Source organism: Ruegeria atlantica (assembly GCF_013032455.1).
In the GTDB taxonomy this organism is placed as follows: Bacteria; Pseudomonadota; Alphaproteobacteria; order Rhodobacterales; family Rhodobacteraceae; genus Ruegeria; species Ruegeria atlantica_B.
Map to the genome: position 1 here is coordinate 684,114 of NZ_WQCF01000001.1, position 56,569 is coordinate 740,682.

55 protein-coding genes and 1 tRNA gene (2 of these 56 only partly in view) are annotated in these 56,569 nt (G+C 56.9%); 20 read left to right on the forward strand and 36 right to left on the reverse strand.

Annotated elements, in window-relative coordinates; all coding sequences use genetic code 11:
• Positions 1-378 carry the end of a 3-hydroxy-D-aspartate aldolase BhcC gene (gene bhcC / locus GOW93_RS03355; protein WP_170381634.1) on the forward strand. It extends 786 nt beyond the left edge of the window, so only the last 378 of its 1,164 coding nucleotides appear in the window; its start codon lies beyond the left edge, outside the window; the stop codon is at positions 376-378.
• Positions 379-493: 115 nt separating this feature from the next.
• On the forward strand, positions 494-1,459 hold the full coding sequence (gene bhcD, locus GOW93_RS03360; RefSeq protein ID WP_170381635.1) for an iminosuccinate reductase BhcD: 966 nt from the start codon (positions 494-496) through the stop codon (positions 1,457-1,459).
• 223 nt (positions 1,460-1,682) lie between these two features.
• On the opposite strand, the gene GOW93_RS03365 is transcribed toward bhcD, so the two are convergent.
• The 3 genes from GOW93_RS03365 to puuE are packed head-to-tail and all read right to left on the reverse strand — an operon-like array spanning position 1,683 to position 5,056.
• Positions 1,683-3,107, reverse strand: a complete 1,425-nt coding sequence (locus GOW93_RS03365; RefSeq protein WP_170381809.1) for a uracil-xanthine permease family protein — start codon at positions 3,105-3,107, stop codon at positions 1,683-1,685.
• A gap of 54 nt (positions 3,108-3,161) precedes the next feature.
• On the reverse strand, positions 3,162-3,647 hold the full coding sequence (locus tag GOW93_RS03370) for an ureidoglycolate lyase (RefSeq protein WP_170381636.1): 486 nt from the start codon (positions 3,645-3,647) through the stop codon (positions 3,162-3,164).
• Positions 3,644-5,056 carry an allantoinase PuuE gene (puuE, locus tag GOW93_RS03375; protein ID WP_368039632.1) on the reverse strand — a complete coding sequence of 471 codons (1,413 nt, stop codon included), beginning with the start codon at positions 5,054-5,056 and terminating at the stop codon, positions 3,644-3,646. Before puuE ends, GOW93_RS03370 begins: the two co-directional genes overlap by 4 nt.
• A gap of 146 nt (positions 5,057-5,202) precedes the next feature.
• Between puuE and uraH the strand changes: the two genes are divergently transcribed.
• Entirely contained in the window at positions 5,203-5,556 is a 354-nt protein-coding gene (gene uraH / locus GOW93_RS03380; RefSeq protein ID WP_170381637.1) for a hydroxyisourate hydrolase, read from the forward strand.
• A gap of 5 nt (positions 5,557-5,561) precedes the next feature.
• On the opposite strand, the gene GOW93_RS03385 is transcribed toward uraH, so the two are convergent.
• The gene (locus GOW93_RS03385) at positions 5,562-6,482 is read right to left on the reverse strand and encodes a LysR family transcriptional regulator (protein WP_170381638.1); all 921 of its coding nucleotides are present in this window, start codon (positions 6,480-6,482) and stop codon (positions 5,562-5,564) included.
• Between the two features lie 101 nt (positions 6,483-6,583).
• Between GOW93_RS03385 and GOW93_RS03390 the strand changes: the two genes are divergently transcribed.
• Complete coding sequence (locus GOW93_RS03390; protein ID WP_170381639.1) at positions 6,584-7,816, forward strand: urate hydroxylase PuuD; 1,233 nt, start codon at positions 6,584-6,586, stop codon at positions 7,814-7,816.
• 64 nt (positions 7,817-7,880) lie between these two features.
• Here the strand turns inward: GOW93_RS03390 and GOW93_RS03395 are convergent, their stop codons facing one another.
• Positions 7,881-8,783 (reverse strand): LysR family transcriptional regulator, encoded by a 903-nt coding sequence (locus tag GOW93_RS03395; RefSeq protein ID WP_170381640.1) that lies wholly within the window; start codon positions 8,781-8,783, stop codon positions 7,881-7,883.
• Positions 8,784-8,938: 155 nt separating this feature from the next.
• On the opposite strand from GOW93_RS03395, the gene xdhA reads away from it, so the two are divergent.
• From xdhA to guaD, 5 genes are all read left to right on the forward strand, one after another.
• Positions 8,939-10,402: a xanthine dehydrogenase small subunit gene (gene xdhA, locus GOW93_RS03400; RefSeq protein ID WP_170381641.1), complete on the forward strand. Its 1,464-nt coding sequence runs from the start codon at positions 8,939-8,941 to the stop codon at positions 10,400-10,402.
• Between the two features lie 15 nt (positions 10,403-10,417).
• Positions 10,418-12,736 (forward strand): xanthine dehydrogenase molybdopterin binding subunit, encoded by a 2,319-nt coding sequence (gene xdhB / locus GOW93_RS03405; RefSeq protein ID WP_170381642.1) that lies wholly within the window; start codon positions 10,418-10,420, stop codon positions 12,734-12,736.
• A 3-nt stretch (positions 12,737-12,739) separates the two neighbouring features.
• Complete coding sequence (gene xdhC, locus GOW93_RS03410; RefSeq protein WP_170381643.1) at positions 12,740-13,618, forward strand: xanthine dehydrogenase accessory protein XdhC; 879 nt, start codon at positions 12,740-12,742, stop codon at positions 13,616-13,618.
• A gap of 43 nt (positions 13,619-13,661) precedes the next feature.
• Entirely contained in the window at positions 13,662-15,263 is a 1,602-nt protein-coding gene (locus tag GOW93_RS03415) for a xanthine/uracil/vitamin C permease (RefSeq protein WP_170381644.1), read from the forward strand.
• Between the two features lie 63 nt (positions 15,264-15,326).
• Positions 15,327-16,676: a guanine deaminase gene (gene guaD / locus GOW93_RS03420; protein ID WP_170381645.1), complete on the forward strand. Its 1,350-nt coding sequence runs from the start codon at positions 15,327-15,329 to the stop codon at positions 16,674-16,676.
• Between the two features lie 208 nt (positions 16,677-16,884).
• On the opposite strand, the gene GOW93_RS03425 is transcribed toward guaD, so the two are convergent.
• Positions 16,885-20,205, reverse strand: a complete 3,321-nt coding sequence (locus GOW93_RS03425) for an ATP-binding protein (protein ID WP_170381646.1) — start codon at positions 20,203-20,205, stop codon at positions 16,885-16,887.
• A 469-nt stretch (positions 20,206-20,674) separates the two neighbouring features.
• Positions 20,675-20,764: transfer RNA gene (locus GOW93_RS03430), tRNA-Ser, on the reverse strand.
• A 202-nt stretch (positions 20,765-20,966) separates the two neighbouring features.
• On the opposite strand from GOW93_RS03430, the gene GOW93_RS03435 reads away from it, so the two are divergent.
• The 8 genes from GOW93_RS03435 (at position 20,967) to GOW93_RS03470 (ending at position 28,423) form a co-directional block, all read left to right on the forward strand.
• Positions 20,967-22,145: an SPOR domain-containing protein gene (locus tag GOW93_RS03435; RefSeq protein ID WP_170381647.1), complete on the forward strand. Its 1,179-nt coding sequence runs from the start codon at positions 20,967-20,969 to the stop codon at positions 22,143-22,145.
• Between the two features lie 17 nt (positions 22,146-22,162).
• Positions 22,163-23,329 (forward strand): D-alanyl-D-alanine carboxypeptidase family protein, encoded by a 1,167-nt coding sequence (locus GOW93_RS03440; protein ID WP_170381648.1) that lies wholly within the window; start codon positions 22,163-22,165, stop codon positions 23,327-23,329.
• Positions 23,326-23,952 (forward strand): dTMP kinase, encoded by a 627-nt coding sequence (gene tmk, locus GOW93_RS03445; protein WP_170381649.1) that lies wholly within the window; start codon positions 23,326-23,328, stop codon positions 23,950-23,952. The genes GOW93_RS03440 and tmk overlap by 4 nt, the downstream gene beginning before the upstream one ends.
• A gap of 7 nt (positions 23,953-23,959) precedes the next feature.
• A complete protein-coding gene (locus tag GOW93_RS03450; RefSeq protein ID WP_170381650.1) occupies positions 23,960-25,081 on the forward strand; it encodes a DNA polymerase III subunit delta' in 1,122 nt (373 codons plus the stop codon).
• The gene (locus tag GOW93_RS03455) at positions 25,078-25,884 is read left to right on the forward strand and encodes a TatD family hydrolase (RefSeq protein ID WP_170381651.1); all 807 of its coding nucleotides are present in this window, start codon (positions 25,078-25,080) and stop codon (positions 25,882-25,884) included. Before GOW93_RS03450 ends, GOW93_RS03455 begins: the two co-directional genes overlap by 4 nt.
• Entirely contained in the window at positions 25,881-26,678 is a 798-nt protein-coding gene (locus GOW93_RS03460; protein WP_170381652.1) for an MBL fold metallo-hydrolase, read from the forward strand. The genes GOW93_RS03455 and GOW93_RS03460 overlap by 4 nt, the downstream gene beginning before the upstream one ends.
• A 42-nt stretch (positions 26,679-26,720) precedes the next feature.
• Positions 26,721-27,653, forward strand: coding sequence for an AEC family transporter (locus tag GOW93_RS03465; RefSeq protein WP_170381653.1), 933 nt, complete (start codon positions 26,721-26,723; stop codon positions 27,651-27,653).
• 71 nt (positions 27,654-27,724) lie between these two features.
• The gene (locus GOW93_RS03470) at positions 27,725-28,423 is read left to right on the forward strand and encodes a CbiX/SirB N-terminal domain-containing protein (protein WP_170381654.1); all 699 of its coding nucleotides are present in this window, start codon (positions 27,725-27,727) and stop codon (positions 28,421-28,423) included.
• Between the two features lie 26 nt (positions 28,424-28,449).
• Here the strand turns inward: GOW93_RS03470 and GOW93_RS03475 are convergent, their stop codons facing one another.
• The 5 genes from GOW93_RS03475 to GOW93_RS03495 form a co-directional block, all read right to left on the reverse strand.
• Positions 28,450-29,472 (reverse strand): diguanylate cyclase domain-containing protein, encoded by a 1,023-nt coding sequence (locus tag GOW93_RS03475; RefSeq protein ID WP_170381655.1) that lies wholly within the window; start codon positions 29,470-29,472, stop codon positions 28,450-28,452.
• Complete coding sequence (locus tag GOW93_RS03480) at positions 29,469-30,056, reverse strand: heme NO-binding domain-containing protein (protein WP_170381813.1); 588 nt, start codon at positions 30,054-30,056, stop codon at positions 29,469-29,471. Before GOW93_RS03480 ends, GOW93_RS03475 begins: the two co-directional genes overlap by 4 nt.
• 120 nt (positions 30,057-30,176) lie before the next feature.
• Complete coding sequence (locus tag GOW93_RS03485; protein WP_170381656.1) at positions 30,177-31,736, reverse strand: trimethylamine methyltransferase family protein; 1,560 nt, start codon at positions 31,734-31,736, stop codon at positions 30,177-30,179.
• Between the two features lie 120 nt (positions 31,737-31,856).
• On the reverse strand, positions 31,857-32,549 hold the full coding sequence (locus tag GOW93_RS03490; protein ID WP_170381657.1) for an HAD family hydrolase: 693 nt from the start codon (positions 32,547-32,549) through the stop codon (positions 31,857-31,859).
• Positions 32,550-32,574: 25 nt separating this feature from the next.
• Positions 32,575-32,859 (reverse strand): DUF3572 domain-containing protein, encoded by a 285-nt coding sequence (locus GOW93_RS03495; RefSeq protein WP_170381658.1) that lies wholly within the window; start codon positions 32,857-32,859, stop codon positions 32,575-32,577.
• 87 nt (positions 32,860-32,946) lie between these two features.
• Here GOW93_RS03495 and GOW93_RS03500 point away from each other — a divergent pair, with 87 nt between their 5' ends.
• The gene (locus GOW93_RS03500; RefSeq protein ID WP_170381659.1) at positions 32,947-34,347 is read left to right on the forward strand and encodes a diguanylate cyclase; all 1,401 of its coding nucleotides are present in this window, start codon (positions 32,947-32,949) and stop codon (positions 34,345-34,347) included.
• A gap of 5 nt (positions 34,348-34,352) precedes the next feature.
• Here GOW93_RS03500 and GOW93_RS03505 read toward each other — a convergent pair whose 3' ends face one another.
• The 4 genes from GOW93_RS03505 to GOW93_RS03520 are packed head-to-tail and all read right to left on the reverse strand — an operon-like array spanning position 34,353 to position 36,251.
• Complete coding sequence (locus tag GOW93_RS03505; protein ID WP_170381660.1) at positions 34,353-34,826, reverse strand: periplasmic heavy metal sensor; 474 nt, start codon at positions 34,824-34,826, stop codon at positions 34,353-34,355.
• Positions 34,823-35,173 (reverse strand): hypothetical protein, encoded by a 351-nt coding sequence (locus tag GOW93_RS03510; RefSeq protein WP_254443439.1) that lies wholly within the window; start codon positions 35,171-35,173, stop codon positions 34,823-34,825. The genes GOW93_RS03505 and GOW93_RS03510 overlap by 4 nt, the downstream gene beginning before the upstream one ends.
• A complete protein-coding gene (locus tag GOW93_RS03515; protein WP_170381661.1) occupies positions 35,166-35,777 on the reverse strand; it encodes an RNA polymerase sigma factor in 612 nt (203 codons plus the stop codon). Before GOW93_RS03515 ends, GOW93_RS03510 begins: the two co-directional genes overlap by 8 nt.
• A gap of 6 nt (positions 35,778-35,783) precedes the next feature.
• The gene (locus tag GOW93_RS03520) at positions 35,784-36,251 is read right to left on the reverse strand and encodes an EF-hand domain-containing protein (protein ID WP_170381662.1); all 468 of its coding nucleotides are present in this window, start codon (positions 36,249-36,251) and stop codon (positions 35,784-35,786) included.
• 200 nt (positions 36,252-36,451) lie between these two features.
• Between GOW93_RS03520 and GOW93_RS03525 the strand changes: the two genes are divergently transcribed.
• Both GOW93_RS03525 and GOW93_RS03530 read left to right on the forward strand, forming a co-directional pair.
• The gene (locus tag GOW93_RS03525) at positions 36,452-36,850 is read left to right on the forward strand and encodes a DUF983 domain-containing protein (RefSeq protein WP_170381663.1); all 399 of its coding nucleotides are present in this window, start codon (positions 36,452-36,454) and stop codon (positions 36,848-36,850) included.
• 25 nt (positions 36,851-36,875) lie between these two features.
• Complete coding sequence (locus GOW93_RS03530; protein WP_170381664.1) at positions 36,876-37,577, forward strand: NUDIX hydrolase; 702 nt, start codon at positions 36,876-36,878, stop codon at positions 37,575-37,577.
• 3 nt (positions 37,578-37,580) lie between these two features.
• On the opposite strand, the gene GOW93_RS03535 is transcribed toward GOW93_RS03530, so the two are convergent.
• From GOW93_RS03535 to GOW93_RS03630, 20 genes are all read right to left on the reverse strand, one after another.
• Entirely contained in the window at positions 37,581-39,248 is a 1,668-nt protein-coding gene (locus GOW93_RS03535) for a ribonuclease J (RefSeq protein ID WP_170381665.1), read from the reverse strand.
• On the reverse strand, positions 39,245-40,024 hold the full coding sequence (locus GOW93_RS03540; RefSeq protein WP_170381666.1) for a type III pantothenate kinase: 780 nt from the start codon (positions 40,022-40,024) through the stop codon (positions 39,245-39,247). The genes GOW93_RS03535 and GOW93_RS03540 overlap by 4 nt, the downstream gene beginning before the upstream one ends.
• 11 nt (positions 40,025-40,035) lie before the next feature.
• A complete protein-coding gene (locus GOW93_RS03545; RefSeq protein WP_170381667.1) occupies positions 40,036-40,785 on the reverse strand; it encodes a biotin--[acetyl-CoA-carboxylase] ligase in 750 nt (249 codons plus the stop codon).
• Positions 40,786-40,839: 54 nt separating this feature from the next.
• Positions 40,840-42,282, reverse strand: a complete 1,443-nt coding sequence (gene nuoN / locus GOW93_RS03550) for an NADH-quinone oxidoreductase subunit NuoN (RefSeq protein ID WP_170381668.1) — start codon at positions 42,280-42,282, stop codon at positions 40,840-40,842.
• Between the two features lie 15 nt (positions 42,283-42,297).
• On the reverse strand, positions 42,298-43,842 hold the full coding sequence (locus GOW93_RS03555) for an NADH-quinone oxidoreductase subunit M (protein WP_170381669.1): 1,545 nt from the start codon (positions 43,840-43,842) through the stop codon (positions 42,298-42,300).
• Positions 43,842-46,022: an NADH-quinone oxidoreductase subunit L gene (gene nuoL, locus GOW93_RS03560; protein WP_170381670.1), complete on the reverse strand. Its 2,181-nt coding sequence runs from the start codon at positions 46,020-46,022 to the stop codon at positions 43,842-43,844. The genes GOW93_RS03555 and nuoL overlap by 1 nt, the downstream gene beginning before the upstream one ends.
• A 6-nt stretch (positions 46,023-46,028) precedes the next feature.
• Positions 46,029-46,334, reverse strand: a complete 306-nt coding sequence (gene nuoK / locus GOW93_RS03565; RefSeq protein ID WP_005984024.1) for an NADH-quinone oxidoreductase subunit NuoK — start codon at positions 46,332-46,334, stop codon at positions 46,029-46,031.
• A 123-nt stretch (positions 46,335-46,457) separates the two neighbouring features.
• Positions 46,458-47,060, reverse strand: coding sequence for an NADH-quinone oxidoreductase subunit J (locus tag GOW93_RS03570; RefSeq protein WP_170381671.1), 603 nt, complete (start codon positions 47,058-47,060; stop codon positions 46,458-46,460).
• Entirely contained in the window at positions 47,057-47,467 is a 411-nt protein-coding gene (locus GOW93_RS03575; RefSeq protein ID WP_170381672.1) for a carboxymuconolactone decarboxylase family protein, read from the reverse strand. Before GOW93_RS03575 ends, GOW93_RS03570 begins: the two co-directional genes overlap by 4 nt.
• Complete coding sequence (gene nuoI / locus GOW93_RS03580) at positions 47,464-47,958, reverse strand: NADH-quinone oxidoreductase subunit NuoI (RefSeq protein ID WP_170381673.1); 495 nt, start codon at positions 47,956-47,958, stop codon at positions 47,464-47,466. Before nuoI ends, GOW93_RS03575 begins: the two co-directional genes overlap by 4 nt.
• Before the next feature lies 1 nt (position 47,959).
• Positions 47,960-48,997: an NADH-quinone oxidoreductase subunit NuoH gene (gene nuoH, locus GOW93_RS03585; protein WP_170381674.1), complete on the reverse strand. Its 1,038-nt coding sequence runs from the start codon at positions 48,995-48,997 to the stop codon at positions 47,960-47,962.
• A 195-nt stretch (positions 48,998-49,192) separates the two neighbouring features.
• The gene (nuoG, locus tag GOW93_RS03590) at positions 49,193-51,214 is read right to left on the reverse strand and encodes an NADH-quinone oxidoreductase subunit NuoG (RefSeq protein ID WP_170381675.1); all 2,022 of its coding nucleotides are present in this window, start codon (positions 51,212-51,214) and stop codon (positions 49,193-49,195) included.
• Positions 51,215-51,217: 3 nt separating this feature from the next.
• On the reverse strand, positions 51,218-51,622 hold the full coding sequence (locus GOW93_RS03595; protein WP_254443440.1) for a DUF5333 domain-containing protein: 405 nt from the start codon (positions 51,620-51,622) through the stop codon (positions 51,218-51,220).
• 98 nt (positions 51,623-51,720) lie between these two features.
• Positions 51,721-52,104, reverse strand: a complete 384-nt coding sequence (locus GOW93_RS03600; protein ID WP_254443441.1) for a hypothetical protein — start codon at positions 52,102-52,104, stop codon at positions 51,721-51,723.
• A gap of 23 nt (positions 52,105-52,127) precedes the next feature.
• Positions 52,128-52,544 (reverse strand): MAPEG family protein, encoded by a 417-nt coding sequence (locus tag GOW93_RS03605; protein WP_170381677.1) that lies wholly within the window; start codon positions 52,542-52,544, stop codon positions 52,128-52,130.
• 5 nt (positions 52,545-52,549) lie between these two features.
• Positions 52,550-52,981, reverse strand: coding sequence for a hypothetical protein (locus tag GOW93_RS03610; protein ID WP_170381678.1), 432 nt, complete (start codon positions 52,979-52,981; stop codon positions 52,550-52,552).
• Positions 52,978-54,276 (reverse strand): NADH-quinone oxidoreductase subunit NuoF, encoded by a 1,299-nt coding sequence (gene nuoF, locus GOW93_RS03615; protein ID WP_170381819.1) that lies wholly within the window; start codon positions 54,274-54,276, stop codon positions 52,978-52,980. Before nuoF ends, GOW93_RS03610 begins: the two co-directional genes overlap by 4 nt.
• Before the next feature lie 12 nt (positions 54,277-54,288).
• Complete coding sequence (locus GOW93_RS03620) at positions 54,289-54,510, reverse strand: DUF5337 domain-containing protein (protein WP_170381679.1); 222 nt, start codon at positions 54,508-54,510, stop codon at positions 54,289-54,291.
• A 30-nt stretch (positions 54,511-54,540) separates the two neighbouring features.
• Positions 54,541-55,653, reverse strand: coding sequence for an NADH-quinone oxidoreductase subunit NuoE (gene nuoE, locus GOW93_RS03625; protein ID WP_170381680.1), 1,113 nt, complete (start codon positions 55,651-55,653; stop codon positions 54,541-54,543).
• Positions 55,653-56,569 carry the 3' portion of an NADH-quinone oxidoreductase subunit D gene (locus tag GOW93_RS03630; RefSeq protein WP_170381681.1) on the reverse strand. Its footprint extends 307 nt past the window's final position, so the window shows 917 of its 1,224 coding nt (coding positions 308-1,224); its start codon lies beyond the right edge, outside the window; it ends in the stop codon at positions 55,653-55,655. Before GOW93_RS03630 ends, nuoE begins: the two co-directional genes overlap by 1 nt.

Genomic DNA, 56,569 nt, shown 5'->3' on the forward strand with positions numbered 1-56,569 from the left:
GCCGATTACGGCCGTATTCTGGACCAGGACGGCAACCGGATCGACCAGGGTGAGTGGGAAAATGCCTTCTTCATCCTGACCAGCGTCATGAGCCACGCCAAGGCGGACAAGGCGATCGTCGATGCGGGTCTTAAGGCGCAGTCGGTCGATAGCGGCCTGCCGGTTGTCTTTGGCCGCAACGATGTCGAATACATTAAATGTTCCGACGAACATGGCGTCGTCATGGACCCGAACGGGGTGCTGCAGGTGAACGACAAGTTGAAACTGGTGCCGGGGCACTGCGACCCGACCGCAAATGTACACGATTGGTATGTCGGCGTTCGCAACGGCAAGGTCGAATCCGTCTGGCCGGTGTCCGCGCGCGGCCGCGCTTATTAATCCAGCCTTATAAAGGTAGGGAGGTCCGGCTCGGGAGTAGCCGGACAGCCGCCCGTGTGTATGCTCTCCTTCCGGCGGTGGCACACGGGCGCACGAATTTTGAGTGGAGAAAGACATGTTGATCGTACCCGAGCGTGAAATCGCTGACCTGATGACCCGCCAAGCGGCCTTTGATGCCGTCGAAAGGGTCTTTGCTGCAATGGCGTCGGGCGACGCCTATAACTTTCCCGTCGTGCGCGAAGCCATCGGGCATGAAGACGCGCTTTATGGCTTTAAGGGCGGCTTCGACCGCGCGGGCCTGACACTTGGCCTGAAAGCGGGTGGATATTGGCCGAACAACCTGGAAAAACGCGGGCTGATCAACCACCAATCGACCGTTTTTCTTTTTGACCCCGATACCGGAAAACCATCGGCGATGGTGGGCGGCAATCTGCTGACTGCCCTGCGAACAGCGGCGGCCTCTTCCGTGTCGATCAAACACCTCGCTCGCGCAGACGCCAAAGTGATTGGCATGATTGGCGCTGGCCACCAGGCAGCCTTTCAGCTTCGTGCTGCGTTGGAGCAGCGCGATTTTGAAAAGGTCATAGGCTGGAACTACCACCCTGAGATGTTGCCGAATATCGAGAAGGTCGCCAACGAAGCCGGCGTTCCCTTCGAAGCGGTCGAACTGGACGGGATGACAGAGGCTGATGTGATCATCTCGATCACCTCTGCATTTGCACCGTCGCTGATGGCGGACCATGTCAGCCCCGGAACTCATGTCGCCTGTATGGGAACAGACACCAAGGGCAAGCAAGAGGTGGAAGCAGCACTGCTGGCCAAAGCAGGTGTCTTCACGGACGAAGTCGCGCAATCCATCACCATCGGCGAAGCACAGCACGCAATGGCGCAGGGCCTGATCAAAGAAGGCGACGTGGCGCAGCTTGGCGCCGTCATTAACGGCACAAACCCGGGCCGGACATCAGACGATCAGATAACACTGTTCGATGGCACAGGCGTAGGTCTTCAGGATCTCGCAGTCGCCGCATCTGTGGTTGAACTTGCCGTTCAAAAAGGAATCGCAATCGAAGTCGATTTCTGAAGGCATCTGAGTGCAACCGGTCCTTGCTGACAGGTTGCACTGGTTTTAAGAATTCCTGTCTGACGAATGCCTGAAGCCGCGGGCCAACCTGTCACTTCCGCCATTCGAGTTGGTGAAATGATACCGTTTTCCACAACGGACGGAATTCCGGACAATAAAGCGGCGTGCCATGGCGCGCCGTTTTTTTTGTCTGTAGTGGCGCTCAGAGCGCCACCTTCATCCATCATACGTGATCATCATGTTCGATGGAGCCAAGGCCATGACCCGCCATGCCACCAGAAACCTCTTCCGTGGCTTCGTCCGAAAGCTCCTCGGGCAGAACCAGGTTCAAAACAATCGCGATGACCGCAGCGGGAAGGATACCAGATGTGGCCAGAACCTTCAGAGTGCCCGGAAGATACTGCAGGGCACCGGGTTCTAGCTGCAAACCCAAACCAAGGCTCAGCGAAATCGCAAAGATCACCATGTTGCGGCGGTTCCAGTTCACGTCCGACAGCATCGAAACACCCGCCGCAACCACCATTCCGAACATCACGATGACACCGCCGCCAAGGACCTCGATCGGGATCGACGAAATAATCGCACCAATTTTAGGAACAAGGCCGCACACAATCAGAAAGAGCGCGCCGATAGTAACGACCATTCGGCTCATCACGCCGGTCATGGCGATTAAGCCAACGTTCTGACTGAACGACGTGTTCGGCAACGCGCCAAAGAGACCAGAAATCGCGGTGCCGATACCATCGGCGTAAGTAGCACCCTCAATTTCCTTGTCGGTTGCTTCCCGTCCCGCACCCCCTTTGGTGATACCGGATACATCCCCGACGGTTTCAACAGCCGACACAAAGGACATTGCACAGAAACCAATGATGGCCGCGACCGAGAACTCAATACCGAAATGCAGCGGGTTCGGAAGTGCGAACGACGCTGCACGACCGACATTGCCCAAATTTACTTGGCCAAGAGCAAAAGCTACGGCGTATCCGACGAGCAGGCCAATCAGAACTGCCGACACCGACAGCATGCCCCGCGCAAAAAACTTCAGCCCAAGCGTTACGACGATCACAATTCCGGCCATGAACCAGTTTAGGCCCGAACCGTATTCCTCGGTGCCGATAGCTGGCACACCACCGGCGGCGTACTGAACGCCGACCTTAACCAGCGCCAAGCCGATCATGGTCACCACTAGACCTGTAACTAAAGGCGGAAGCGCAAAGCGAATACGCCCAATGAACAAACCAAGGAAGGCGTGAAACAAACCACCAACAACAATGCCCCCCATCAGGACCGCAATGGCATCAACGCCCTTCCCCACCACCAACGGGATCATGATCGGGATGAAGGCAAACGACGTGCCCTGCACGATGGGCAGACGGGCACCAACAGGACCCACACCGATAGACTGGAACAAAGTAGCGACGCCCGCAAAGAACATCGACATTTGGATCATGTAGATCATCTGCGGAAAATCGGGACTGTTCGAACCAAACCCGAACCCGGCCGCGCCGCAAACGATAATGGCTGGCGTGACATTGGACACGAACATCGCCAGCACATGCTGAATTCCCAGTGGCACCGCCTTTACGAGTGGCGGAGTGTAATTCGGATCGCGGAGTTGTTCCGGCGTTCCGATGGTTGCATCTGAAATTCGGCCGTTCCTCCCTAGAAGTTCGCAAACCGGCTCTTCTTCCGGCCACGAACCTCACTCCGTGATTGTAAAAGCCTCCTCGAACCAATGCTCTTCGAGGTTGGGCCCGGCTCCAATTCGGTCGACCACCGCAAAAAGTCCGGGTGCATGAAGCGGGGTCAGTACGCCATGCCAAGTGTTGCGATGATAATTCACGCCCTGCCCGGGCGTCGTTTTGAAGGCGATTGGCTGTCCTGGCCTGCCGTCTTGGTCCGGGGCGACAACCACAACAAAAGGCTTATCGGACAAAGGCAGAAACGCCTGACTGCCATCTGGGTGGCGCTCGACCATTTCCAGTTTGATCGGAAGGCTAAAGGCTTCGGACTGAAACACGCTGATCCCAGCGCGTCCGTCGTTGAAATCCAAAGTGGCCCGATCGTGGTACCGCGCACACTTACCCTGATTGATGAATTTATCCACTTGGCCCGCCACCTCGATGACATCTCCAAATGGTGAAAAAGCCTCTGACGTCAGGGGCTGGAGTTTCAAGGCGACTGTCATTCCGAAAACTTCTCGATCAGGCGAAGTTCTGCAATCCGCTCAACCTGTCGGCAGGCTTCGGCAAATTCGGTGCCGCGGTCGCTATCAATGCGACGGTGAAAGGCTTCCAAAATACTGGCTTTCGAATTGTCCTTGACCGCTATGATGAACGGAAAGCCGAATTTTGAAGTGTAGGCCTCGTTCAGCGCCGTGAATGTTGCGCGCTCTTCATCGGTCAACATATCCAGACCAGCCCCGGCCTGCTCCGCCGTACTTTCCTTTGTCAGACGTCCAGCAGCCGCAAGCTTGCCCGCCAAATCAGGGTGGGCCGTCAGGACGCCGAGGCGTTGTTCCGCAGTTGCAGATCGGAACACCCGCGCCAGCGCATTGTGAACACCTGCAGCATTGTCATGCGTCGGGCCCAGCTCCAGAGCAAAGGCACCTTCGGCAATCCATGGGCTGTGTTCGAACACACCGCCAAATTCAGACACAAAGGTTGGCTGATCCATTTCTGAAGGGGTTAAGCCTTGCTTCGGTGGGTGCTCATTTGCCCAGTGGTCCGCAATCTGTTCGCGTGTGGCAAACCAGACACCGTCATGTTTCATGAAATGCTCCAACGCACGTTTCAGCGCCATTGCGCGGCCAGGTCGGCCAATCAACCGGCAGTGCAGACCAATTGAGAGCATCTTCGGCGCACCCGCCTCGCCTTCGGCATAGAGCATATCAAAGCTGTCTTTCAGATAGCTCTCGAACTGGTCGCCATTGGTAAATCCGGCCTGAATCGCAAAGCGCATATCATTGCAATCCAGGGTATAAGGCATGATCAGTTGATCCTTGCCCCCGGCCTTGGTCCAGTAAGGCAAATCATCAGCGTAGCTGTCGGCAATATAGGCAAAGTCGCCTACCTCAGCTGCCAGATCGACCGTATTCATAGAACAGCGCCCCGTGTACCAACCGCGCGGCGGCTGGCCCGTGATCTCTGTGTGCAGCCGGATTGCTTCACGAATCTGGGCGCGCTCTTCTTCTGCGTCCATGTCCTTGTGTTCAATCCATTTCAACCCGTGGCTGGCAATCTCCCATCCCGCGTGCTTCATCGCTGCAACCTGCGCAGGTGCGCGGGCCAAAGCGGTGGCAACACCATACACAGTGACTGGCAAGTGCTGTAAAAGATTATGAACCCGCCAGAACCCGGCGCGGCTGCCATATTCGTAGATCGACTCCATGTTCCAGTGTCTTTGCCCTGGCCAAGGGGCCGCTCCGGTAATCTCGGACAGAAACGCTTCGGATGCCGCATCACCGTGCAGAACGTTGTTTTCGCCGCCCTCTTCATAATTCAGTACGATCTGAATCGCGATTTTGGCATCATTTGGCCAGTTTGCTTTCGGCACTTCTTTACCGTAGCCGGTCATATCTCGTGGATAACGCGTCACATCAATTTCCTTCTTCTTCTTTTGATCAATACCCCAGATAATTTGAGATGTTTTTCAAAAAATACAGAAAGCAGCTTCGAATAGACAGCCTTTGCCACCTGGGAAGAAATCAGATTAGTAACTGAATAACTTGAGGAGTAGCACAAATGACCGGTTACCTTACAACACATGTTCTGGACACGGCGCGGGGTTGCCCCGCTGAAGGATTGAAAGTCGAACTGTTTCGGATTGAGGGTACGGAACGTACTTTGCTGAAAACTCTGACCACCAATGACGATGGCAGGACGGACGAACAAATCTTGCCCGGGGCCGAGTTTTCAACCGGTGAATACGAACTGATCTTCTATGCCGGAGAGTATCTCGATGCCTCTGGCACCCCGCCTGAGGACCCACGTTTTCTGAACGTGATACCGATCCGGTTTGGAATGTCCGAACACTCGCACTATCACGTGCCGCTGCTTCTTTCGCCCTTCGGGTACTCGACCTATCGCGGTAGCTGAGCGGCCTATCGAGACGTATTTGATGCGGCAATCGATGATCCAATGCGTTCTATAATGAACTCCATGAAAAGTCGCGTTTTGGGGTCCTGCATCCGACGGTGCGTAAACAGGCACGCCATCTGAATTGGTTCCGGGGGCGTTTTTACCGCCACTGGAACTAGGTCTCCGGCTTTAAGATGCTGAGCAATCTCAAATATCGGCTTTAACGCGATACCGTGACCGGCAAGTGCCCAATCCGTCAATACGTCGCCATCGTCTGACTCGTAACGTCCAGAGACGCGGAACCGTTTTGGTCCCTCATCAGTTCTCAGCAGCCATTGAAACTCGGTCGCACCCGGAAACCGCAAATTGAGGCATTCGTGCTGATCGGCGATAAGATCATCGCCGCTTTCGGGCTTCCCACGTTTTTTTATGTATTTCGGAGAGGCACAAAGAACTCTTTCAACATCAGCAATCTTGCGAATACGCAGATTGCTGTCCTCTGGTTGACCAAGAAAAAACGCAAGATCCAAACCTTCAGTGGTCAGGTCCACCTTTCGATCCGTCAACCTTAGCCTAACATTCACCTCCGGGTATTCGGCCAGGAACTTTGGCACCTGCGGCGCAATCAATCTTCGTCCAACGCCCAATGGCGCTGCCACGTATAGTGACCCTTTCAGGTTCTCTGTAATATTGACGATTTGAGCTTCAGCGCGATCGACCGCTTCAAGTATCTCTGCGGCCCCGCGATAGAAAGATTTCCCCTGCTCAGTCGGCGTCAGGCTGCGTGTTGTACGCTGAAACAAGCGCACTCCAAGATGCTCCTCCAGTTGCGATATTCGGGCCGACGTTACGGCCGGTGAAACCCTAAGGTCGCGGCCTGCAGCAGACATGCTGCCCAACTCGTAGACCCGGACAAAAGTTCTGATGTTATCAAGGTAAGACATTTTTTTGCATTTTTTGATACTGCTTGGTCTTTACCAGCAATACCAGAATAAAACAGTCTAGCATAGAGTTGCCGGAACCAAAGAATCTTGGGAGCAAAGCCATGTATGACCTTGCCGTAATGTGGGAATGGATCGCATTTTCCGTCCGCTGGCTGCACGTAATCACCGCAATGGCGTGGATTGGGGCATCATTCTACTTTATCGCGCTGGACCTCATGCTAAAGCCGAACCCCGCTCTGCCGGACGGGGCCTACGGTGAAGAATGGGAAGTACATGGGGGCGGTTTCTACCACACCGTCAAATATCTGGTGGCGCCAGCCCGGATGCCTGAACATCTGACCTGGCACAAATGGCAAAGCTATACAACGTGGCTCTCGGGAGCGGCCTTGCTCATGATCATCTATTGGGTCGGCGGCGAGTTGTTCCTGCTTGATCCGACCAAAGCGGACCTGGCGCTGTGGCAGGGGATTCTGATCTCAGGCGGATCGCTGACGATTGGTTGGCTGCTCTACGATCAGATGTGCAAATCGAAGCTGAGCGATCACCCAACTGTTCTGATGCTGCTGTTGTTCTTAATCCTCGTGATCATGTCCTGGGGCTACAACCAGATCTTCACGGGTCGCGCCGCGCTTTTACATCTTGGCGCCTTCACCGCGACGATCATGACAGCGAATGTGTTCTTCCAGATCATGCCAAACCAGCGGATCGTGGTCGAAGACCTCAAGGCCGGCCGGACGCCTGACGCCAAATACGGCAAGATCGCCAAGGTACGCTCTACGCACAACAACTATCTGACTTTGCCGGTCGTGTTCCTGATGCTGTCGAACCACTATCCGCTGGCTTTCGGTACCGAATATTCGTGGATCATAGCCAGCCTGATCTTCCTGACTGGCGTCACCATCCGTCACTACTTCAACACTATGCACGCAACCGGGAAGGGCCCGCACTGGACCTGGGCTGTCACGGTTCTGCTTATGGTCGTAATCGCCTGGCTGTCTTCGGTCAGAAACGGAGAGACATGGGAAGACGCCGAAGCACGTGAGCTGACGCCATATGAGCAGAAATATGCGTCAGCCGCGGGGTTCGAAGAAGCTTACGACACAGTCTTGGGCAATTGCTCAATGTGCCATGCCCGCGAACCGGTATATGGAACGATGAAATGGGCTCCAAAAAAGGTTTACCTTGAAACACCCGGTGACGTTGCCCGCCAGGCCGACCAGATCTATCTGCAGGCCGGGATTAGCCACGCGATGCCTCCACCATCAGCGGTTCAGATGGACGAAGATGCGCGTCAAACAATCATCGCATGGGTGCGTGAAGTCAGGGATCAGTAGACGCCTCATATCCGAGAAATGACAAAACTGGGTTCTTTGGCCCAGTTTTTTTTGTCATTTGAAGCTACGCAAAGAACCGTTTGCTGTGTTGCGCAATATGTTCCACGAAAAGACGCACCTTGGGGTCCTGAAGTTTTTTGTGTGGATAGAGACATCCGAAAATTGTCGGCAAAGGTGGCGTCTCTGGTAGGACCTCCACCAATCGACCATCGTCGAGATATTCCCGCACGTCAAAGCGCGGCTTGTTGACGACTCCCTTGCCTGCCAAGGCCCAGTCGGTCAGCACATCTCCATCATCTGCATCGTATTTGCCGCGAACCTCGAGTTTTCGTGGGCCCATATCGGTTCGGAGGGTCCAGAAATATTCCGGAGACCTTGGATAACGCAACAAAAGGCAGTTGTGGGGCGCATACAACAGGTCGTCTGGTGTCTTGGGTGTACCAAACTTTGATAAGTAATCGGGCGAGGCACATAAAATACGATCACAATCTGCGAACTTCCGCAGTTTCATCGTGGAGTCGCTGGGCTCACCAATGAAAAATGCGATGTCTAAACCATCAGCCAATATGTCCACCTTGCGGTCGGACAGGCGCATCCGAATCTCTGTTTCCGGGTAAAGATCCGAGAAATCCGGGACCAGAGGCGCAACTATTCTGCGCCCGACACCCAGCGGCGCGGTGATACGAATGGCACCTCGGGGGGCGTCGGAAAAGCTGGCGACACGCGCTTCGGCGTGATCAAGCGCCAGCAAGACGGCTTTAGCTTCATCATAAAAAACCGTCCCGACTTCGGTCGGAGTCATCGACCGGGTCGTTCTATTGAACAGCCGCACGCCCAAATGGTTCTCAAGTTCTTTCAAACGTTTGCTGGCCACGGCCGGGGTCAAACGCAGGTCGCGCCCCCCTGACGTGATACTGCCCAGCTCCATCACTCTGACGAAGACACGCAGGCTTTCAATGTACGACATTTGATCCTCCCGATGGGGAAAGACTGCGCCAAGTCATTTCCTTTTTCAACGATCCGTTGAAAGTATTTGCCGATTCTGACAATTTTCTGACCCAATCGTTGCTTCTATGGTCCTCCCCGATCACCCGTCGAAAGACTGGGCAAAGGGAGAATACCATGACGCATCGCACCGACATCCAGTTTGTCCTCAACGGCAAGGATGTGTCCGTCCCAAGCGTATCGGCAGACCAGACACTTCTGGATTTCCTGCGTTTGGAACGTCGACTGACAGGAACGAAAGAAGGCTGCGCCGAGGGCGATTGCGGTGCATGTACCGTACTTGTCGGACGACTTGGCGACGGTGGTTTGACCTATGTTCCGGTGAATGCCTGTATCCGGTTTCTTGCCTCTGTCGATGGCTGTCATGTCGTAACGGTGGAACACCTGTCTGGCCCGGACGGTCGTCTACATCCAGTTCAGCAGGCGATGATCGATCATCATGGCAGCCAGTGCGGGTTCTGCACACCGGGTTTCGTCATGGCACTATACGCGCTTTGGATGCAAACCCCCGAGCCGACCGAAGCGCAGGTCGAAACCGCGCTGCAGGGCAACCTGTGCCGCTGCACCGGGTATGAACCAATCATCCGCGCCGCCGTCGCTGTCAGCCGCTATGGTACCCCGGCATCGGATCACCTGAATATTGAACGAGATGCCATGACCGCGCGTTTGGCGGCCCTCAAAGACGGACGGCGTGTTGTATCCGGACCCGAGGATAGCCTGAGCATCCTCCCGTCCAGTGTCGATGATCTTGCCGAGTGTCTGCAAACCTATCCAAATGCCACGATCGTTGCTGGCGCCACGGATGTGGGTCTTTGGGTGACCAAGTTCCTGCGCAACATCGGGCCCGCTATTTTCACGGGTCACCTCGAAGACCTGAAAACCGTCAAAAGACAGGGTTCCCTCCTCCTGATCGGTGCTGGCGCCAGCTACACCGATTGCCAGGACCTCCTGTCAGAGCACTTGCCACACCTGTCCTCCTACTGGGATCGCATCGCAGGGTGGCAGGTGCGTAATATGGGAACTGTCGGCGGAAACATCGCCAACGGTTCACCCATCGGGGACACGCCGCCGGTTCTTATCGCGCTTGGGGCGGAAATTACGCTGCGACGTGGTTCAGACAAGCGAACTGTGCCTCTCGAGGAATTCTTCATCGATTATGGCAAGCAAGATCGCCAACCCGACGAATTTGTCGAAAGCATCCGTGTGCCCCTGCCCGGGTCCAACGATCTGGATGCAGCCTATAAGATTTCGAAGCGCCGTGATGAAGACATCTCTTCCGTGGCTGCCGGTGTCCACATGACGGTTACCGACGGAGCTATCAGCAACGCCCGCATCGCATTCGGCGGCATGGCCGCCACGCCCAAACGCGCAACTGCCGCCGAAGCGGCACTAAACGGCAAACCATGGACGCGTGAAAGTTTTGAAGCGGCGGCGCTGGCGCTGACCGAGGACTACAAACCTCTGACAGATTGGCGAGCGTCTTCCGACTACCGAATGCTCACCGCACAAAACCTGCTGCGCCGGTTCTTCCTTGAAAACGACGCCCAGACCGACACCCCCGTTCAGCTGGCTTTCGCCTAATAGGGAGACGAAAAGATGAAAGATTACGTTTCCATCATTGGGGCGGCCCACACCAACGTGAACCACGACAGCGCGATCAAGCATGTCACAGGACGGGCTGATTACACTGACGACATTGCTCAGCCCGAAGGCACCTTGCACGCATACCTTGGTGTGTCCGACGTCGCGCATGCCAAACTGATGGGCATCGATTTCACTGAAGTGCTGGCCACGCCTGGGGTCGTGGGTGTCCTGACCGCTGACGATGTACCGGGGGCCAATGACATCAGCCCAACACACCTGAACGACGAACCGGTTTTCCCGACTGACGCTATTCAGTTTCACGGACAACCTTTGTTCGCTGTGGTTGCCGAAACCCGCGACATCGCGCGCCGCGCTGCGGAATTGGCGAAGATTGAATACGAAACACTGCCCCATGCGCTGGACCCGATCGCCGCGCAGGAGGCCGGATACCCGCATGTCACAGCACCGCTCAAGCTTGAGCGCGGTGACGTTACCCCAGCACAGGCGACCGCGCCGAACCGGATCAAGGGCCGGATGAATGTCGGCGGCCAGGATCACATGTACCTCGAAGGTCACATCGCCTTTGCCATTCCGGGCGAAGACGACGAGGTGGTCGTGCATTGCTCGACCCAGCACCCGTCTGAGGCGCAGCATATGGTGGCGCATGTTCTTGGGGTGCCGTCCAACGCGGTTGTGGTCAATGTGCGCCGCATGGGTGGAGGATTTGGCGGCAAGGAAAGCCAGATGAACCTGTTCTGCGCCGTTGCAGCTATGGCCGCCAAAAAGTGGAACCGCGCCGTTAAAATCCGCCCCGACCGGGATCAGGATATGACCGCAACCGGCAAACGCCATGACTTTGTCATCGACTACGATGTCGCCTTTGACGACGATGGCCGCATTCAGGCCGTCGAAGGCAGTTTTGCCGCACGCTGCGGGTTCTCGGCGGACCTGTCCGGCCCCGTGACCGACCGGGCGCTTTTCCATGCGGACAACGCCTATTTCTATCCGAATGTGCGCCTGAACAGCCATCCTATGAAAACCAACACCGTTTCGAACACTGCGTTCCGTGGGTTTGGCGGGCCGCAAGGCGTGATCGCGGCAGAGCGGATGATCGAAGAGATTGCCTATGCCACCGGACAAGACCCGCTGGATGTGCGCAAGGCCAATTTCTACGGCACCGAGGACCGCAACATAACCCCGTACCACCAAGAGGTCGAAGACAGCATCCTCGACCGGTTGGTCGGAGAGCTGGAAGAGACGTCCGAATACCGCAAGCGCCGTCAGGACATCATTGAGTTCAATAAAACATCGCCGATCCTGAAAAAAGGCATCGCGCTGACACCCGTCAAGTTTGGCATCTCCTTTACGGCGACCTGGTACAATCAGGCCGGTGCGCTGGTGCATGTTTACAATGACGGTTCGATCCACCTGAACCACGGCGGCACTGAAATGGGGCAAGGCCTCAACACCAAGGTTGCGCAGGTCGTGGCCGAGGCGTTTCAGGTTGATTTCAGCCGGATCAAGATTACCAAGACGACGACGGAGAAGGTTCCAAATACCTCAGCCACTGCGGCCTCCAGCGGAACCGATCTGAATGGCATGGCGGCGCTGAACGCCGTCGAGCAAATCAAGGAACGTCTGGTAAAATTCGCCGCTGAAAAATGGGATGTCGCCCCCGAGGACGTGACCTTTCACGCCAATCAGGTGCATATTGGCCAAGAGGTTCTGCCGTTCGATGCGTTCATCAAGCAAGCCTATCTGGCGCGTGTGCAGCTGTCGGCAGCCGGGTTCTACAAAACGCCGAAAATCCACTGGGATCGCGCAAAGGGGCAAGGCCGCCCGTTCTACTACTACGCCTATGGTGCGTCATGCTCCGAGGTGACGATTGACACCCTGACTGGTGAGTACCGCGTCGACCGTACAGATGTGCTGCACGATGTCGGGCGCTCGTTGAACCCTGTGCTCGACAAGGGGCAGGTCGAAGGCGCGTTTATTCAGGGCATGGGATGGCTGACCACCGAAGAGCTTTGGTGGGATGATGCCGGTCGGCTGCGCACTCATGCGCCGTCCACCTACAAGATCCCGCTGGCGTCCGACCGCCCGCGCATCTTCAATGTGAACCTCGCTGATTGGTCGGAGAACCGCGAGTTGACGATCAAACGGTCCAAAGCGGTTGGCGAGCCGCCGTTCATGCTGGGCATTTCGGTTCTCGAGGCTCTGTCGATGGCCGTGGCCTCGGTTGCCGACTACCAGGAATGCCCGCGCCTTGACGCTCCGGCCACCCCTGAGCGTGTGCTGATGGCTGTTACACGGCTGCAAGAAGGTTCCTAAGCCATGGCTGCCCCGGGTTCCCTGAACGAATTTCTGTCCGCTCAGCGTTGCGTTATCCAAGTCGCCCTTACGCGTGTGCGCGGGTCTTCTCCGCGCAATGAGGGGACAGAGATGTTCGTGGCTCCGAAGGCGCTTTGGGGAACAATTGGTGGCGGGCAATTGGAGTTCATGGCTATCAATGCCGCGCGGGACATGCTGCGTGACGGCACGCTGCACCAGAATTTGGATGTGCCTCTTGGCCCTGAAATCGGGCAATGCTGCGGTGGTCGCGTCGAATTGAAGCTGACTCGTATGCGTGTGTCAGACAAATGGGCAGCAACGGAACGTGCTGCCCGGCGGGACGAAGCTTTGCCACATGTCTATGTGATGGGCGCGGGCCACGTGGGGCGCGCTTTGGCCAATCAGCTTCAGCATCTGCCAGTGCGCTGCATCCTCGTCGACACCAGACCCGAAGAGGTCGAACTTTGCACAGCCAATGTCGAAACCCGCGTCAGCGCAATCCCCGAGACGGATATCTGGGGTGCGCCTGCGGGCAGCGCCTTTATCGTTCTGACTCACGATCACGGGCTTGATTTCCTGCTGACATCCGCCGCGCTGGAACGTCAGGACGCCGCTTATGTGGGGATGATCGGGTCCGCCACCAAGCGGGTCAAGCTCAGAAACTGGGCGCACAAGAACTGTGACGGACAGTCAATCGAACATTTGAAATGCCCCATCGGGGCTAGCGGTAGCCGCGACAAGCGGCCCAGCGTCATCGCCGCCTTCGTGGTGGCCGAGGTGATGGCTGAATTGACCTCTGAAACTGCCGCGACCGCCCTGACCGGGGCAACCCAAGCGCCCCTGGTGGGCCACCATCACGACCGGAAAGGGAGATCGGCCTGACATCCGTCAGGCCATTCCGGTCACATCAGAGGAGGAGACCGTCATGGACGGGAGGACCTACGACTACAAGCTGTTTACCCGCAGCGATTTCAGCGCTTTCTGGGCGCTGTTTACCGACAACCTAGTAAATTTGCTGATCCTGTCAGGGGTCTGCCAGTTCGTGTTTCAAATGCCCGCGGAAATCGTCTTTGGCCGCATCGTTCCCGGTGCCGCCGTCGCGATTTTGGCCGGTGTCGCCGTCTACACATACCTCGCCAAATGGGCCGCTACTGCTCAAGGTAAAGATGTAACCGCATTGCCTTACGGTATCTCGACACCGGTTATGTTCGTCTACCTGTTTGGTGTTATCGGACCGATCTATTGGGCAACCAATGACCCGATGCTTGCATGGCAAGTGGGTATCGGAGCCGGTTTCATGGGCGGCATCGTTGCGGCCTTGGGCGCCATCGTTGGGCCATACCTCAAGCGGATCACACCCCGCGCCGGTATGCTGGGTACGCTTTGCGGCATCGCCTTGGTCTTCATCGGTTCAGTGCCACTGGCCGAAGTTTTCGAAAACCCCATCATTGGTTTTACTTCGCTGCTGTTCATCCTCTGGGGCCTGATCGGTCGTTTCCGCCTCCCGCGCAACGTCCCTGCAGGTCTGGTTGCGATTGCTGCAGGTACGGTAATCGCTCTTATCCTTGGTGAGTCCAAGATCGACGTGAGCGGCATCGGTTTCTATCCGCCGATCCCCTATATCGGCGACCTCATTGCCGGTGTGCAGTACCTCTTCGCAAACCCCGAACTGTTTCTGGTGCTGATCCCTGTGCAAATCTACAACTTCATCGAAACGATGAACAATGTGGAGTCGGCCGAGGCCGCAGGTGACCACTACCCGGTCGGACTGTGCCAGGTCACAGATGGCGCGGGCACGATGCTGGGCGCGCTGTTTGGATCGCCCTTCCCAACCACGGTTTACATCGGTCATCCGGCTTACAAACGGCTTGATGCACATGCAGGTTACATCGTCGGCGTCGCCGTCGTGATTGCCGCTGCTGCGTTCCTAGGCTTCCTGTCTTTCCTTGCGGGCCTTATCCCGATTGCCGCAGCTGCTCCGGTACTGGTCTTTGTCTCAGTTAGCCTGATCACCAATACAGCCTGGGCTGTGAAGCCGATGCACATGGCTGCAGTATCCTTTGCGATCCTGCCCCACATCTCGGCTTTCCTGATGGTTAAGTGGGGATCACTGATGAACGCGTTGCGTAGCACCGGTGTCGAAGGCTTGCCCTCGCTGGGTGACGAAGGTCTGACCGCAGCACTACTGATGGAAGGTGCTCATTACGAAGGTCACTTGGCGCTGAGCCAAGGCGCGATCATCACCGGTCTGGTCTGGGGTGCAATCGTGGCTGACGTGATTGACGGCCGTTTCCGGATGGCAGGGGCGTTTGCTGCCGCTGGCGGGCTGATGTCTGCCGTAGGGATCATTCACTCCTACACACTGCAGATGCCTCAGTTCGACGGAATCACCATCGGCTACCTGATCATTGGTGCGTTCCTCTACGTTTACCCAATGTTCGCGCCCAAAGAGGACCTGGAGCATCGCGTCATCGTACCGGATGAGCCCGATCTGATCGACGACGACTCGCCTGCACAACAGGCCTGATCCTTAAAGGGGCAGTCGCACGACTGCCCCCTACCCCTCCATTCCGCTATAACGAGACCCTCAATGACACAGAGATTGCTTCGCGGTCGTCTGCTGACCTTTCATCGCGAACCCCAAAGTGGCGAAGACACCGGCGCTTATACTTATCTTGAAGACGGCGCCCTGCTGATACAGGACGGGATCATCCAAGACACTGGCCCCTTCACCGAGATCAGCGCGAAAGCTGGGGATGTACCGGTGACGGACCATCGCCCCCACCTGATGATGGCCGGATTCATCGACACACACATTCACTTCCCGCAAGTTCAGGTGATCGCCTCGTGGGGCGCGCAGCTTTTGGACTGGCTCAACAACTACACCTTCCCGGAAGAAACCCGATTTGCCTCGGACGAGCACAGTGCACTAATGGCACGCGCGTTTTTCGATCAGCTTGTCACACACGGCACGACGACTGCGGTTGCCTATTGCTCGGTCCACAAGACATCGGCGGATGCGTTTTTCACCGAAGCGACCAAACGAAACATGCGCATGCTTGGCGGCAAGGTACTGATGGACCGCAATGCGCCCGACAGTCTGCAGGACACTCCGCAGACGGGGTACGATGACACCAAGGCCCTGATTGCGGACTGGCACGGCAAGGGCCGCAATGGTTATGTCATCACACCTCGATTTGCGATCACGTCCTCGCCCGAACAAATGGCGATGGCGCAGGCGTTGGCGCAAGAACATCCCGACTGCCACATTCAGACTCATCTGTCGGAAAACAAGGACGAGATCGCCTTTACCAAGCAGCTTTACCCGCAGGCGCGCGACTATCTGGATGTCTACCAGTCCTATGGTTTGCTGTCGCAGAAAACGCTTCTTGGTCACTCCATCCACCTTGAGGCGCGCGAAATAGATGCGCTCGCGGAAACCGGTGCGCACCCCGTATTCTGCCCAACCTCAAACCTGTTCCTTGGCAGTGGTCTTTTTGACCATGGAGGGTTGAAAACGCGCGGCATCTCTAACGGCATCGCGACAGATGTTGGCGCTGGCACCAGTTATTCGATGCTCCAAACTCTCAACGAGGGCTACAAAATTCTGCAATTACAGGGACTTTCCCTGCATCCCCTTCAGGCCTTCCATTGGGCGACACTCGGCAATGCAAACGTTCTTGGGTTGGAGGATAAAATCGGAAACCTGAGCCCCGGAACCGAGGCAGATATCGTCGTTCTAAACGCACGCAGCACTCCTGCCATGGCCTTGCGCATGGACCGCGTGGATAGTCTTGCAGAAGAGTTATTTGTTTTGCAGATGATGGGGGATGACCGCGCGATTGAGGAAGTCTACATCTCAGGAGCGCCAAGCACCGGAACCCGACCAAATGTGCCGAACGAGAGCTTCGCAAATACTCCGGCCATGACGCGGACGTGACATGCAGTAGAGGAAGCACAGTTCGGTCCAACGTTTGGAAAGTACAGAGAAGTCGCATTTGTTGCGCAAACAGGGTGTTCACAGCCAAGTGCCACACTGACCGTAATGCGCAACAAATCTGGCCTTCGATTTCTGAACTAGACTAGAGCTACAACTACTCTTCATAGCGGCATAAATCTATTCAAGCGCTACCGTGAAACTCGGGAGGTTAGCCAGCGATGGTGTCACCAAGTAATTCAAGAGCATCACTCACGTCGAGTGTGTGCTCTCCTCCTGTGACCGCCTCCAGGGCAACTCGCAATTCGGCGACGGCAATGTGTTTGCGCCCAAATTTTTCGCATTGCCTCAAATAATCTATCGCGGTTCGAAGTTCGAACATACTAGCCCGATGTCGACGGGCAACTTCAAAAGCATCTCGAAACTCTGCTTCGGCAGGTTCATTCTTGGACCTGGCGAGGGCGTATACACGGGCTGTCTCTGATTGGGCCCACCCCTCATTCGAAAGATCCTGATCATCGCGGGCTTTGGCCAACAAGTCCAACGCGCCTTCCCGATCACCTGTTTTAAGTCTGAGTTCAGCGATCAGTGTTAGAAAGAATGGCTTGTAGTTCCCCGCCCCGCTGGACCACCAAGCTTCTGCCGCTTGTTGCAAGGCACCGATTGTTGTCTGGTCAGGTGATACAAATGCGTCCACCCAGCTTCGCCAGAGGACGGCAGTCAAAGACATGAATTTGAATGAGTGCTTAGAAGCCAGATCTTCGAGTTGATCCGCCACTTCAGTAACCTGTTCGGGTTCACGTCGCAGTAGATGAAGCATGCACAGATAGGTGAGCGATTGTGCGATACTATGAGCATGCTCAAGCTCCCGTGCAGCAGCAACTGCTTGCTTTTGGATCTCAAGTGCTTTGTCGGGTGCCCCACGCATCCAGATAGCCAAACTCAAAAAGCAGGACGTTATCGCCGCATGATCTGATCCGTAAACATAGGCCAGATGCCCATCACGTTCACGGTTGTAGAGTTCCAGTGCCGTGTTCAAATGCTCATAGGCTGGGCTCAGCTCGCCGATATGGAACAATACTGCGCCCATCGCACGATGAGCGACCATTCGGTGCTGTGTTTCTCCGGATGCACTCGCCAATTTCAGCAGTTGCCCAGCAACATTCCGAGCCAAATCATATTCGGCACGAACCAAATGAAAGGAATACAGACCGTTCAATACGGGGAACAAGTGCTCTGTTTCTTCAACGCGTTCACACAGATCTCGTATTCGTGCATAGATGGAACCAGTTTCATCTGCCGCAATTCCAGCCGTAGATCGCAGAACACCTGCCCTAAGAACTTGTATTTCAATTTCTTTTCGGTCTCGTTCTCTACTCGGATTCTGTTCGCTCAGTTGCTCAATTGCCAGTGAAAGTTGCGTATTCGCCTCAATATTGGCTGAACGCTTAATTGCACGCTGACCCGCAAGGTATCGGCAGTCGATTGCCTCCTTACCCATCCTAGCCAACGTATAGTGGTGGGCCAGAATTTCCGGGCTAGCATCACCAATGTTAGCATCATTGTTTTTTAGCGTTTGTGCGACGCGAGCATGAAGGACCCTACGTTCACTCTTCAAAAGACTGTTGTAGGCAGTGTCACGAATAAGGGCATGGCGATAGCTGAATATCTCCAAATCTTCTGCTGCGGAGGTTGTAACGATACCCGCGTCCACCAGAAGCCTCAAACTCGCGCGCAACGCCTTGGAACTAAAACGGGACACTTCAGCAATCAACGAATAGGAAAACTGGGGGCCAATTACTGCCCCGATCTGGGCCACTTCCTTTGCCGAACTCAGACGGTCGAGTCGCGCCATCAGCGCATCATGCAATGTGCTGGGAACCGGATTTGCCAGAGAAGGCCCTCCAATCGCGCCAATTTCTCGGCCTTCGGTCAAAGCCCCTGATTCGAGGAGGTCCTTGGTCACCTCCTCGACATACAGCGGCACACCGTCAGACCTCGCAGCGACCAATTCATACACCTCGTCAGAAATCGGCTGGCCTTCGGCAACTTCGTTCACAATGCTTTTGACTTGTTCGAAATCCAGTTGTTTCAAAACAATTTTTGCAAGGTTCGATTGCAGCGCCCATCCTGGGTCGAATTCAGGCCTGAAGGTAATCACAACCAGAACAGGAAGGTCTCGAACCCGGTCCACGATCTGGTCCAGCAGCAACTTGGTGGTTGGGTCTACCCAGTGCGCGTCTTCAAACAATAGCAGCACCGGTTTTTCTTTGGCTTCGGAAATCAGACGACCCAAGAACATTCCCAGTGTCTGCTCCATTATTTGCTGGGGCGTCAGATCCAATGGCCCCAGTTTATCCTCGAACGGAATGGATAGAAGAGAGGCAGCCAGTCTAAGTTCGTTGCTGGATTGATTGCCCAATACCGATGAGATCTTTTCAAGTTTTACGTCAATTGGATCGTCGGAACGAAGCCCCGCGGCCATCTCGAATTGACGAATGACAGGGTAAAACGCACTCGCATAATGGTAAGGAGAACACTGATACCGAATTTGAGTGTGAGAAGCCCCCGAAACATTCTGACGCAGCTCTTCTACCAGTCGAGATTTTCCGATGCCTGGCTCGCCCGATACCAGCACAACTTGCCCCTGACCACCGCTAGCCAGCTTCCACTTCCCGTTCAGGGTCTCGTATTCGGCAGAGCGGCCAACCAAAGGCTTAAACAGCACATCATCTACCGCCAAAAAGCGGCTGACGGTCTCTCGTGTTCCAGTTACCTGCCAAGCTTCAACTTCTTTTGCAAAACCCTTAAGCTTGAATGCGCCACGTAGAACATACTCAAAAGCGTCACCTGCTAACTGATGAGTGCTTGGAGCAACAATAAGTGTGCCCGGATCTGCCATTGCTTGAAGGCGTGCGGCCAGATTTGGCGTCTCGCCCATGGCTGTTCCATCCTCAAACATTTTTTCGCCGCGTAGATCGCCGACAACAACTAATCCGGTCGCGATCCCTATTCGGACATTAAGTTTTGTATGGGTGCGTAAATTTGGCACTTCTTCTATGATGCGCAGACCAGCGCGGACGGCACGTTCTGGGTCATCTTCGTGGGCATGAGGAAACCCGAAAAAGACCATGATCCCATCGCCGTAATAACTTGCAATGTGACCATCAAAGGCCACAACAGAAGCAGCACAAGTTTCTTTGAAAAGCCGAAGAACTTCTGCCAGGTCTTCAGGATCGACACTCTGGGATATTGCCGTCGACCCCACCAAATCAATGAACATGACTGTAAGTTGCCGTCGCTCGGCTACTATCGCGGGACCTAATGCGGTGTTTTGTGGGCGATGTGCCCCCTCTGTGTCTGCGCGAACTGCCTTCATGAAACGTCGCCTCGGACCAAGAGGAAGCCCGATCGTTACAAGGTCCTCGTCAGTTAACTCCGTCAGATCACAATGCTCGATTTCGTGCTCAGCAAAGGCCTCAGCGTATTTGGACAACCCGTGTTTATTTAGCCAGATCGCGATATCGGTCATATCAGTCGTTTCGCTTGCTGTTCTGGCAGAGCTTTTGCCTGCGCCTCACCAGCACGCATCTCCTTAATTTCTTTAGCGTATTTGAACTCCGGGTAGTTTTTAGTCGAAGCACCTAATTCGCATTCTCACAATGAAGAAGGCCGCTTTAGTTCTGGTCAAGGGTTTCATTGCCTGTGCTGTCAGACAAATTCGAGCCAATCTCAGCTAAACCGGTAAAAGACAGATTCTGGGTGAGGTAGTCATAGATAGAAGAAACAGCAGCGGCCAACTTCCGCAAACTTGGCATGAGCCAAAAGCGCTGCAACGCCCGATCACGACGTTGAAATGGCAGATGGGAATACTCAACTCGATTTATGGGCAACCTGCCCGCCTAAACCCAACTTCTGTTGACCAGATCAGAAACGGAACCAACAGGAAATGCCACACTATTTCAGGACAGAAAACACCCGTGAAATGAGATTGGCTTAGTTGGCGGGGAGACAGGGATTCGAACCCTGGGAACGCTCTCACGTTCAACGGTTTTCAAGACCGCCGCATTCGACCACTCTGCCACCTCCCCGCGTGATGCCGGGTCTAAGGCCAACTTGAAACGGTGGCAAGAGCCAAATCGGGAAAACTCGCCTATGCGTGCGCAGTGGTCTTTCCATGACACCCTACCCCCGTTATGCTTTGCGTGAGGACCGTAACAGACCGGCAACACAGAACCGGCGACGAACGGTGGGGTTCAGGAAACGAGACCCCTTCAGGCAAGGGATGACAAAATGAAGCGAGCGACTGAGATACGTGTAAAACCGCGATCAGCAGCGGTGTTGGCCGTGACGCTGGCGGTGCTGGCAAGTTGTGATGAGAGTCTGTCGACAGATGGCGCCTCGATAGAGGCCCAAAGTGAAGACGCACAAACAAATGACCCGGTTGAATTGTTCGCAACAGCCCCGTCAGCATCCGACAAAACCGTCGAGGCACCAGATGTTTTCAATGTGACCGAGGCTGGCCTTTGGGACGGACGCCCGTCGCTGGGGGGCATATGGGTGGCCCACCCGGATGTGACGCAGCCCGAGCGTGTTGTCATTAAAAATACGACGAACAACAAATCCATTACCGGCGCTTTGTTCCGGCGGGAAAGACACCTTCCTGGGCCAGCTCTGCAACTTTCATCCGCAGCCGCGGAAAAGTTGGGTATCCTTGCGGGTTCACCCACTAAGGTCGAGGTCATCGCCCTGCGGCGTAAACCGGTGGAGAAGAAAGTAGAAGAACCGGTAGAGGCTGTTGAACCTCAAACCGCTGACAGTGCGCCCAAAGAAGAAGAAACCAAACCACAAGAAAACGCGGTCGATACCGCGTCAGCCGAAGAAGACAAGCCAAACAAGCGCAAGTGGTGGCAGAAGAAAGAAACGGTTGCAGCGGCAGGCGTAGCAGGAGCAGCAGCCGCTACGGCAAGTGAAACCACAGCCGAGGTCGCGACTGCAACGCCTGAAGAGGTCGTTGAAACCGCAACCGAGACGCCCACGACAGCCGCTCTGTCGGATCCTGAGGTGACACCGCCAGAGGACAAGCCCGAGAAACGAAAATGGTGGCAGAAGAAAGATCCTGACGAAATCACAGAAACGCCTTTAGACCCCATTGAAGGGGCCGCAGCCGCCATTGAGGCAACAGAACCCACTCCGGTCAGTGCAAACACCGCCGCCGCAGAAACGGCGGCCAAATCTCTGACCAAGCCGTTTGTTCAGGTTGGAACCTTCAATGTCGAGGCCAATGCCAAAAGCGCGGCGTCAAAAATTGAACGAAACGGAATGCCTGCGCGCGTTCGCGAACTTAAGACCGGCGACAAAACGGTCTGGCGTGTGCTGGTCGGACCAGCGGCAAATCGACAGGAACGCAACGCGATGCAGGCCGACGTCAAAGATCTTGGCTTTACTGACGCGTTTACCGTCAAAAACTGAAACAAAGGAGGCCCCAGTTGCTGTCCTCACTGCGATCATCTGTTTTGACCCTCGGGTTGGCGTTGTTTGCGCTGCCCGCCCACGCCTTTGATACAACCGCCCGCGCGGCTTACGTGATCGACCAGACGACCGGAACAGTGCTGTTGTCCAAAGAGGCCGATCAGCCCTTGCCGCCCGCGTCGATGTCCAAGTTGATGACGCTCTATGTTGCGTTCGAAGCGCTGCGCGATGGCCGACTGACACTGGACGAAACCCTGCCCGTGTCGGAACACGCGATGAGTTATGGTGGTTCGACCATGTTCCTGAACACACAGGACCGCGTCCGGGTCGAAGATCTGCTGCGTGGCATTATCGTTCTGTCTGGCAATGATGCCTGCGTTGTGATCGCCGAAGCGCTCAGCCCGGATGGAACCGAGGCCGGATTCGCCCGGTACATGACCCAGCGCGCCAAACAGATGGGTATGGACAATTCGAACTTTGCCAACTCCAACGGCTGGCCCGCTGCGGGACATATGATGTCGGTGCACGACCTTGCGGTATTGGCGGATCGCTTGATCGCGGATTTCCCGGAATATTACCCCCTGTTCGCCGAGGAAATTTTTGAATTCGACGGTCGTGCGCCCTCGAACAAGCGGAACCGCAACCCACTGCTGAAACTGGGGATCGGTGCCGATGGCCTGAAAACCGGCCACACGCAAGAGGCCGGATATGGCCTTGTCGGCTCGGCCAAGCAAGGGGATCGCAGGGTAATCTTCGTTCTCACCGGCCTCGACAGCACAGCAAAACGGGCAGAGGAGGCTGAGGCCGTGGTTAACTGGTCGTTTCGAAATTTTGTCGAGAGGACAGTTGCCAACGCGGACACGCCAATAGCCGAGGCCAAGGTTTGGATGGGGGCGCAAAAGACCGTGGGATTGGTGCCCGAAGAAGACCTTTCGTTGTTGTTCCCGGTTCTGGGCGACAAGAATATCGAGGCTGAGGTTGTCTATGACGGTCCGGTCAACGCGCCGATCGAAAAGGGGCAGCAATTGGCTGAACTGGTGATCAAGCCGGAAGGTCTGCCGGAAATCCGCCGCCCGCTGCTGGCTGCCGAAGCCGTACCCGCCGGAGGATTCGTAGTACGCATGATGACCGTGGGCGGTATTGTTCTAACCGATGTGATCGGCAACCCTCTGGATGCACTGTGACGGGAACTGGGTTGTTTCTGACCTTCGAAGGTATTGACGGATCAGGCAAGTCATCGCAGGCGCGCATGCTGGCCGAGCGTTTGCGTGATCTGGGGCATGACGTCGTCCTGACCCGCGAACCTGGCGGCTCAGCCGGGGCTGAAGAGATTCGACGTCTGGTTCTGGAAGGCGATCCTGACCGCTGGTCCGCCGAGACGGAATTGCTGTTGTTCACTGCCGCGCGGCGGGATCATCTGGAGCGCACCATCGAACCGGCGCTGGCCGCGGGCAAGGTAGTGATTTGCGACCGTTTCGCTGACAGCACTCGAATGTATCAGGGGCTGTCTCGTGGAAATCTGCGCGATTTGGTCGATCAGTTGCACACCCTCATGATCGGACGCGAACCCGATCTGACGCTATTGATCGACATGGATCCGCAAACCGGCCTTTCTCGTGCCAAGGGTCGGCAGGGCACTGAAGAACGCTTTGAGGATTTCGGCATCGACCTGCAGCAAAAGATGCGCGCTGGTTTTCTGGCGCTGGCGGACGAGTTTTCCAACCGCTTCCGTGTGATCGACGGCAACCGGGACATGGACAGCGTTGCGCTAGATGTGACAGATATCGTCCTGCAAGCACTGCGATAGACGATAGATGAGCGACGACACCCCGACCCCGGATCAGGCTCCCGGAGCCCCGCACCCGCGCGAAACCCAGCAAATGTTTGGGCAAGGCGAGGCAGAGAAGGCGTTTCTGAGCGCTTACACCTCGGACCGGCTGCATCACGGCTGGCTTTTGACCGGACCTCGTGGGGTCGGCAAGGCAACGCTGGCCTGGCGGATTGCTCGGTTTCTGCTGGCGACCCCTCCGGTCGAGGATGATGGACTGTTTGGCGCACCGCCTCCTCCTGAATCACTGGAGGTTGATCCCGAACACCCGGTTGCGCACCGTATTCTGGCAGGGGCCGAACCCGGCCTCGCCGCAATCACTCGGTCCCTGAACGATCAAGGGCGGTTACGAAACGAAATCGTGGTTGATGACATCCGTAAGCTTGGGAAATTCTTTGGCCTGTCGTCTGCGGACGGTGGAAGGCGCGTCGTCATTGTGGATTCAGCGGATGAGATGAACGTCAGCGCGGCCAATGCCCTGCTGAAAATGTTGGAAGAACCGCCTGCACGCACCACTTTGCTGTTGGTCTCACATCAGCCCTCGCGTCTGTTGCCTACAATACGGTCTCGCTGCCGAACCCTGCGTCTGTCGCCGATGGGGGCCGAGGACATGCAGGCCGCCCTTACTCAAACCGGAACTGAACTGCCAGCGCAGACTGATCATCTGGCAGCGCTGGCCGCCGGGTCTGTCGGTGATGCGGTCCGACTGATCAATCTGGGCGGGCTGGAAATTTATGCCGAGCTGATCGCCATTCTGGGCACCCTGCCCCGCATGGACCGCCAACGCGCGCTGAGGCTGGCCGAAGCTGCTGCACAGCGCGGCGCAGCTGAGAAGTTCGAGCTGCTGCTGACCCTGATCGACGTCGCCCTATCTCGCCTCGCTCTGACTGGCGCAACTGGCGCGCCGCCTATGCCCGAAGCCGCCCCGAATGAGGCAGAAACATTGTCCCGCCTGTCTTCTTCGCCTCAACAAGCACGGCAATGGGCCGAGGTCGCCGCGACAATCACTGCCCGCGCGCGACATGGTCAGGCGGTGAACCTTGACCCTGCCGCTCTGGTCCTAGATACGGTGTTCAAGATACAGGAAACCGCCGGTCGGAGCAGATGAGCGACACCCCCCAAATCACCGACAGCCATTGCCATCTGGACTTCCCTGATTTCGAGGGGCAGCTGGACCAGATCATCGCCAACGCCACCGAGGCAGGCGTGACACGCATGGTCACGATCTGCACCCGGTTACGTAACGAACCCACTGTCCGCGCCATTGCCGAAGCCCACGCGCCCGTCTTTTACGCCGCGGGCACCCACCCCATGAGCGCCGCAGATGAGCCGATGGCTACCGTTGACGAATTGGTTGCGCTCTCTCAGCATCCGAAATTCGTTGGCATCGGTGAAACCGGGCTGGATTATCACTACACAGCTGACAGCGCCGAAGTGCAGCAGCAGTCGCTGCGCATCCATATCGAGGCCGCCCAGCGCACTGGGCTGCCTCTGATTATCCATGCCCGCGCCGCCGACGATGACGTGACCCGCATTTTGTCCGAGGAACACCGCAACGCGCCTTATTCCTGCGTCATGCACTGCTTTTCCTCCTCAGCGGAACTGGCCAAGGCCGCGCTGGATCTGGGCTTTTACCTGTCGATGTCCGGCATCGCCGCCTTCCCCAAAAGCCAGGAGCTGCGCGATATCTTCACCTTGGCCCCGGTCGATCGCATTCTGGTGGAAACCGACGCGCCCTATCTGGCCCCGCCCCCATATCGTGGCAAACGTAATGAACCGGCTTACACCGCCCACACAGCCCGGAAAGGGGCAGAGGTGTTCGGCATGGCCTATGCCGATTTTGCCGCCCAAACGCAGGCCAATTTTGATCGTCTCTTTACCAAAGCCGCGACCTATAAGGCGGCTGCATGACCGAACTTCGCTGCACCATTCTCGGCTGTGGCTCGTCCGGCGGCGTGCCCCGGCTAGGTGGGCATTGGGGCGATTGTGATCCAAATAACCCCAAGAACATCCGCCGGCGTTGTTCGATGCTGGTCGAACGTGACGGGCCCGAAGGCACCACGTCCGTCCTGATTGACACACCACCCGACATGCGCAGCCAGCTACTGGACAGCGGGACCGGACGGCTGGATGGCGTTGTATATACGCATTCACACGCTGACCATGTTCACGGCATCGACGACCTGCGTATGATCGTGTTCAACATGCGTGAACGCGTGCCAGTCTGGGCCGATGGCGATACCCAAAACGCGCTGCTGGGGCGGTTCGGCTATGCCTTCATTCAGCCCGAGGGCTCTCCGTACCCGCCGATCCTCGATCTTAAATCCATAGATGGCCCATTTGAAATCGACGGCCCCGGTGGTCCGATCCCTTTTCACCCGTTCAAGGTCAACCACGGGTCGATTGACTCATTGGGCTTCCGGATGGGCAAATTGGCCTATCTGCCAGATGTGGCAGATATCTATGACGATGCGTGGTCGGTAATGCAGGGGTTGGACTGTCTGGTCATCGACGCCCTACGTCGGTCGCCGCATCCGACCCATACACATTTGGAAAAGACGCTTGGCTGGATTGACCAGTTGCAACCAAAACGCGCAGTCCTGACGAATATGCATATCGACCTCGACTATGACACGGTCGACGCGGAAACTCCCGAACACATCACCCCCGCCTATGACGGCATGGTGATCCATCAGGCTCTGTAGACCGCTGCGAAGGGGCCCAGCGATATCCCCTGGGGTAGCAAGATGCTGCAAAGCCTGATCGACGTCATCCTGCCGGTTTTCCTTGTGATCGGAGCGGGCTACGCTGCCACTTATTTGGGGTATTTCAAGGAAACCCATATCGACGGTCTGATGAAGTTCACCCAAGGCTTCGCCATCCCGTGCCTGCTGTTTCTTGCTATCGTGCGTCTGGACCTGAGTACCAGCTTTGATCCTCGGCTGCAGGTCAGCTTCTACACCGCCGCTGCGCTGTGTTTCATCGCTGGTTTGTTCGGTGCCCGCCTTATCTTTCATCGCGAGTGGGAGGACTGTATCGCCATCGGTTTTTGCTGCCTGTTTTCCAACTCGGTGCTACTGGGCTTGCCGATTACTGACCGAGCCTACGGGCCTGAAAATTTGGCAGGAAACTATGCGATCATCGCCTTCCACGCGCCGTTTTGCTATTGCATCGGCATCACCGTGATGGAGGTTGTTCGAAACCGCGGCAATGGCGGCAAACAAATGGCCCGCTCGGTACTATCCGCGATGTTTCGAAACGCACTGATCCTTGGTATTGCTCTTGGGTTTATCGTCAATCTGTCTGGCGTCGGTGTGCCGCTGGTAGTGGACGAAGCGCTTGGTCTGATAACCGGGGCTGCCTTGCCCGGTGGCCTATTTGCGTTGGGAGGAATTCTGGTCAAATACAAACCCGAAGGCGATCTGCGCGCTATCGCGTATGTCTGCGGTATCTCCCTGTTGCTGCACCCCAGCCTTACGTGGCTGTTCGGGTCAGTGGCGGGACTGCCGCAGGATTTGTTTCGATCTGGCGTTCTGACATCTGCTATGGCACCCGGTTTCAACGCCTATATTTTCGCCAACCTGTATGGCCGGGCCAAACGAGTCGCAGCCTCAGCGGTTCTGATCGGGACAGCGGCGTCAATCCTGACGGTCTGGTTCTGGCTAACACTTTTGGGCTGACAATGGCGCGGTATGGATTGACTTTATTTCATCATGAAACACCTATCGGAAAACCAGACTGGACCAATGAAATGCAGCACGCCCTAATTGTCGCCCATGGCCAACCGTCAGATCCGGCCCCAGCCGAACAGTCACTTGCCGCCTATGCGGCCGAAGTCGACGCCCTGTGCGAAGATGTAACTGTACGTTCAGCCACCCTCGCTGCGCCGGGCTTGTTCGAAGACCGCGTATCAGAACTGTCGGATGACGCGGTGATTTACCCGCTTTTCATGGCCAATGGGTGGTTTGTCACCAGCGCCCTGCCCAAACGCCTTGCCGAAAGGAAGCTCCCTATTCTCGACCCGCTGGGGGTTGATCCGAACCTGCCAGGGCTGGTCGCCGAAGCTCTGTCTGACGCGCTGAAAGACAACAAATGGGCCCCGCAGGACACCGATCTGGTTCTGGCCGCCCATGGCTCGGGCCGCAGCCGCAACCCGTCTGCAGTGGCTCGGACCTTCGCCGCTGAACTGGCACAGCGGCTGGCCTTCAGATCAATTCGCCCAGGCTTTGTCGAGGAACGCCCTTCAATTTCCGAAGCAGCCTCTGGACTGTCAGCGCAAGCTCTGTGCCTGCCCTATTTTGCATGCACCGGAGGTCATGTGCTTGAGGATGTACCGCAAGAGTTAGAGGCAGCCGCGTTCAAAGGTCAGGTCATGCCCGTTGTCGGAGAACTGCCCCAGATCCAGCAGCACATTGCAACCATCCTGACACGCGCATTTCAAAGGGGTTGACCCCCAACCACTTGGTTTACGCACGATTAGTCCGAAGCAACCCCGGATGTTGCGTCGCCATGACAAAGCCCGCCCAGCGCAGAGTACTGACAATGCCGGGACCGGCCCTTCCTTTTCGCCTCATACAAAGCCAAGTCCGCCGCATTCATGATTTCTGCCACTTTGGGGGACGAAAACTGGGTCGACAACGCGGTACCGATGCTGCCTGAAACCCGGCAGGTGTTATTCTCGAACTGCATCGGTTTTTGCAGCCGGTCGATCAGGCGCGCGGCTATTGATGACAGAATAACTTCGTCCGACATCCCCTTGAAAATAATAACGAACTCATCCCCACCGATACGAGCAACTGTATCGTCGTTGCGAGTTTCCTCGATCATAATCCGAGCGGCCTGCTGCAACACAAAATCACCTGCTGCATGCCCGTACTGATCGTTAACTGATTTGAAGAAATCCAGATCCAAATGCATCAGGGCGAAGGGGGCATTTCCCGAAACCAGATGCCCAAGCAGCACATCCAAGGCGCGTCGGTTTTTCAATCCGGTCAGCATATCGGTAAATGCCTGCTCCTTGGCCGCCAACATTGCACCCTGCAGGCGCAGATTCAGCGACCGCGAAGCTTCCATTGCGGCAGATTTTGCTTCGACAAGATACAACAGTTCGATCGCTAGATCAGTACCCGAGAAATCCGCGCTGGTCAGGGCATAATCACGTACCGCATCCAGTATCGAGATACCGAACGATAGGTTAATGACCGCACCTTTTCCCTGTGGCAGGGGCGCAATCAAGCCCTTAAGTGCCGTGCGTGGCGTGCCATGAAGTTTGAGGTGAAGCTTAGCTCCGGCCAATGACATCAACCCCGAAAGGGTCGTTACCGACCGTGGTCGAACCAGCTCGAACACTTCCAGAAAGTCTTTCCCCGCCATCGGTTGACCAGGTCGCAGTTTCTGCAAAGTCGGACCCACACGCGTTATCCGACCATCTTCGTCAACTAGAACGAACATTGGGCAAAGTGTCTCCAACAAGCCCGCCAGATCACCAGCACCCTTCATGACTTGCGCGCTCCAAGATCGAAATGGCGCCCTTTAGCGAAGGCACTTTCCACAAGCACCACCGAAATCACCTCGGCCTCGCCATCTTGACCGTCATGGGACAACATCGCCAAAGCGCCGTAATCGTCAGCCATGGCACGCAGTACTCCGACCATGACACTGGAGTATCCGGCCAGCCCCGGATGGCAGAGCAATCGGAATTCTGTCGGGCTAACCTCAATCAACTCAAGCGCCGGCAGACAAAGGTCAGAGACGGCCAGCCGGACCCTGTCAGACAAATCGTCCAGTGAATGCAGGAATTCTACATAAGTTACACCGCCGAACCGCAGCAGCCGACGCAAGTCTTCCATTTTGGGATGCGAGACCAGATAGGTTCCCAGATCCTCAAGGATTTCGGCACGCGGGCGTTTCAAATCGGCACATACTGCATCCAGAACACGGATCGTCACATCGTCATCATAGACAAGCATGGCCTCAAACTCGGTAAAGCCCAGTTCAGCCGCGTCGGCCACGCGCAACCAGCATGACTGACCGTAAGTCACGCACACAAAAGATTGGACCGCCCGATTGATCAGACCATGCATGTGATGCCCCAAATTGGTTTCCACACCAATCTGATCTGACAATCCTTAACAAACCCCCAAGATGCGCCATAGCGTACGGACAATATGAACAAGATTCGGGATGGACGCCCTAGTGAAAAATTAGAAGTCCGTCGGTGCCCCGCCCTCGGCCTTTCTGCGAGCCACGAAATCAGCCAGTTCTTCTCGGATTGCATCATCCATCGCCGGAGGTTCAAAGCTGGTAATGATTTCCTTGAACATGTGATGGGCACGCTCGGCCGTCCAGATGCCGCCCGCGACGTTCCAGCCTTCGTAGTTTTTCCAATCGCTAAGGAAGGGTTGATAAAACGCCGTAGTGTACCGATCCTGCGTGTGCTGAATGCCAAAGAAATGGCCATCATTGCCCACCGCACGGATCGCATCCAGAGCAATCTCATCCGGGCCGGTCGCTGTGATCTCTGGTTGCATATAGCGCTGAATTTGCTGCAAAACCTCGCAATCCATGATGAATTTTTCAGGGCTTGCGATCAGGCCGCCCTCAAGCCATCCGGCGGCATGATAAACCATGTTGGTGCCCGACTGCACCGAAGCCCAGAGTGAATTGGACGTCTCCCAAACAGATTGCCCGTCAGGCACATTCGCAGCACACACACCCGACGATCGCATAGGCAGACCGTAAAACCGCGCCATCTGCCCTGTCATCTGAGTGGAACGCATATATTCCGGCGTGCCAAAGGCCGGAGCGCCAGATTTCATATCCACATTGGATGTGAACGTGCCGATAACACAAGGAATCCCTGGGCGCACATATTGAAACAAGGCGATCGCACACAGCGCCTCGGCCAGCGATTGCGCCACGGCCCCGGCCATGGTGACAGGTGCCATCGCACCGGCCAATGTGAACGGTGTCACAACAATAGCTTGCCCGCGCCGCGCCAACCGAAGACAGCCATCAATCATAGGATGGTCGTGTTTCAGTGGAGACGTTGAGTTGATGTTGGTGTACATCCGGGGCGTTGCTTCGAACTCTTCGTGGGTCAGGCCACCTGCGATGCGCACCATTTCCATCACGTCTTCGACCCGCTCTTTGCCCAGAGAATAGGCGTGCATCGCCTTATCTGTCAGGGTTAGCTTATCATAAAGCACGTCCAGATGCCGCACACTGGCATGGATATCAACTGGCTCGACCGGATAACCTCCGGCGAAATGAATGCAATTGAAGTACTGTGTCAGCTTCAAAAGATTGCGGCACATGTCTCGGTTGCCAGGCACTTTGGTGCCAATCTCCATATCCCAGTAATTCGGCGGAGAAGACACGTTTCCGAACACCATGTTCTTTCCGCCGATCTCGATCCTGTGTTCGATGTTGCGCGGCGTGATCGTGAATGTAGATGGTGCCTTGCCGACCATCTCCATGACAAAGTCCCGGCCCATACGGACATTGTCGCCTTCGACCGTACAGCCTGCCTTGCGCAAAATACCCTTGGCTTCTTCGTTGTAGAACTCGATCCCGATCTCTTCGAGGATGCGCATCGCCCCCTCGTGGATCGCCTCGATCCCTTCCGGATTCAGCGGTTCCGTCGGATGATCGATATTGACCGGAGGGCTCCAGGGCATCTGGTCGATTACTGCGCTACCCCGGCGCTCGGCGGCCCCGGCCCGCCCGCCAGCACGACGCCTACGCGATTTTGTATCTGCCATATGATCCTCCGGAACTTGCGTCCTTTCATGCAAGCCCCGAAGTTAGGTGTCTGGCCGTTCTGTCTGCGACAGAGTCTGTCGGTTTTCTATTCCAATGCGGCGAAACTGATCTCTGAAAGATCAGTTTTTGGCCAACCAGCCGGGAATGTGACCAATGTCCGGCAAAACGACATCCGCCATCGGTGCCAGAGCTTCGGCCGGCGCGATCCCTGTGAGAACACCGATTGTCGTCATCCCTGCTGCGCGCCCGGCCTGCAAATCATGCAAGCTGTCGCCAACCATGGCCACCTGTTCCGGATCTACGCCAACATGCGTGGCAAAGGCCAACAACTGACCGGGCCCCGGTTTGAACCCGTGGCCGCTGTCGTAACCGGCAACAAAGTCAAAATGTTCCCGGATTCCCACCGATGCCAAGTGCTGCAACGCAGGCATTTCACTGTCGTTGGTCGCCACGCCAAGCTTGAATCCCGCTTGTCGCAACCCGTCCAGAAACGGCACCAGAGGCACGGCCTGCGCTTGTGGCGCCGCAGCTGCCTCGGTGTTCAACACATCGAGCAATTCCTCAAGTGACATAGCTGAAACATGCTCGATGAGAACCTCGGCGATTTCCTCGACTGTTGCGGCAATCACAATGCTGTCTTCGGCATAGGTTGCCGTTTCAAGGTCAAATCCGATGACGCGCCCCAATTCGGCCGCTCGTGCATGGTCGCCATCTGCCAGTCGCAGAACCAGATTTCGTCCGAAAGCCCCCCAAGTATTTGCAAAGTCAAAAAGGGTTCCGTCCTTGTCGAACAGGATCGCGTCAATGGGCATGGTTTTCTCCTGCACAGATGTTGAATCAGGTCCAGTGAACGTCGGCACCGCCGGACAATACCGCGCGCGCTTGACCCGGCAGATCGTAGGGCACTGAATTCGCGTCACAGAAGGCGATTACCCACGAATCGTCAAGCATCAGAAATTCCAAAATCGACCCGAGGAACTCTGGCTCTGCAGCCCGGTCCCGCAAGTCCTGCGCCGATGCACCCGTCGAACCCAAGAAAACTGGTAATAACTCTTCATTACCAACCAACCAGCCCAGAGCATTCAGAGCCAATGTTTCAGCAGATTGGGCGGAGATTGACATAAAGTAGCCCCGGATCAGGTCATGGAAAGGGTTTGTTAACCAGACTCATAAACACTTTGGCAACGCATGCAATCAACGGTGACTGATATGTCCGCGCAAGGAACCATCCTTGTCCTCGACGGGACCTCAACCAATCGCATCATGCTGAAGGTTCAACTGACCGCGGCGTGGTATCACGTCGTTCAAGGCGAACGGCTTCAGGGTTTGGCCGGACTTTTACGGCGCAGCAAACCTGATCTGGTACTGACATCTCAGTCATTGCCAGATGGCACCGCTGCGGATGTCAAAAAGCTGGTAATGGCCAATCCAGACCTGATTGACGTTCCGGTTGTTGCCATCGCACCGCAAAACGACAGGGCGGCACGCATCAAGGCTTTGTCGGAAGGGCTGGATGATGTTCTGGCCTACCCTTTCAAAGATACATTCCTGCTGGCCCGCGTGCGGAGCCTTTTGCGCGCCCGAGCCGAAACACAGGATCTACAGATTGACAGTTCATCGCATCCCATTGGTTTTGCAGAGCCCAGCGCAGCGCCAATTTTGCCCGCCGCGGCAGCCCGCGTCGCTGTTCTGACGCAAGAGCCTCGTACGGGGGCCCTGTGGCAAAGCGTACTGTCGAAACAAACCCAGTACAGTTTGTCTGCGCATACCCCGTCAAACCTTCAGGGGGTTTTGTCAGGTCCCGTACCAGATGCTATCTTGTTTGAGGTCAGCGAAAACCCGTCAGGCCTCAACCTGCTGGCAGACCTGAAATCACGCGGATTTACACGGCACACCGTACTGATCGGTATTCTGCAAGACGGGAACTCTGAATTGGCATCAGAAGCCTTGGACCGGGGCGCCGACGCAATATGCATGGCAGGATTCTGCCCCGAAGAGACTTTTCTACGCCTAAAAAACCAGATCGCTCGTAAAAACCGAAGGGATCAGATGCGTGCATCACTGCGGCGCGGAGTGGTAGATTCCTGGGTCGACCCGCTAACCGGGCTGCACAACCGTCGCTATGCGATGAGAGCGATGGATCAGATTGCAAGCCAACCGGCGCAGGTGGGGCGCGGTCTGGCCGTGATGCTGGCCGATCTTGATCATTTCAAGGCGATAAATGACACGTTCGGCCACTCCGCCGGGGACTATGTTCTGGCCGAGGCGGCGACACGGATGGCGAAAATCGTCGGGTCCGCCGGTTTCATTGCTCGGATCGGGGGCGAGGAGTTCATGATCGGACTTTCCAACACGACACAGGCCAACGCGTTGGAATTGGCGCGGAATCTGTGCGGCTGTATCCGAGAAAACCCGTTCGCGTTGCCGGATACCTCTGAGCCGATTTCTGTTACCGTCAGCATCGGATTGATGATCACCCACCCCACCGGATCTTCGCAATCACCGCAGCGCGCTCGGCTGGAAGGGCTGATTAAATCGGCCGATTCCGCGCTATATGCCGCAAAGACCGGCGGACGCGATCAGGTTCAGCTCCAGCAAAGCGCGGCCTAAACCAATTAATCCTTGTGCTTGCGCCCATGTGATTTTCGCTTCACCACCTCTTGAAGCCGATCCGCATAAACCTGACGTTCAGCGTCTGTCATCGCAGTAACACGTACCAGCCATCTGTCTTGCAGTGCAGCTTGCAACTCGGCCATTGACTGCGCCTGTTGCTGCAACAAAGCCTGCACAGCAGCCGGATCAAATGGGTCGGCCCGCAAAGCGGCCCCTAGCTTGGCGAAATCCTGAGACCGCAGTTTTCCGCCTCTGACATGCCGTTCGGACAGCTCTCCGCGCAAAGCTTTGCGATCCTCCTTGGGCAAGGCGCGATACAGCGCAGGCCCAAATCCAGGCGGTGCCTTGCCGTGATCCCCGCCCTTGACCCGATAAATTGTACCAACGGCAACCCCGGCCACCAACAGGTTCAGCCCCAGCGACACGGCCAGCAAAACCGTCACCCACCGTCTTTTGGGTTTGGCATTATCGCTCATTCGGCGTCCTCCAGAAATGATGTGTCCAGGCCAAGGTTAGCTACCGCAAAACTGGTATCCTCTGGATAGAGTATCGTTGCGGGATCTGGCAGAAAATCAGGCGCAGCGAAGCCAATCCAGACACCTGCCGCGCTGGCTGCAACCAGTCCGCCCATGCTTTGCCACCCTCCGATACCTTCCACCAATCGCGCCCAAACAGAACGCCGTGGCGCAGAGGGCTTCAGCCGTTCAAGACGCACCGCTTCAGCATCTGTCAGAATGCGAACCGCCAAATTGTCTGACAACGCGGGTTGGGCTTGCCTGGCTTGGGCAAACAACTGATCCAGCTCCATATTGTCTTCAGTCATCTTCGTACCCCAGTTCGTCCTGCCGCCCGGCCAGTATCGCCGCCAAGCCCCGTTTTCCGCGTGCGGTCAGACTTTCCACCGCTTCTGTCGAAATGCCCATGATCCCGGCGATCTCGGGATTGGACAATTCCTCGATATGCCGCAAGATAACCGCCTGCTTCTGGCGTTCCGGCAACTGCGACAACGCCGTCTGCAACGCATCCTTGCGCGCTGCTTCTTGCAACTTCTCAGCTGCGCTAAGATCGTTGTCCTCGGGCTCTGGCACATCGTCCAGACGATCTGGCCTATTCTTGCGTTGCACATCGACACACAGGTTTAGTGTGACACGGTAAAGCCAAGTGGAAACCTTGGCCTGCCCCGAAACCCATTTCGGTGCCATTTTCCACAGCCGCATCATGGCGTCCTGTGTCACATCCTCGGCCTCAGTCCGGTTGCCCAGCATCCGCATAGCAACCGAAAAACACCGCGGTGCCAATCGATCCGTCAGCGCACGCGCTGCACCGGCGTCCCCTTCCGCGAATTGCCGCAACAACGCATCGTCCGACGCGTCCGCGGCACATTCGGTGCCGCGAACATCCTGTGGCAGGGAGGTCAGATCCTCCATCCTTCATCAGCTGTCGTCAGAGTCCGCCTTGCCGTGTTTCTTATGCTTGCGACCCAACCGCTCTTTCGCATTGGCATATTCCTGTTCCGAAATCGTTCCGCTGTTATCCGCGTCGATACGGTCAAACATCTTGCCAGCGCGGCGCGGCTTGGGCAACTCGTCCTCGCTCAGAAAACCATCCTTGTTTGCGTCATGCTCCTCAAACATTTTGGTCACACGGTCATTGGCTTTCTTCTGCGTGGCGGCTTGCATTTCTTCGACGCTCAGTCTGCCGTCGCCATCTGTATCAGCTTTGGAGAATCGCTGTGTGCGATGGGCTTCCATTTCTTCCTGCGTTAGCTGACCATCGCCATTGGCGTCCAGTTCCTGAAAGCTCACTGGTTCGCGATCTCTCGGTCCAGCGGCCAGAGCGGAAGTGCCAGTAATGGCCACGGCCGAGATCAATATGGCCGGAATGAATTTGGAGCTTTTCATGTCATTTTCCCTTTGCTTTGCGGCCCCATCGCCGCTGCTCATATAAGTTCAAACGGGGCTGCATTCAGGTTCCGTCGCAAAAACCGAAAAAATTTTGATAACCATTTGCTGCCACCCAGAGACACAAAGCGACGCACCCCTCTTTTCTCGGCGGCAAAACAAGCGCATTATCCCGCGCAAACGAACGCGCGAGTTTCAAAATGACAGATCAGACGATCGACACCCCGACCGAGAATGAACGCCCGACATGGCCCGCATTGGTCAAAGGCTTTCGCTGCCGCTGCCCGAAATGTGGTGAGGGCAAGGTTCTGCAGGGTTACCTGAAGGTCAAAGATAGCTGTGACAATTGCGGACAAGAGTTGTTTCACCATCGGGCGGATGACGGACCGGCCTATCTGACCATTCTGCTGGTCGGTCACCTGCTGGCCCCTGCCTTGCATGTGACATACGTTGAGTTCCGCCCCGAGCCGATGACCATGTTCCTGATCTTTGCGATCGGCTGTACGGCCCTTTCCCTGTTCCTGCTGCCTCGTTTGAAAGGTGCCGTTGTCGCCTATCAATGGGCGCGGCGCATGCACGGGTTTGAAAAAGCACAGTGATCCGGATCAAAAGATCGCACAGCAGATGAGCGAAGACAAAACAGCGATACGGGATGCAGCAACGGTCATCGTCCTGCGGGATCGTATGACCGAGCCTTCTATTCTTATGGGCCAACGCGGCGCAAAAGCCGTGTTCATGCCGAACAAGTTCGTCTTTCCGGGTGGCGCAGTGGATGACGCGGATGCCGCCGTGCCTCTGACCTCGGCCTTACCCGCGCTGTGCAGCGAGCGGCTGGATGAGAGGTCCGAGCCCGGATTGCAAAATGCGTTGGCCGCTGCAGCGATCCGAGAGCTTTGGGAAGAAACCGGGTTGATCCTTGGCGAGCCGGGCGACTGGCAGGGATCGCCCCCCGAAGATTGGCAGGGCTTCGCGACACTAGGTTTCCGCCCTTCGGCCCAAGCGCTGCAGTTTGTATTCCGCGCGGTGACACCACCGGGCCGCCCGCGCCGATTTGATGCGCGGTTCTTTCTGGTTGATGCCGACGCAATTCAGGGCGACCTAGACGATTTTAGCCGCGCGTCGGATGAGCTATCCCATCTGCAATGGGTGCCGCTCGACCGCGCACGCGACCTGGATTTGCCCTTCATTACCGAGGTGGTTCTGGCAGAAATCGCGGCCCGGGTCACAAACCCCGAGCCGCCGGAAACAGTGCCCCTATACCTGCATACCGAAGAACAAAGCCTGTTCCTGCAACTCAAGGGCTATCCGATGCCAGACGCCGACTAAGCGTCACTTCATCCGGCTGATGACAGCGGTTACTTCGGGCTTTTTGCCGATCTCTGCTTTGGCGGTCTGACGTATGATGCGGCGCATAGCTTCTTCTAGCTTGTCATCGTCGCGCAGGGTCTTGGCATCCGCTCGCATCAGGAACTGGTTCAGATCCTCTTCCAGAACTTCGACCAATGCGGCCTTTGAGGTTCCAATCTCAGGCAGACCCATGGTATCGCACCATGGTTCACCCAACGGCTCGTCCTCTTCGTCCAGTATGGCCGTAACGGTTACATGCCCGTTCAGTGCCATACGGACTCGGTCCCGCACGATCCCATCCAACGCACCCACCTTGACTGTACCGTCAAGATAGGTCCGGCCAGTTTCAATATAGTCGACCACCCGCGGCGTGCTGCCCGTCAGATCAACCATCGTGCCGTTGACCGCCAGTATGCCGGCGCGCCCACCAGCCTCGGCCAGCTTTACGTGTTCGCGCAGGTGCCGATGCTCACCATGCATCGGGATGACAAGCTGAGGGTTGATCAGCGCATGCACCTTTTTAAGATCCGGGCGGTTGGCGTGACCGGATACGTGGTATAGGCCCGAGCTGTCATCCACCACATCCACCCCCTTTTCGCTGAGTTGGTTCATGATGAAAATCACACCACGCTCATTGCCGGGAATGGTCTTCGACGAGAACAGGAACAGATCGCCTTCTTTCAACTCCAGCCCGCGATACTTGCCGCGCGCCAGTTGCGCACTGGCCGCGCGCCGCTCACCCTGGCTGCCGGTCACAATCAGCATCAGGTTCTGGCGCGGTAGGTCCACCGCCTCTTCGGCACTGATAACTTTTGGGAAGCCCGAAAGAATACCCGTTTCAGTGGCCGCCTCAATCATTCGACGCATCGCACGCCCCAGCAGAACGACAGACCGCCCAGCTCGCGCCCCGGCCTCGGCCAGTGTTTTCACCCGCGCTACGTTCGAGGCAAATGTGGTCGCAACAACCATCCCCTCGGCGCTTTCGACCAGCTTGGTAATTTCAGGGCCTACTTCCGATTCCGAGCGACCGGCATGGTTGGAAAACACGTTGGTGCTGTCACAGACCAAAGCCTTTACACCGGGCTTGGCAACCTCGGCCCACAGGTCGGGATCGAATGGTTCACCTACCATCGGATTGGTGTCGAGTTTGAAATCTCCGGTATGTACGATCCGGCCTTCGGGCGTATCAATGACCAGCCCTGCGCTTTCGGGAATCGAGTGTGAAACCGGCAGAAACCCAACTGTGAATGGACCAACCGATATCTGCTCAGGCCACGCTGAAACCGTACGAACAGCATCCTCCGGATGGCCATGCTCTTCCATCTTGCGACGCGCGATATTGGCGGTGAAGGCACGCGCGTAGATCGGCGCGCCCAGTGCCTCATAGCAAAGAGCCACGGCACCTACGTGATCCTCGTGCGCGTGGGTGACGAACACGGCATCCAGCCGGTCAGCCCGTTCCTGCAGCCAAGAAATATCGGCGTGGATCAGATTGACACCCGGCGTTGTGTCCATATCAGGAAAGGTCACACCCAGATCAACAAGGATCAAACGCTCTTGCCCAGGCCTACCATAGCCATAGACATACGCATTCATGCCAATTTCGCCAGCTCCACCCAGCGGTAGATAGATCAATCGTTCACTGCTCATGTCGAGCCATTTTCCTTGTTATAGCGATGGATCACGGTCAGCCCGTGCATCGTCAAATCATCTTCGATCGCGTCAAATCCGACATCTGCCTGATCGAACAGAGGCGCAAGCCCACCAGTGCCGACCACCTTCATCGGCATGCCGTATTCAGCTTTAATCCGGTCGATCAACCCCTCGATCAAGCCGGAATAGCCCCAATACACGCCTGATTGGATGCAGCCAACCGTATTTGTGCCAATAACTTTTTCCGGGCGGGTAATGTCGATATGCGGCAGGGCCGCCGCCCCCTGATGAAGCGCTTCAAGGCTGAGGTTCACACCCGGAGCGATGATGCCGCCGACATAGGCTCCGTCCGAAGCCACCACATCGAAATTCGTCGCAGTTCCGAAATCAACCACCACCACATCACCACCGTGACGGTCAAACGCGCCGACCGCGTTTGCCAAACGGTCGGGGCCGGGAATTGTGCCTTCGTCAATGCGTGGGGCTACGGGCAAAAGACATTCCGGTTTCCCCACAACCAGAGGTCGGCAGCCAAAGAAACGGTCCGCAAAGATGCGCAGGTTGAATACCACACGCGGCACGGTCGAGGCGATGACAACGTCGGTGATATCCGCGTCGATTCCGTAGTGCTTCACCAGCGTCGAATACCAGGTAAAGTAAGCATCCGCTGTGCGGGAATGATGGGTCGAGGTCCGCAGGGTGCACAGAAACTGCTCGCCATCCCAGATCGAGAATACGGTGTTGGTATTGCCGCAGTCGATTGCCAAAAGCATCTGATTCTCCTTCAGAAAAACACATCCGCCGCCGGAATGCTGACACGGCCCTTGGCGGTCTTTAGGACAAGGTTGCCATTGGTGTCCACGGTTTCAAACGTCCCCACCGTTTCTGATGTCGAAGTCCGGGCAGTGATGACTTCACCCAACCGGGCCGCACGGGATAGCCACGCTGTCCGGATCGGTTCGAAGCCATATGTGGTGAACTGGGTTTCATACCTTGCATAAGCCGCCGCGAGCTCGGTCAGGAAATCCTCGGGGATTACAGCCGCGCCGGTCTCTGACAGCAGCGAAACAGGACGAACCGCGCTTTGCTCCACAGCATAGGCCGGAGGCGCCTCGGACAGGTTTACGCCTATCCCAATGGCAAGATGGGATAAGCCCCTCCCCTGCCCAGTGCTTTCCAGTAGGATACCCGCCAGCTTCCCGCCGTTCAGCAATACATCGTTGGGCCATTTCAGCGATAGCCCCGCCGCGCGCCCGGTCACTGCGACACAGGCGTCGAACAGCGCCAGCGCTGCCACAAAGCTGCGAAGCGCCGCTTGTTCCGGGTTGCCCTGGGGTCGCAGCAAAAGGGTCGCGGCCAAGTTGCCCTTGGGGTTTTCCCAGGTCCGGCCTCGCCGCCCACGTGCTGCTGTCTGATGATGCGCCATGATCCAAACCGGCCCCGGCGCGGTCGGCGCCAGCCGGGCTGCCTCGTTCAGGGTGCTGTCGACCTCCTGCACGATGTGCAGACCATATCCTTGCGGCCAGGCTGTCATGGCAAAAAGGCCCGGTCTGGCGACCGAGCCTCCGAGTTTTGGTTGCGGGATACGTCAGTTAACAAGTGTCGCTGCCGCAGCTGCCGCCGCGCCCTCGATACCGAATTGGTAGATTACGCCCACCAGCATCAGAGCCGCCGACCCCATCAAGGCAACCCACAATACAGGTGTTGAACGCGTCTCGATCGGGTCTTCGTTCTCGGCCCCGAAATACATGTAGAACACGATCCGCAGGTAATAGAACGCACCGATCACCGAGGCGATGGCCGAGACGATGACCAACCCGGTCAAGCCCGCACCAATACCTGCCTGCCAGACACCGAACTTGGCGAAAAAGCCCAGCATCGGCGGCACACCAGCCAGCGAGAACATCAGGATCAGAACGGCAAGGGCCTTGCCCGGATCACGCTTGGAATACTGACGCAGCGCATCAATGTCGGTGACAGGCTTGCCGTCGCGTTCCATCATCAGGATAAAGGCGAAGGTGCCGATATTCATGGTCACATAGATCGCCAGATACATCAGCATCGCCTTGATGCCCAATTCCGTACCAGCCGCCAGACCGATCAACGCATAGCCCATATGGGCAATCGACGAAAACGCCATCAGGCGTTTGATGTCACGCTGACCAATCGCAGCAACCGCCCCCAGCAGCATCGACAGCACCGAAAGCAGAACAATCACTTGCTGCCAATCCTTGACCACTCCACCGAAGGCATCATGAAGGACGCGCGCGAAAAGCGCCATCGCTGCGACTTTCGGGGCGGTCGCGAAGAAGGCCGTGATCGGCGTGGGCGATCCTTCGTACACGTCCGGTGTCCACATGTGGAACGGCACAGCCGAGACCTTGAAGGCCAGACCTGAAATCAGGAAGATCAGACCAAACAGCAGCCCGACCGAGACGTCCCCGTGATGCACCGTCTGGATGATGCCCGAAAACAGCGTGGTCCCGGTAAACCCATAAACCAGAGACGCACCATACAGCAGCAGGCCCGAGCTGAGCGCACCCAGAACGAAATACTTCAGACCGGCCTCGGTGGATTTTGCACTGTCCCGGCGCAGGGCGGCCACGACGTACAAGGACAACGATTGCAGTTCCAGCCCCATATACAGAGACATCAGGTCGCCTGCACTGACCATCATCATCATGCCCACGGCGGCCAATGCCACCAGCAGCGGGTATTCGAACCGTAACAGACCACGGCGGGTCATGTATTCCTGGCTCATCACCAGAACAGCCGCAGCAGACAGCAGGATTGCGACCTTGGCAAAGCGCGAGAACCCGTCATCGACGAACATCCCGTTAAACGCGACATTCACGCCATCGCCGTTGGTGGCAATCCAAAACGCCAACAATGCCATCAAACCCGCAGTCGCCCAGACTAGAACCGGCGCAAGCGCATCTTTCGTCGTGTAGACGGCCCCGATCAGAGCGGCCATCGCATATACGGCCAGAACGATTTCCGGCAGGATTATTGTCAGATCAGCCTGGATCATGTCTCCAAAGCCTCCTTAATGCGAAGCGGCCGTCTGGGACGCAGCCTCAGCCGCGGCCAGAGCCGTGTCATAGTTCGAAATCAGCGCAGCGGTCGAATTGCCGATCACATCAGTTACCAGAGACGGGTAAACGCCCAACAGGATCGTCATCACGATCAGCGGGGCAAAGATTAGCCGCTCGCGCGAGCTCATGTCGGTCATCGCCTTCAGGCTTTCCTTGATAAGATCGCCGAACACGACCCTGCGATACAGCCACAGCGCATAAGCTGCCGAGAAGATCACACCGGACGCGGCGACGGCGGTTACCCAGGTGTTGACCTGGAACGCGCCCATCAGGGTCAGGAATTCCCCGATAAAGCCTGACGTGCCCGGCAGGCCGACATTGGCCATGGTGAACAGCATGAAGACCAGCGCATAGGCGGGCATCCGGATCACCAGACCGCCATATGCCTCGATATCGCGGGTGTGCATCCGGTCATAGATTACGCCAACACACAGGAAGAGCGCGGCCGAAATGAACCCGTGGCTGAGCATCTGGAAGATCGCGCCGTCGATCCCTTGCTGGTTCGCAGCGAAAATGCCCATGGTCACAAAGCCCATATGCGCAACCGAGGAATACGCGATCAGCTTCTTCATATCCTCCTGCACCAGCGCCACCAGCGAGGTGTAGACCACGGCGATGGCCGACATCCAAAGCACAAGATCAGTCATTACAGCCGAGCCCACAGGGAACATCGGCAGGCTGAAGCGCAGGAAGCCATAACCGCCCATCTTCAACAGGATCGCCGCCAGCACGACCGAACCTGCAGTCGGCGCCTGCACGTGTGCATCTGGCAACCAGGTGTGAACCGGCCACATCGGCATCTTCACCGCAAACGAAGCAAAGAATGCCAGGAACATCAGCGTCTGCATGCCACCGACGACATAGATACCCAGAACGCTGAAGCTTTCGGACGAGAACTGATGGCTCATCAGCGCCTCGATGTCCGTAGTGCCTGCATCCGAATACATTGCAACCATCGCCACCAGCATCAGCACCGAGCCGAGGAAGGTATACAGGAAGAACTTGAAGCTGGCGTAGATTCGTTCCTTGCCACCCCAAATACCGATTATCAGGAACATCGGGATCAGGCCCGCCTCGAAGAACAGGTAGAACAGCACCAAATCCAGCGCCATGAAGACGCCCAGCATCAGCGTTTCCAGCAACAGGAATGCAATCATGTATTCCTTGACGCGGTCGGTGACCTGCCAACTGGCCAGAATGGTCAGTGGCATGATGAAGGTGGTCAGCAGCACGAAAAGAACGCTAATCCCGTCAACACCCATTTTGTATTTCAGGCCCAGCAGCCACTCACCCTCTTCCACCATTTGGAAGCCGGTGTTGGATGGGTCAAAGCCCGTGTAGATGCCGATCGAGACAAGGAAAGTCACCGTTGTCGCAACCAGCGCAACCCATTTCGCATTGCGCTGCGCGGCCACATCATCGCCATGCAGGAACAGGGCCAGAATGCCGGCTGCCACTGCAGGGATGAAGGTGACGATGGAGAGGATATTATCCATTAGTGTGCGCCTCCGCCGATCGACATCCAGGTGACCAGGGCAGCGATGCCCAGAACCATCCAGAAGGCGTAAGTAAAGATGTAGCCCGTCTGCGCCTTGCCTGCGAGGCGGGTGAAGAAGGGAACAACACCCATGGCGACACCGTTCAGGAAGCCGTCGATAGTGTTGCCGTCGCCGCGTTTCCACAGGAACCGGCCAAGCGCCACGGTGGGTTTGACAAAGACCGCATCGTAAATCTCGTCAAAGTACCATTTGTTCAACAGGAACAGGTACAGCGGCCGCTGGTTCTGTGCCAGACGTCCCGGCAGGGACGGGTTCACGATATAGAACCAGTAGGCCATGACAAAACCCAGCACCATCGCAACGAATGGCGAAAACTTGACCCATTTCGGAGCGGCGTGTGCGTCGTCCAGAATATGGTTGTCCGGCGCGATATAGAGTGCACCCTCGCCCGGCTTGCCGACGAAGGCGTAGTGGTGGTCTCCACTATGCGCAGCTTCGTCATCGTGGCCAGCGTCAGCGTGCGCAGCCTCATCCCCGTGGCTATCATCCGCATGAGTATCCGACGCATGGTCATCCTCTGCATGGGCCGTATCGGCGTGCCCATCTGCCTGACCATGATCACCAGCTTCCGCGTGCTCGGACGCCTCGGCAACCGGAATGCCATAGAATTTGCCGACCTTGTCCGCGTGACCAAAGAAGTTGCCGTACCAGATCATACCAGCGAAGACCGCTCCCAGAGACAACACGCCCAACGGCACCAGCATGGACATCGGGCTTTCATGCGCGTGATCATGTGTATGCTGATCACCACGCGGCTTGCCGTAGAAGGTCAGGAAGATCAGACGCCAGCTGTAGAACGAAGTGAACGCAGCGGCGACCACCAGCAGCCAGAAGCCATAGGCTGAGCCGCCTGCATAGGCGCTCTCGATGATGGCATCCTTGGACAGGAACCCGGCGAACCCGAATGTGGTCAGTGGAATGCCGACACCGGTGATGGCCAGCGTACCGATCATCATCGCCCAGAAGGTATATGGAATCTTTTTCCGCAGACCGCCGTATTCCGTCATCTCCTGCTCGTGATGCATGGCGTGAATCACCGAACCGGCACCAAGGAACAGCAGCGCCTTGAAGAACGCGTGCGTGAACAGGTGGAACATCGCTGCCGAATACATGCCTACACCCGCGGCCACGAACATGTAGCCCAGCTGAGAACAGGTCGAATAGGCGATGACGCGCTTGATGTCGGTCTGAACCAGACCCACGGTCGCGGCAAAGAACGCGGTCGAGGCACCCAGCACGGTGATGAAGCCGGTCGCGCCCGGCGCGAACTCCATCAGCGGCGACATGCGGCAGACCAAGAAAACACCCGCAGTCACCATGGTCGCGGCGTGGATCAGCGCCGACACAGGCGTCGGGCCTTCCATCGCGTCCGGCAACCAGGTGTGCAGGATCAGCTGCGCCGATTTACCCATCGCACCGATGAACAGCAGCACACAGATCACTTCGATGGCGGTCCACTCACCCCATAGGAAGTGCAATTGCGTTTCCGCCAGCTCCGGGGCCGATGCGAATATGTCGGAAAAGTTGATGCTGTCGGTCAGGAAGAACAGCGCAAAGATCCCCAGCGCAAAGCCAAAGTCACCAACCCGGTTCACCACGAAGGCCTTGATCGCAGCGGAATTGGCAGAGGGTTTGCGATAGTAGAACCCGATCAGCAGGTACGAGGCGACACCCACGCCCTCCCAGCCAAAGAACATCTGAACCAGATTGTCCGCTGTCACCAGCATCAGCATCGCGAATGTAAAGAACGACAGATAGGCAAAGAAGCGCGGCTTATAGCTTTCGCCCTCACGCCATTGCGGATCGTGATCCATGTAGCCGAAGGAATAGAGGTGCACGAGCGCCGAGACGGTCGTCACCACGATCAGCATAATCGCGGTCAACCGGTCCAGACGCACCGCCCAGCTTGTCGATAGCGAGCCGCTCTCGATCCAGCGCATGACTTCGATCTGTTGGGTGTGACCGTCGAAGGTGAAGAACACGATCCATGACAGCAGACAGGCCAGAAACAGCAGACCGGTGGCAGTCCACATGGCGGCTTTCTCGCCAATGAAGCGCCAGCCAAAGCCGCAGATAAGTGCGCCCACAAGCGGGGCAAAGAGGATGGTGGTTTCCATGTTCCCTTACCCCTTCATCATATTGACGTCTTCAACCGCGATGGTGCCGCGGTTGCGGAAGAAGCAGACCAGAATGGCCAGACCAATCGCCGCCTCGGCCGCCGCTACGGTCAGCACGAACAGCGTAAACACCTGCCCGACCAGATCGCCGAGAAAGCTGGAAAACGCTACGAGGTTGATATTCACCGCCAGCAACATCAGTTCGATGCTCATCAGCAGGATGATGACGTTCTTGCGGTTCAGGAAGAGACCGAAGATGCCGATGACGAACAGCGTCGCCGCCACAGTCAGGTAATGTTCAAGTCCGATCATTTTCTTTCGGTCCCATTCGTTTCCTGTTCTTCGCTGCCCTATACCCGACCCAAGCAAGTACAAAAGGCACCGCAATTAGAATTTTCAGCAGCCAGTACTCCATGGGAAGCACCAGCGGCAAAGTCAGAGCCCCTGCCCCGGTTTCACGTCCTTCAGCTCCATCGCCTTGGCCGGGTCGCGCATCATCTGGCCGACGATGTCCTGACGCTTGATGTCCTTGCGATGGCGCAGGGTCAGCACGATTGCGCCAATCATCGCCACCAGCAGGATCAGGCCCGCCAGTTGGAACAGAAGGAAGTATTGATCATAAAGAATGACACCCAGCGCCTCGGTGTTGTGGCGGTCTACCGGGACCGGCTGCGCCAGATTGGCCGCCGCGCCCTGCGCGCTGTCCCATGCACCAAAGGCCATGACGAATTGCATCAGGATGACCAGACCGATCAGCAGGGCCAGCGGCATATAGCGCGCCATCTCGGCCTTGAGCTCGGCAAAGTCCACATCCAGCATCATCACGACGAACAGGAACAGAACCGCGACCGCGCCCACGTAGACGATGATCAGCAGCATCGCCACGAACTCGGCCCCCAGCAGCACGAAAAGCCCCGCTGCGGACAGGAAGGACAGGATCAGCCACAGCACCGAATGCACCGGCTGGCGGCTGATCACAGTGAACAGCCCGCCGGTGATGGCGCTGATGGCAAACAGATAGAAGGCAAAGACGGTCATTGATCCTCATCCTCGTTGTCGCCCATGACCTCTTGCGCCAGTTCCAGCGCGCGGGTCATGGCCGGGATGCCGGCAAAGACCGACATCTGACCGATCGTTTCCACGATCTCTTGTTTCTTGGCACCTGCCTCAAGCGCGTGACGCACGGTCTGGCGCACCGCCGAATCCGCCTGCGCGCCCTGCATGGTCAGTCCGGCCAGCGTCAGCAACAGGCGGGTCTTGGCGTCCAGTCCGTCCTTGTTGACGGTATTGCCGAACATCATCTCCATGACTTCTTTGGGCATGGTCGGCCACAACGCCTCAAACCCTTTGGGCGAGAAGCTTTCCATCGCCGGGTTCATCGCCTTGGCCATGTCCTGAGCCTGCTTCATCATCAGTTCAAACGGATTTGTCGGGCTGTCACTCATCTGTACGGCGCGTCCATTTCCAGATTGCGGGCAATCTCGGCTTCCCAGCGTTCGCCGTTATCGAGCAATTTTTGCTTGTCGTAGAACAGCTCTTCGCGGGTCTCGGTAGCGAATTCGAAGTTCGGGCCTTCGACGATGGCATCGACGGGGCACGCCTCTTGGCAGAAGCCGCAGTAGATGCATTTGGTCATGTCGATGTCATAGCGCGTGGTGCGGCGGCTGCCGTCTTCGCGCGGTTCGGCGTCGATGGTGATGGCCTGCGCCGGACAGACCGCCTCGCACAGTTTACAGGCGATGCAGCGTTCTTCGCCATTGGGATAGCGGCGCAGGGCGTGCTCACCACGAAAACGCGGGGACAGCGGGCCCTTCTCGTGCGGATAGTTGATGGTGGCCTTGGGGGCGAAGAAATACTTCAGACCCAGTTTCATGCCGACCCAGAAATCCTGCAGCAGGAAGTATTTGGCTGCACGGGTATAGTCTATATTTGCCATATCAGCCTCCTACGGTCCAACGGGCGAAGATGCCCCAGAACCATTCGAATTTCGCCGCGAAGGCCACGAAGACCACCCAGGCCAGCGAGAACGGCAGGAACACTTTCCAACCCAACCGCATCAGTTGGTCATAGCGGTAGCGGGGCGTGATTGCCTTGACCATCGCGAAGATGAAGAAGAAGAACGCCATCTTGCCTACCATCCACAGGACGCCGTCGGGCAGACCCGGGATAGGTGACAGCCAGCCGCCAAAGAACAGCAGCGAGGTCAGCGCGCACATCAGGAAGATTGCGATGTATTCACCGGCCATGAACAGCAGGAACATGGTGGCCGAATATTCTACCTGATAACCCGCCACCAGTTCCGATTCCGCCTCGGGAAGGTCGAACGGAGGGCGATTAGTTTCGGCCAGCGCCGAGATGAAGAACAGGAAGACCATCGGGAAATGCGGCAGCCAGTACCAGCCGAAGAAGCCGTATCCGGTGTCCTGCGCATTGACGATCGCACCGAAATTCATCGAGCCGGTCGAGATGATTACGCCAATAATAATCAGACCGATCGAGACTTCGTAAGAGATCATCTGAGCGGCAGATCGCAACGAACCCAGGAACGGGTATTTCGAGTTCGACGCCCATCCCCCCATGATCACTCCGTAGACCTCAAGAGAGGATACGGCGAAAACGTACAGGACGGCCACATTGAGGTCGGACAAGACCCAACCTTCGTTGAACGGGATTACTGCCCAGGCGATCAGAGACAAAACAAAGCTGGTCATCGGGGCCAAAATGAACACGGCGCGGTCGGCCCCGGCGGGAATGACGACCTCTTTCACCACGTATTTCAGCGCGTCGGCCACCGATTGAAGGATGCCGTAAACGCCAACCACGTTCGGGCCGCGCCGCATTTGAACCGCCGCCCAGATTTTCCGGTCGCCATAGACAAGGAACAACAGCGAGATCATCACAAAGGCAACGACTGCAAGCACTTGCGCCAGAATGATGATGGCTATTCCGCCTGGGGTGTTAAAGAATTCAGCCATTGGTCCTCACACCGTGGGTATTCCGTTTTCCGCGAGCGTTGCAAAGGCCAGATGCCTGCGCAAAGAGCGGCTGGGTCGGCGCGTTGGTGTAAACAGCATACGCCGCCATTGCGCCACCCTTTTTGTTGCGCTCCACGCGCATTTCTTGGGCCACTGCGCTGCAGGGACCCAAAAGCGATATGAAACAGTTCTGGTTCATTCCGCCGCAATCTTCTCGGCTTTGCGGGCCTGCGCCTGCGCCGATAGCTCTGCCATCAATTGCGAAGCGCGGGCGATGGGGTTGGTCAGGTAGAAATCTTTGACCGCATTGCGGAAAGATGCCTTGCCCAAAGTAGCCGCATCAAGTGCTGCAACCTCATTCTCGATCACTTCATCAATGCGGGCCAAATGCGGTACCGCCTCGATCAGCACAGTGCGCAGTTGTGCCAGCGAGTCGAAGGGTAACGTTGCCCCCAGCTTAGCCGACAAGGCCCGCAGGATCGCCCAGTTTTCTTTCGCCTCGCCCGGTGCGAACCCGGCACGCATGGCCAGCTGCGGGCGACCCTCAGTATTCACGAACAGACCGTTTTCCTCGGTATAGGCCGCGCCCGGCAGGATCACGTCGGCGCGGTGTGCGCCCCGGTCGCCGTGGCTGCCCTGATAGATCACAAAGGCACCGTCGCCGATTTCGACCTCATCCGCGCCGAGGTTGTAAATGACATCCGCCGCGCTGACCGCATCCATGCCGCCTTCGTTAGTAGCATCCACATCCATTGCGCCGACGCGCGAAGCAGCAGTGTGTAGAACAAGCAGACCACTTTCGGTATTTGCCGCAATGGCTTGCGCAGCGGCCAAAACAGCCGCGCCGTCCGCCTCTTGCAACGCGCCTTGGCCGACGATGACAAGTGAAGGCTTGCCCTTGATCTCATCATCGCCGCCCATGTCGACGACTCTCTGCAACGCCGCGCGGTCGTCACCCATGTGATGATACTCATAAGTCAGATCCGCAGCCGGGCCGACCAGAGCAACCTCGGCCCCATGCGCCCATGCTTTTCGGATACGGGCGTTCAGCACCGGAGCTTCGTCGCGTGGGTTGGTGCCGATCAGCAGGATACGCTCGGCACTGTCGATATCTTCGATCGCGGCGGTCCCGGCATAAGCCCCACGGTTGCCAGCTGGCAGCTTGGCGCCGTCGGTGCGGCATTCGACAACACCGCCCTGCCCTTCGATCATCTGTTTCAGAGCAAAGATCGCCTCGACCGGGGCCAGATCACCGACGATACCAGCAGGTTTCTCAGCCCCTTTTAGAGCCTCGGCTGCTTTGGTCAGTGCTTCAGGCCATGTCGCCGGGCGCAGTTTGCCATTTTCACGCACGTAAGGCTTGTCCAAACGCTGGCGGCGCAGGCCGTCCCAGACAAACCGGGTTTTGTCGCTGATCCATTCCTCGTTCACGCCATCATGGTTGCGCGGCAAGAAGCGCATCACTTCGCGCCCCTTCGTATCCACGCGGATGTTCGAGCCCAGAGCATCCATCACGTCGACGCTCTCGGTCTTGGTCAGTTCCCACGGACGCGCGGTAAAGGCATAGGGCTTCGACGTCAGCGCGCCGACCGGGCACAGGTCGATGATGTTGCCCTGCATGTTGGAATCGAGCGTCTGGTTCAGATACGAGGTTATCTCGGCATCTTCACCGCGTCCGGTCTGCCCCATCTGGGTGATCCCTGCGACCTCGGTCGTGAAACGTACGCAGCGGGTACAGCTGATGCAGCGGGTCATGGCGGTGCCAACCAACGGCCCCAGGTCCAGATCATCCACAGCCCGCTTTGCTTCCTTGAAGCGCGAGCCCGACAGACCATAGGCCATTGCCTGATCCTGCAGGTCGCATTCACCGCCCTGATCGCAGATCGGGCAATCCAGCGGGTGGTTGATCAGAAGGAACTCCATCACACCTTCGCGGGCCTTCTTGACCATGGGTGAGTTCGTCTTGACCACCGGCGCCTGACCTTCAGGCCCCGGGCGCAGATCACGCACCTGCATCGCACAAGAGGCCGCAGGCTTCGGCGGGCCGCCGACAACCTCGACCAGACACATCCGGCAGTTCCCGGCAATCGACAGACGTTCATGATAGCAGAAACGCGGAACCTCGACCCCGGCTTCTTCACAAGCCTGAATCAGGGTCATCGCACCATCGACTTCGATTTCCTGCCCGTCGATATTCACTTTGCGGAGGTCAGACATGGTCTAGTTCGCCCTCAAATACACGCCAATGGCGCTGTTTCTTTCGATTTCCTTCTGTCCCAATGCGCAGAAGGATTTGGGGTTGTCATAGGAAACACCGCTCTGAGCCAAAAATGCTTCGCCCTTGGCACGCATCCGGTCTTTCTCGGCATCTGATTCCACATACGCCCGGATTTCTTTATCCGAGTACCCCAGTTTGTTTGCTTTGGACCGCAGGTCCCACATCACGCCGATTGCCTTTAGCCGACGCCCGCTGATCGACGGGCAGTATTCCGAAATCTCATTTGCGATAGCGATGTAATAGAGTTCGTCGTCGATCTCTTTGACTTCGCGCAAGGGCGGCTTTGCTTCGGCGACAGTCGGCAAAGCAAGGACAGACAGCAAAGCAAGCATTTTCACACCGGACATGACTATTCCTTTCGTCTTGGGAAACCCAAGACGGTCGGCAGCCGGGGTGCTATGCAATAACATCCCCCCTGTCATGGCTTGATATGAAAAAACACGCGTCATGGTCGCTGACAGGTTCCTGCAAAAGTCAACTTGTCGTCGGTGATGCGCAGGTTCTGGGGTTCGGTATCCGGACCAACCTTCCACGCAATGCTGGAGGAACCAAAATTATTGATGCAGAATTTTGTTCCCTCAAAACGACCCGCTTCCCTCGCGCCATCCAAAGAAGCCGAGACACCGTTCACAACCACAGTAAACTCGGTGGGCATGGCCTTCTTGTCGACATGCTTTGCCTTGGTCCGAAAGAAGTGCCCGTCAAAGAGTACACGGTCACTGGACGAGGTCACAGTGCAGGCGGAAGCCACCGTCAAAGCAACAATTGCACTCAGCGTGGATGCACGGCCGGCAAGGGCCTTTAGCCCCAACATCTGTAGCCCCAACATCTGTTTATTCGTACAAGCCAACATCAGAACGCTGCCACCAATGCCATGATGCCCATTACGAACATGCAGGCCCAACCGACGACATAAAGAACCGAACGTAAACCACTGTGTGGCCTGCCGATTCCGCGAATGTGCACAAACAGCATAACCAGACGGGACACCAGAACGACCGAGGCCAACAGGTTCACCCAGAACGGACTGACGCCCATCAGAATTGCGGCGACAGTGATCGCTGCATAGGCTGGCAGGGTCTCGGTGCCATTGAGATAGGCGCGATTCAGGCGGTACGCCTTGTCAGAATAATCTTGCTCAGGCGTCGCCCCCGGAGCCAATCCCTTACCCTGTTTTGCCAGCGCTGACAAAGGCGACAGGAACAGGATGATCAGGGTAAAGATCACCAACGAAGCGATGGCGTGGCCATATTCTGCAAAGAGTTCCATAACGTTCACTCCTTCACCAGAAAGCGCCCGATTGGGTGGCTTGTTCCGGAGATTTCTTCAATGTAACCACAAAGTTGCTCAGTGCTGACTTCGCCTTCGGAAAAGTCAAATCCAGCCTCTGTTAACCACATTCCAAACGCCTGAATTGCCATGGTTCGATGTTTGGACGCACGGCGCATTTCCTTCTTATCGTACCCTTCCGAACGCAGCTGATTGTAGCTCGCAGCATAACCAGATTTTCCAACCGATGCCCCAGCCCAGGAAACACGACCTTTACAATCTGCCTCAACCATGCTGCGCGCAATCTTCAGGCCGGACATTGCAAGCTCGGCCTCGGTAAAGCTCTTTGCCTCACCAAAAAAGTCCTGCGCCATCGCGGCAGAGGCGAGGCCAAGCGAAAAGGCGCTGGCAAATATGATGTTAACCTTTGTTGTCATTCCGCCGCCATCGCACCCATGCGGCCCGACTTCTGGGCTTTGATACGGTCTTCGATTTCTTCACGGAAGTTGCGGATCAAGCCCTGGATAGGCCAGGCCGCCGCATCGCCAAGGGCACAGATTGTGTGACCTTCAACCTGTTTGGTAACGTCGAACAGCATGTCGATCTCTTCCAACTCGGCCTCGCCTCGCACCAGACGGTCCATGACGCGCATCATCCAACCGGTGCCTTCGCGACATGGCGTGCACTGGCCGCAGCTTTCATGCTTGTAGAACTTCGACAAACGCCAGATCGCTTTGATGATATCCGTCGACTTGTCCATCACAATAACAGCGGCCGTTCCAAGGCCCGAACCAAGCTCGCCGCGCAGGTAGTCGAAATCCATGATCGCATCACGCATGTTTTCGCCACGCACACAAGGCACCGAGGACCCGCCCGGGATCACCGCCAGCAGATTGTCCCAGCCGCCGCGAATTCCGCCGCAATGGGTCTCGATCAATTCCTCGAAGGAAATCGACATAGCCTCTTCGACAACGCAGGGGTTGTTCACATGACCCGAGATCGCAAACAACTTGGTGCCCGCGTTGTTCTGGCGGCCAAAACCGGCGAACCAGTCGGCGCCCCGGCGCAGGATGGTCGGCACAACGGCAATGGATTCCACGTTGTTCACCGTGGTCGGGCAACCATACAACCCCGCACCCGCAGGGAACGGAGGCTTCATCCTGGGCATACCCTTTTTGCCCTCAAGGCTTTCGATCAGGGCGGTTTCCTCACCGCAGATATAGGCCCCTGCCCCGTGATGCAGGAACAGGTCGAAATCCCAACCCGAACCGGCTGCGTTCTTGCCCAGTAAGCCGGCGTCATAAGCCTCATCAATCGCGGCCTGCAGCGCCTCACGCTCACGGATATATTCGCCGCGCAGGTAGATATAACAGGTATGTGCGTTCATCGCGAAAGAGGCGATCAGGCAGCCCTCGATCAGCGTATGCGGATCGTGGCGCATGATCTCGCGATCCTTGCAGGTGCCGGGTTCGGATTCGTCCGCGTTAACGACTAAGTATGCCGGACGACCATCGCTTTCCTTGGGCATGAACGACCATTTCAAACCGGTGGGGAAGCCCGCGCCGCCACGACCACGCAGGCCCGAGTCCTTCATCGTCTGGATAATCCAGTCACGGCCTTTTTCGATCAGGCCAGCAGTGCCGTCCCAATGCCCCCGGGCCTGCGCACCTTTCAGCGTGCGCTCATGCATCCCGTAGATGTTGGTAAAGATCCTGTCCTGATCCTTCAGCATCATTCGTTACCTTCAGCTATCCCGACGCATGCGCCAGAGTTGAAAAATGTTCACGCCCGCATAAATGAACGCCGCCAAGGCAGCGAAATCAAAAAGCAGCGCATGCCGCGCCGTCAATCCCAGCGCGGGGCCGACAAACAGGTTCATGACAAGCCAAATCGCCATCGTCACCGCAATGACGATGCCAATATGTCGACCCTTTCGGGCTATGGCCTGTTCCTTGTCCTTGTCCATCTCATCCTGATGCCCCGTACGGGCACCTGTTTAGTCCTCGTAAGTGCCGTCTTTCTTGGCACGTTTGGCAAATTCGGTCTCTTCCCCAGCCGCCAGCTTCGCCGCCTGTTCGATCCAGCCATCACGTTCGATCCGGCCTTTGAACTTCAGCCGAGCGTCAACCCAAGCCACTTGCTCTGGCGTCCAGGCAGCGATTTGGTCAAAGTGATAGAAGCCCAGTTCGTTCAGAGTCTGCTCAAGCTTGGGACCTACACCCTTTAACATCTTGAGGTCATCGGCCTGCCCATCGCGCGCGGCGGCCAATGTCTGAGGTTGATCCTCTTTGACTTCAGCGGGCTTGGCTTTTGCCTCTGACGCCTGTTTCACGGCCGGTTTCGGAGGTTCAGGCGCTTTCGGAGGTTTCGCCGAAGCCGAAGCTCCGGCTGGTTTGCCGTCCTTACCCAGCCAAGGAGTCAGGATCGGAACCTCAGTTCCGTCAATACGTTTGACGGTGTCGCCTAGGTCACTCGCCAGTTGCACGCTGGCGTTATATTGGGTTCTACCGCTGTCGTACTCCGTCAGACTAGTCAGCCCTTTTAGCGGTTCCGCCGCATAGCGCCCGTTCTGAGGGCCCGGGGTCGGCACCTTGCCTGCCGCCAGATCGTCGATGATCCGGCCAAAGCTTTCAGCTGTCAGGTCTTCATAATAATCCTTGCCGATCTGTGCCATCGGCGCATTCGCGCAAGAGCCGAGGCATTCCACCTCTTCCCAGCTCAGCTTGCCATCGGCAGACAGCTCATGCGGCTTGGCGGCGATTTTGTCCTTGCAGACCGCGATCAGATCCTCGGCCCCGCAGATCATGCAGGATGTCGTGCCGCAGACCTGAATATGCGCCACCGAGCCAACCGGCTGCAATTGGAACATGAAGTAGAAAGACGCTACCTCGAGCACGCGGATATAGGCCATACCCAGCATATCGGCGACGGATTCAATCGCCGGGCGGCTCAGCCAGCCCTCCTGCTCCTGCGCGCGCCATAACAGCGGAATGACCGCACTGGCCTGACGCCCCTCGGGGTACTTGGTGATCTGCGCTTCGGCCCATTGCTGGTTAGCAGCAGTGAAGGCAAAGCTTTCGGGTTGTTCGGGATGAAGACGGCGGAGCATTAGCGGTCAATCTCTCCAAATACGACGTCCATGGTGCCAATGATGGCGGCAACGTCGGCCAGTTGGTGGCCCTTGGCGACGTGATCCATGGCTTGCAGGTGCAGGAACCCCGGCGCGCGCAGTTTGGCGCGGTAGGGTTTGTTGGTGCCATCGGCGACCAGATACACGCCGAACTCACCCTTGGGGGCTTCGACGGCGGCGTAGACTTCGCCCGCAGGGACGTGGAATCCTTCGGTGTAAAGTTTGAAGTGATGGATCAGGCTCTCCATCGAGGTCTTCATGTCCGAGCGTTTCGGCGGGGTGATCTTGCCGCGTGCCAAAACATCTCCGGGGCATTCGCGGATTTTGGCGATGGCCTGGCGGATGATGTGCAGCGACTGGCGCATCTCTTCCATGCGGACAAGGTAGCGGTCATAGCAGTCGCCGTTCTTGCCGACAGGGATCTGGAACTCAAACTCGTCATAGCATTCATAGGGCTGCGCACGGCGCAAATCCCATGCTAGGCCCGATCCACGGACCATCACGCCCGAGAAACCGTATTTCTGGATGTCATCCTCGGTCACCACACCGATATCGGCGTTGCGCTGTTTGAAGATGCGGTTTTCGGTCAGCAGACCGTCGATGTCATCGAGAACGGCGGGGAATTCGTGGCTCCACGCCTCGATATCGTCCAGCAGTTCCGGCGGTAGGTCCTGATGAACACCGCCGGGGCGGAAATAGGCGGCGTGCAAGCGGGCACCACAGGCACGCTCATAAAACACCATCAGCTTTTCGCGTTCTTCAAAGCCCCAGAGCGGCGGGGTCAGCGCACCAACGTCCATCGCTTGCGTGGTCACGTTCAGCAGGTGGTTCAGAATGCGCCCGATCTCGGAATACAGAACCCGGATCAGCGAGCCGCGGCGCGGCACTTCCACAC

What these genes read in the sequence shown, in the direction of transcription:
- bhcD (WP_170381635.1), top strand. Translation starts at nt 494, where the DNA reads ATGTTGATCGTACCCGAGCGTGAAATCGCTGACCTGATGACCCGCCAA.
- GOW93_RS03370 (WP_170381636.1), bottom strand. Translation starts at nt 3,647, where the DNA reads ATGACAGTCGCCTTGAAACTCCAGCCCCTGACGTCAGAGGCTTTTTCA.
- uraH (WP_170381637.1), top strand. Translation starts at nt 5,203, where the DNA reads ATGACCGGTTACCTTACAACACATGTTCTGGACACGGCGCGGGGTTGC.
- GOW93_RS03385 (WP_170381638.1), bottom strand. Translation starts at nt 6,482, where the DNA reads ATGTCTTACCTTGATAACATCAGAACTTTTGTCCGGGTCTACGAGTTG.
- GOW93_RS03390 (WP_170381639.1), top strand. Translation starts at nt 6,584, where the DNA reads ATGTATGACCTTGCCGTAATGTGGGAATGGATCGCATTTTCCGTCCGC.
- GOW93_RS03395 (WP_170381640.1), bottom strand. Translation starts at nt 8,783, where the DNA reads ATGTCGTACATTGAAAGCCTGCGTGTCTTCGTCAGAGTGATGGAGCTG.
- xdhA (WP_170381641.1), top strand. Translation starts at nt 8,939, where the DNA reads ATGACGCATCGCACCGACATCCAGTTTGTCCTCAACGGCAAGGATGTG.
- xdhB (WP_170381642.1), top strand. Translation starts at nt 10,418, where the DNA reads ATGAAAGATTACGTTTCCATCATTGGGGCGGCCCACACCAACGTGAAC.
- xdhC (WP_170381643.1), top strand. Translation starts at nt 12,740, where the DNA reads ATGGCTGCCCCGGGTTCCCTGAACGAATTTCTGTCCGCTCAGCGTTGC.
- GOW93_RS03415 (WP_170381644.1), top strand. Translation starts at nt 13,662, where the DNA reads ATGGACGGGAGGACCTACGACTACAAGCTGTTTACCCGCAGCGATTTC.
- guaD (WP_170381645.1), top strand. Translation starts at nt 15,327, where the DNA reads ATGACACAGAGATTGCTTCGCGGTCGTCTGCTGACCTTTCATCGCGAA.
- GOW93_RS03425 (WP_170381646.1), bottom strand. Translation starts at nt 20,205, where the DNA reads ATGACCGATATCGCGATCTGGCTAAATAAACACGGGTTGTCCAAATAC.
- GOW93_RS03435 (WP_170381647.1), top strand. Translation starts at nt 20,967, where the DNA reads ATGAAGCGAGCGACTGAGATACGTGTAAAACCGCGATCAGCAGCGGTG.
- GOW93_RS03450 (WP_170381650.1), top strand. Translation starts at nt 23,960, where the DNA reads ATGAGCGACGACACCCCGACCCCGGATCAGGCTCCCGGAGCCCCGCAC.
- GOW93_RS03455 (WP_170381651.1), top strand. Translation starts at nt 25,078, where the DNA reads ATGAGCGACACCCCCCAAATCACCGACAGCCATTGCCATCTGGACTTC.
- GOW93_RS03460 (WP_170381652.1), top strand. Translation starts at nt 25,881, where the DNA reads ATGACCGAACTTCGCTGCACCATTCTCGGCTGTGGCTCGTCCGGCGGC.
- GOW93_RS03465 (WP_170381653.1), top strand. Translation starts at nt 26,721, where the DNA reads ATGCTGCAAAGCCTGATCGACGTCATCCTGCCGGTTTTCCTTGTGATC.
- GOW93_RS03470 (WP_170381654.1), top strand. Translation starts at nt 27,725, where the DNA reads ATGCAGCACGCCCTAATTGTCGCCCATGGCCAACCGTCAGATCCGGCC.
- GOW93_RS03475 (WP_170381655.1), bottom strand. Translation starts at nt 29,472, where the DNA reads ATGAAGGGTGCTGGTGATCTGGCGGGCTTGTTGGAGACACTTTGCCCA.
- GOW93_RS03480 (WP_170381813.1), bottom strand. Translation starts at nt 30,056, where the DNA reads ATGCATGGTCTGATCAATCGGGCGGTCCAATCTTTTGTGTGCGTGACT.
- GOW93_RS03485 (WP_170381656.1), bottom strand. Translation starts at nt 31,736, where the DNA reads ATGGCAGATACAAAATCGCGTAGGCGTCGTGCTGGCGGGCGGGCCGGG.
- GOW93_RS03490 (WP_170381657.1), bottom strand. Translation starts at nt 32,549, where the DNA reads ATGCCCATTGACGCGATCCTGTTCGACAAGGACGGAACCCTTTTTGAC.
- GOW93_RS03495 (WP_170381658.1), bottom strand. Translation starts at nt 32,859, where the DNA reads ATGTCAATCTCCGCCCAATCTGCTGAAACATTGGCTCTGAATGCTCTG.
- GOW93_RS03500 (WP_170381659.1), top strand. Translation starts at nt 32,947, where the DNA reads ATGTCCGCGCAAGGAACCATCCTTGTCCTCGACGGGACCTCAACCAAT.
- GOW93_RS03505 (WP_170381660.1), bottom strand. Translation starts at nt 34,826, where the DNA reads ATGAGCGATAATGCCAAACCCAAAAGACGGTGGGTGACGGTTTTGCTG.
- GOW93_RS03510 (WP_254443439.1), bottom strand. Translation starts at nt 35,173, where the DNA reads ATGACTGAAGACAATATGGAGCTGGATCAGTTGTTTGCCCAAGCCAGG.
- GOW93_RS03515 (WP_170381661.1), bottom strand. Translation starts at nt 35,777, where the DNA reads ATGGAGGATCTGACCTCCCTGCCACAGGATGTTCGCGGCACCGAATGT.
- GOW93_RS03520 (WP_170381662.1), bottom strand. Translation starts at nt 36,251, where the DNA reads ATGAAAAGCTCCAAATTCATTCCGGCCATATTGATCTCGGCCGTGGCC.
- GOW93_RS03525 (WP_170381663.1), top strand. Translation starts at nt 36,452, where the DNA reads ATGACAGATCAGACGATCGACACCCCGACCGAGAATGAACGCCCGACA.
- GOW93_RS03530 (WP_170381664.1), top strand. Translation starts at nt 36,876, where the DNA reads ATGAGCGAAGACAAAACAGCGATACGGGATGCAGCAACGGTCATCGTC.
- GOW93_RS03535 (WP_170381665.1), bottom strand. Translation starts at nt 39,248, where the DNA reads ATGAGCAGTGAACGATTGATCTATCTACCGCTGGGTGGAGCTGGCGAA.
- GOW93_RS03540 (WP_170381666.1), bottom strand. Translation starts at nt 40,024, where the DNA reads ATGCTTTTGGCAATCGACTGCGGCAATACCAACACCGTATTCTCGATC.
- GOW93_RS03545 (WP_170381667.1), bottom strand. Translation starts at nt 40,785, where the DNA reads ATGACAGCCTGGCCGCAAGGATATGGTCTGCACATCGTGCAGGAGGTC.
- nuoN (WP_170381668.1), bottom strand. Translation starts at nt 42,282, where the DNA reads ATGATCCAGGCTGATCTGACAATAATCCTGCCGGAAATCGTTCTGGCC.
- GOW93_RS03555 (WP_170381669.1), bottom strand. Translation starts at nt 43,842, where the DNA reads ATGGATAATATCCTCTCCATCGTCACCTTCATCCCTGCAGTGGCAGCC.
- nuoL (WP_170381670.1), bottom strand. Translation starts at nt 46,022, where the DNA reads ATGGAAACCACCATCCTCTTTGCCCCGCTTGTGGGCGCACTTATCTGC.
- nuoK (WP_005984024.1), bottom strand. Translation starts at nt 46,334, where the DNA reads ATGATCGGACTTGAACATTACCTGACTGTGGCGGCGACGCTGTTCGTC.
- GOW93_RS03570 (WP_170381671.1), bottom strand. Translation starts at nt 47,060, where the DNA reads ATGACCGTCTTTGCCTTCTATCTGTTTGCCATCAGCGCCATCACCGGC.
- GOW93_RS03575 (WP_170381672.1), bottom strand. Translation starts at nt 47,467, where the DNA reads ATGAGTGACAGCCCGACAAATCCGTTTGAACTGATGATGAAGCAGGCT.
- nuoI (WP_170381673.1), bottom strand. Translation starts at nt 47,958, where the DNA reads ATGGCAAATATAGACTATACCCGTGCAGCCAAATACTTCCTGCTGCAG.
- nuoH (WP_170381674.1), bottom strand. Translation starts at nt 48,997, where the DNA reads ATGGCTGAATTCTTTAACACCCCAGGCGGAATAGCCATCATCATTCTG.
- nuoG (WP_170381675.1), bottom strand. Translation starts at nt 51,214, where the DNA reads ATGTCTGACCTCCGCAAAGTGAATATCGACGGGCAGGAAATCGAAGTC.
- GOW93_RS03595 (WP_254443440.1), bottom strand. Translation starts at nt 51,622, where the DNA reads ATGTCCGGTGTGAAAATGCTTGCTTTGCTGTCTGTCCTTGCTTTGCCG.
- GOW93_RS03600 (WP_254443441.1), bottom strand. Translation starts at nt 52,104, where the DNA reads ATGTTGGGGCTACAGATGTTGGGGCTAAAGGCCCTTGCCGGCCGTGCA.
- GOW93_RS03605 (WP_170381677.1), bottom strand. Translation starts at nt 52,544, where the DNA reads ATGGAACTCTTTGCAGAATATGGCCACGCCATCGCTTCGTTGGTGATC.
- GOW93_RS03610 (WP_170381678.1), bottom strand. Translation starts at nt 52,981, where the DNA reads ATGACAACAAAGGTTAACATCATATTTGCCAGCGCCTTTTCGCTTGGC.
- nuoF (WP_170381819.1), bottom strand. Translation starts at nt 54,276, where the DNA reads ATGCTGAAGGATCAGGACAGGATCTTTACCAACATCTACGGGATGCAT.
- GOW93_RS03620 (WP_170381679.1), bottom strand. Translation starts at nt 54,510, where the DNA reads ATGGACAAGGACAAGGAACAGGCCATAGCCCGAAAGGGTCGACATATT.
- nuoE (WP_170381680.1), bottom strand. Translation starts at nt 55,653, where the DNA reads ATGCTCCGCCGTCTTCATCCCGAACAACCCGAAAGCTTTGCCTTCACT.